The organism is Arcticibacter pallidicorallinus, assembly GCF_003002875.1.
GTDB classification, from domain to species: domain Bacteria; phylum Bacteroidota; class Bacteroidia; order Sphingobacteriales; family Sphingobacteriaceae; genus Arcticibacter; species Arcticibacter pallidicorallinus.
The window spans coordinates 461,371-519,041 of sequence record NZ_PVTH01000003.1; the positions used below are offsets into that span (position 1 = coordinate 461,371).

Genomic DNA, 57,671 nt, shown 5'->3' on the forward strand with positions numbered 1-57,671 from the left:
ATAAACAAAAATACAATCTTATACAGCAGTATCTGGAGGGGAGCCTGGATCCCGGAAGGATGCATGAACTTGAAAAAGAAGCACTGGAAGACCCGTTTCTGGCCGAAGCACTGGAGGGCTATTCAGCCTTCGAAGGGTCAGCACAGCCTCACCTGAGCCTGCTGCAGCGTCAGCTCGAGGCTCGTATTGCCGAGAATGCCGAGAAAAAGAACATCTTCTACTTTACATGGCAACGGATCAGCGTAGCTGCAGCCGCAAGCCTTCTTTTTATATCAGCCAGTATTCTTTTCTGGATGAAGGGAACAAATACCGATTCCCGTCTGGCCGGTAATGCTAAGAATGTTGAAGTAACACTTACCCCGGGCGACGAACTAGGCAAGGAGAATCAAAGGGATGAAAAGTACACCCAGAATAAAGCGGTAACGGAGGAGGTCGAAGCTCTTACCACTCTTCAGCGGCCCGGAAGTGAAACGAAAGTCCAGCCAAAGGTTGTTAATCAGCCAGGTCCTCCCGCAAAGCGCAAGGTAACCGAAAGTTATGCCGCCAGACCCATGCCCGCTCCTATAGTCTCAGATGCGGCACCAAAAGAGGCAGCGGATGTTATAGCCGGGCAAGTCGTTGTCAATGAAATCGCAACCGCAAGTGCGAGAATAGCCTCTGTTGATTTTGACAGAAACGCAACAGCTGCCTCTTCCCATGGACAGGTTGTATCCATGCGTGGTACCAAAGCATCTTATTCCGGTGACAGTGGTACTGTCCTCAATAAAGCTGCGTCACGAGCAATCTCTCCGGTTTCTTCTCAACCTTCAGTTATTGAGCATGCTGCCCAACCTGTTGATGGTTGGGAAAACTACCAAATGTATATCAGCCAGAATAAGCGCTTGCCGGCACCGGGAGGAGATGCCAGTGCCGTGGTAGTCATATTTACAGTAGACAAGTTGGGCAGGCCGGATACCTGCCGTATCGAAAAAGGAATCAACGAAAGGTATAATGCCGAAGCCATCCGTCTTCTAAAGGAAGGACCTTTATGGAAAGCCAATAGGAACGGTCGCCAGGTCGAAGGCTATATTCAGGTAGATTTCAAATAATAACGCCATTTTATGAAGTACTATTTCCTATTGCTTTGTTGCGCACTTATGTCGTGCAGCCAGAATAAACAGTTGTCAGAAGCCCATCAAAAGAGTGCTGATTCCCATTCATTTTCCAGGCCCTCGGAAGCCCTGGTGAAACACCTTGATCTTAATCTACAGGTCGATTTCGATAACAAAGTGCTGACAGGTAAAGCATCGTGGACGATCGATAATTTATCCGATGCAGACAGCATTGTTTTCGATACCAGGGGACTGGAGATCAAGAGAGTGAGCTTGTCAGACACCACAAAAGAAGCGGAATATGCTATAGGGCCTGAAGATAACCTCCTGGGCAAGGCCCTAAAGATAAAAATCAACAAAGACACAGACAGAGTCACGATATGGTATTCCACATCCCCTGATGCTGCGGCGGTACAGTGGCTCAACCCACAGCAGACAGCAGGAAAACAGCATCCTTTTCTTTTCACCCAGTCTCAGGCGATTCTGGCCCGTACCTGGTTGCCTTGTCAGGATTCCCCTGGAATCAGGTTTACATACAATGCCACTGTTTCTGTCCCAAAGGAGTTGCTGCCCATCATGAGTGCAGAAAATCCTGTTGAAAAGAACGAGTTGGGGATTTATCAATTCGCACAACCGAAGGCGATCCCTTCTTACTTGATGGCCCTTGCCGTTGGTGACCTGGAGTTTAAGGCTATTGATAACAGAACCGGCGTCTACGCTGAGCCCGTTTCCCTTAAAGCTGCTGCCTGGGAGTTCGATGATATGGGCAAAATGGTCAATTCAGCCGAAAAATTGTACGGTCCTTATCAATGGGGTCGCTACGATGTGGTCGTGCTGCCGCCAAGCTTTCCATTTGGCGGAATGGAAAACCCCATGCTGACTTTCGTTACGCCAACGGTGATTGCCGGAGACCGCTCTCTGGTGAGTTTAATAGCACACGAACTAGCGCACAGCTGGAGTGGTAATCTGGTAACGAATGCTACATGGAACGACTTCTGGTTAAACGAAGGATTTACAGTATATTTTGAGAGAAGGATCGTGGAGGATGTGTATGGCAAGGAGGAAGCGAAAATGCAGGAGGTACTTGGTCACGAGGCTTTGAAAGAGACAATGACTCATCTGGGGCACTCACACGAAGACACCCGTTTGCATCTTGAGCTGGCAGGCCGCGATCCTGATGAAGGAATGACCGATATCGCCTATGAAAAAGGCTATTTCTTTTTGAGAGCTTTAGAAGAAGCTGTTGGAAGAGAGAAGATGGATGCCTTCCTGAAAGAATATTTCACGAAGCACAGTTTTCAATCCCTTACAACAGAACAATTTGTCGGCTACCTGGATCAGTCTCTACTAAAAGGCGACGAAGCATTGGCTGCAAAAGTCAACGTAGAGGAATGGCTTTACAAGCCTGGTACACCTGTCGGAATGCCTGTTGCAGTTTCGAAGCAGTTCAGCTTTATTGATTCTGTTGTTATCGCCTGGAAGAAGGAAGTAAAGCCGAAGGGACTCAAAAAGTCTCTTACCTCTGCAAACGAACAGCTATATCTTATCAAACGCTTGCCCCAGAACCTGAGCGCAGGAGATATGACGAAGATAGATCAGGAGTTTGGCTTTACGAGTTCGGGCAATGCAGAGTTAAACGCAGCATGGTTCTTACATGCCATCAGAAAACAGTATCATGTCGCAGATCCTGCGATTGAACGATTTCTGACTAAAGTAGGGCGGCGAAAGTTCATCATCCCCCTATATACAGAAATGGCAAAAACGGCGGAAGGAAAGCGCTGGGCAAAAAAGGTCTATAAACAAGCGAGACCGAACTATCATTCGGTCTCGTATAATACTATAGATGATCTCCTCAGTGACTAGAGGAATAAATTAAATATCAGATATATTCCACTCGCAAGAAGTGCAGATACAGGAATGGTGAGTACCCAGGCCCAAACCAGGTTAATGGTGACTCCCCATCGCACGGCAGACATGCGTTTGGTAACACCAACACCTATGATGGATCCGGTTATGGTGTGCGTAGTAGATACAGGGATAGCAAAATGCTCAGTAATACCCAGGGTTATCGCGCCTGCTGTTTCTGCGGCCACGCCTTCCAATGGAGTCACTTTAGTGATCTTGGTACCCATGGTCTTAACGATTCTCCAGCCACCGCTCATCGTTCCAAGAGATATGGCACCGTAACATACTAAGGGAATCCACTCCGGCATCGGGTCGCTGCTGTTTACCACGCCGTTAGCAACCAAAGCGACGAAGATAATACCCATAACCTTTTGAGCATCGTTACCACCGTGAGTGAAACTTAAAGCAGCGGAAGACAGAAGCTGTAATGCCTTGAACCATTTTTCAGCAGTTGATGGCTTAGACCATCGACTCAGGTTGACGATGATAAGTGTGATTACGATGGATATCAGCATACCTATTATGGGTGCCAGCACGATGAACGATACAATCTTTACCACGTAACCGAGGTTCAGCGCATCAGCAGCAGTGGCTCCATTTAGCATCGCATAAGTCACACCTGCGCCTGCAAATCCACCGATCAGCGTGTGCGAAGAACTTGAAGGTATCCCGTAGTACCATGTGAGCAGGTTCCACGAAATAGCGGCGATCAGTCCTGCGAGAATTACGTGTATGGTGATATAGTTTTCAACTACAGTCTTGGCTACCGTATTGGCAACCTTATGGTCGTCAAAATAAAAGTATGCCGCGAAGTTGAAGAGTGCCGCCCAGAGGACAGCATGGAAGGGAGATAATACTTTTGTTGACACCACCGTAGCGATAGAGTTCGCCGCGTCATGAAAACCGTTGATATAATCAAAAGCAATTGCCATGATGATGACAATTACCAATAGTGTAGTAACCATTTTGTATTGTTTAGTAGTTAAGCATTCTTAACCAGGATCGTTTCCAGAACATTGGCAACGTCTTCACACTTATCAGTTGCTGTTTCCATAGCCGCAAACAACTCTTTGTACTTGATAATCGTCTTCGCGTCGTCTTCAAATTCGAACAGATCAGCTACCGCACGGTCAAACACATAATCGGCCTGGTTTTCCATGCTGTTGATGCGTACACATGAGTCGGTGATCAATCTGATGTTCTTCAGGTTCTTTAGCTCTTCAACAGCCTTGTTTACATCTATACAGCCTTGTAAAATTAGCTCAGCAAGCTTTTTGATAGGGGGCGTTATGTCGGTAATCTTGTAAAGATCCATTCTCGCTGCTGATCCGTGAATATAGTCAGCGATATCATCCAGAGCCGAAGCAAGGGAGTGCATATCTTCACGGTCAAAAGGAGTAATGAAATTTTTACCCATCTCTAAAAATATCAGGTGGGTAATGTCATCTCCTACATGTTCAAGGTCTTCAATCTTTTTGGTAAGTTCCTTCCGTCTTTCCAGATCGGTTGTGTTAACGAGCTCATTTAGAGCCTCTCCTAAGGAAATTAGATTCCGACTTGCTTTCTCAAATAGAGGAAAGAACTTTCTGTCTTTAGGAACAAAGTACTGAATAATGCTATTTAATGACATATGCCTGTTTTCAAAATATGTGCAAAATTACTTATCGTATGTTAACCTAATGTTAAGTTTTTGTTAGTGAGCCATATTTTTTACTTCGCCTTCGAGATGGTAAAAGCGAATGTAGAACCAAGTCCTTCTGTACTTCTTACGGTGATTGTTTGCTGATGTGCCTCCAGAATATGCTTCACTATAGCCAGGCCAAGGCCAGATCCTCCAATCTGCCTGGAACGGCTCTTATCTGTTCTGAAAAATCGTTCGAATACCCGGGGGAGATGTTTCTCTTCAATCCCGATTCCGTCATCAGTAACTTCCACAAGTATCTGGTCATGTAGTTCAAATATCTTCAAGCTCGTAGTGCCGCCCGCTTTTCCATACTTAATGGAATTGCTCACGAGGTTGATCAGCACCTGATGTATTTTATCCCGATCAGCATAAACCCAGGTCGGAAAATTATATTTTTCCTTAAATATCAGATGGATGTTGTGTTTGTTGGCCTTAAACTCCATTTGTTCAAGCACCTCCTTGATCAATGCGGATAGGTCAAACTTTTTATAGTTGATCTGGATCTCTCCGCTCTCGAGCTTCGAAATCGCGTCTATGTCTTTAATAAGCAGACTTAGGCGATCGATGTTCTTAGATGCCTTACTCAAAAAGCTTCTGTTCATCTCGTTATCCTCCAAACCTTCGTCCTGCAGGGCCTCAATATAGCCTTGAACGGCAAATAGTGGCGTTTTGAGCTCATGAGAAATGTTTCCCAGAAACTCCTTTCGGAATTGCTCCTGCTTTTTGAGCTCGTCGATTTCTATCTTCTTTACACGAGCCCATTCCTTCACCTCTGTCTCCACGTCATTAATCGGATCATCAGTGACATATTCGCCAAGGGCATCCTTGAGCTCCTGTCCCAGCTTCAGGTTGTGGATCAATTTATAAATGAGCTTGATTTTACTGTAAACAAAACGCTCAATCAGGTAATAAAATACGACATAACAGATAACCAGCGCAATCACGAAGGTTACCGCGGTATGATACCAGCTATTCTGAAAGTAATAATTTACAATGGCCAGTGCCAGAGCCACTACCAGTGCATTGATTAAAACTAAACCCCTGAGCTTCATAATACAATAATACTATTTTTCTCCCTGCCACTCAGCAAAGAATTGATCAAGATATCGCTCCATAAACTCATGACGCTCTGCAGCAATGCGGCGTGCAGCAGGCGTGTTCATCTTATTTTTAAGCAGCAAAAGCTTCTCATAGAAATGGTTGATCGTTGGAGCTGTGCTGTTCTTGTATTCTTCCTTGCTTTGCGAAGGCTTTGGCACTATGGCAGGATCGTAAAGGGTTCTGTTCTTATAGCCACCATAAGTGAAGGCACGAGCAATGCCGATGGCTCCGATAGCATCCAGCCGGTCTGCATCCTGAACAATCTCCATCTCCTTTGATGAATATTCGATCTCCCCTAAACCGGATTTATAAGACATATTGCGTATAATCTGTTCCACGTGGAATATCACACTGGACTCAACACCAATAGATTGGAGGTAGTTTCTCGCGGTTCTTGGCCCAATCTCCTCATCTCCATTGTGGAATTTGGCGTCCGCTATGTCATGCAGTATTGCTGCAAGTTCGACAATCAGATGGTCTGCGTCTTCCGAACGCAACAGTAGCCTGGCGTTTTTCCAAACGCGTTCGGTATGCCACCAGTCGTGCCCGCTTTCTGCATTTTGGAGCGCCTCCTTTACATAGGCAGCGGTTTTACCAATAAGATCGGAATCCATGTTATACCGAGGGGGTTTTTATCCAGTTAAACCTGTATTTTTTGCTGAGCGCCGGATTAACCTCGTCTTTTAACGCTTCGGGAGCACTTATCGTTTTAGGGTCGCCATCACTTACGAAACGTGTATTATGCTTGATCTGGCTTTTCATGAAGTTCTCCGGATTCTCGGTATGCTCTCCTGCTTGCACCCTCTGAATACCCAGTCTGCTGAACTTCTTGGAGTAGGGCGATACGGAAGTTGCTGATCCGACAAGCATCACGGATTCGTGTTTGTAACGCAGGCCTTCAAACTCTCCGGTTTCTTCAAGGGCACGGTTTTTTGCGTGCATACCCAAAGGCAGAGCTAAGCTCTTTACTTCATAGTCTGGAATAAACTCCCTGATCTCCTTGACAAACATGGCCAGGTGCTTCTGCGCTTCAGCATCACTAAGTTTCGAGAGTTGGGCATGATACCAGGTATGGTTCCCTATTTCGTAGCCATTCTTCTGCAACCATTCGAGTTTCTGTTTTTTATATTCAGGCTGCGCAAACAGACGTAGCGTGGGCTTTATCGCGGGCAATACGTAGAAAGTAGCCGTGATGGGGAAGTCTTTATGTTTTTTCTTGAACTCTTCCATTATTCCCAAAGCGCAATTGGGGTCTATACTCAGCTGGCCGTTCTTTTCGATGTAGCGAAACTGACCTGCGCTCGAGTCGTCAAATGTCATTGCGAACGGCGTTTTTCCGGCAGGTACCTCCAGCTCTCCGGATGCAATGGCATGTACGGATACGGGATAGAAATCATTGTCGTAAAGCATCTGGAGATCCTTTCTGAAATTTTCAGGTGTTCGTCTCCATCTGTCTTCGGGATAGCCTATCAGGTGGTATTCCAGAACCATCACTCTTCCCAGCTCATTAGGGCTGTAGTTTTCCTTGCTGAAATCCCTGACCGTAGTAGAGGTGGTATCAGTAGTTTGAATCCCGGTGGAAACCTCCTTCAGGGAGTCTTGTGGGTCGGTTTGACTGCTGCTTGATGTTGCTGAACAAGCGTTCGCCAGAGCGATGACTACTGCTGAACTGAATAAAAAAGAAGAAAATTGTAATTTCATGTAAGGATATCTGATCGATAAAGATAGGCCTATAAACGAAATTATCCTAAGCTCAATTTACAATCAGCTTGTAACCCTTACCATGTACATTCAGGATCTCTACCGAAGGATCGTCTTTCAGATATTTCCGGAGCTTGCTCAGGAATACGTCCATACTCCGGCCATTGAAATAATTGTCGTCATGCCAGATGCTCAGAAGAGCCTCTTCCCGGGTGAGGACCTGATTCTTCTTCAGACAAAGAAGGCGTAATAATTCTGCTTCTTTGGTCGACAGCTTCTGAACGGCCTCCTCGTGCTTTATTGACTGGAGCGTATAGTCGAAATGGTACTTGCCTATTTCAAATTTATCAGGGGTTTCTCCGCCTGCATGATGCTGATTCGCTACGCGTTTCAGCAGTGCGTTGATACGCAGGAGCAGTTCTTCGATCCGAAAAGGCTTGGTGATGTAATCGTCTCCACCCAATGTAAAGGCTTCAGACTTGTCTTCGATCATGGCCTTGGCGGTAGCAAATATTATCGGTATCAGGGGATCCTTTTTTCGGATATCCCTTCCCAGCGAAAATCCGTCTTTCTTGGGCATCATTACGTCCAGAATGCAAAGGTCAAAGTTGTCTTTCTGAAATAAAGCCAGTCCTTCTTCTCCATCACGTGCAAGCTGCACATCGTATTTACCTTTCAGCTGGAGGTAGTCCTGTAGTAACATGCCAAGGTTGGGATCGTCTTCTACCAATAAAATTTTCTTCATGCTCGTATATTCAGGTTCCTGCAGTCAAAGATGACCTTCAGCTCCGGGTTAATTACTGCTTATGTGTTTTGTGCAAGGGTCTGTAGAACAATCTCAAATTCTGAACCCTTATCTTTTTCACTTCTCACCTTTATCTCACCATTATGGCGGTTTACGATGTCATGAACATAGCTCAGCCCGAGTCCAAATCCCTTAACATCATGCAGGTTGCCGGTTGGTATTCTGTAAAATTGCTCAAATATTTTGGAAAGGTGATCCTTGCTCATTCCAATGCCATTATCCGATACTCGTAAAACAAGCTTTTTGCCTATGTTCAAAGTGGAAATAATAATCTCCGGGTCAGCTTTACTATATTTCAAGGCATTGTCTATAAGGTTGAATATTACATTACTCAGGTGATGTTCATCGCCCCTGATGATGTCGGTATTCGCGTTTAGTTCAAGCTTTATTTTTGCCCCCTTCTTCTGGAACTGCAGCTGCATGCTGTCGGCAATCGCAGTGATCAGATCATTGACCTCCACCTGTTTGAAATCCAGCTTCAGATCTCCTTTGTCGAGCTTGGCAATGTTCAGAACCCGCTCAATATGATTGCCCAACCGGATATTCTCGTCATAGATAATCCCGGCAAGACGGTTTACCCGCTGCTTATCTTCAGTAATCTCGGGATCTTTCAGCGCCTCACTCGCGATCATGATCGTAGCCACCGGTGTCTTAAACTCATGGGTCATGTTGTTAATGAAATCAGTCTTCATCTCCGAGACCTTCTTTTGACGAAATATCGTCATGATGGTATACGAAAAACAACCGATCAAAACCAGCAGCAGACTGGCAGATGAAGCCAGCACAGCATGCATATTCTGGAACATGAATTGATTTTTACCCGGAAAGGCAACAGTTAATAATCCGTTATCGGATATGATACCCTTCGGAAATAAGCTTGTCGTGTAGACCTCATCGCTGTTATTCTCAACCTGTATATCCGCTGCACTTGCAAATAGTAGCGAATCCGATTTTGCTGTCGAAATTTTATAGAGATAGCCAAGAGAGATACCCCGGTTCTGCAGTTCGTTTTTAAGCAATGTATCGACAGTACGTGGGTTAACCCGGTGAAGCAGCGGAATATTGAATTGCTCATAGTCGTTTGCCAGATCTTCAAAGATTGCGGCCTTCTGGTTGCGTTGCTTGGCTGCCTTAAAGAAGTGATTTACACTCTTGACTTCATTTTCTTTTTGCCGGTGAAGCTCCAGGTCTCTCAGTTCAGCCTCTCTGCGCTGTTTCGCCAGTAAAAGCTCGCGGTTCAGTTTGGGGTTTTTACGTGGAATGGAAACGACACGCAATCCTGCAAGTGGATCTTCAATCAGGTAAAAAACGGTGTCTTTTGCAGAAGCTCTTGCTTTTTTAATTTTCTGCACATCTCCGTTCTCCACATAAAGCTCATGAACTTCATTCTGAAACACTTGTCCGAAATCATCAACCGACTGGTGCATCTTGATCTTGAAATGTACCTTGCTCAGCTGATCTGGATCCCGGAAATAGGTTTCATAAAAGTCATTATCTATAGTCATGATCCGTGGAAACCTGCTTCTCAGAAGACTGTCTCTCACCCGGAAATCTCTTTCGATATTTGAAGTGAGGGTTTTTACCCGCTCCGCGAAGCGTTCCACCTGGCGCTTTGCCATCTGCTGGTCTCTTCTTTTCTCCTCCCGGCTTTTCTTTAGCTCCTCAGCCCTGGCCTTTTGCTTGACAAAATGCATCGCATCGTGCTTAGCCAGTTTATTGGTCACCTCGCTCAGGGCACTGTTTACGGAAAGGTCAAAGAGCTGCGACTTTTGTAAATAGGACTCGCGTATGAAATAATACTGCATAGCCATAACTCCCAGCAGCGCCGCAGTCATCAATCCTATTATAAGGCTAATACTTCTTTTCTTCATTCCTTACAAAAATACATAAGACCCTGTGCACTAAAGATGTTTTAACAATTTTTAACACGGGGATCTTCCTGTCGCACTCCTTACGGGAGGATTTGGCGGTGTCAGAATGACAAAAGGCCCCTTACTTACGTAAAGAGCCTTTTGATTCTTATTATATAAACTTAAATGCTTAATCCAGATCTTTCTAGAATGGCAGGTCGTCGTCCTGTGCTGATGAGTTGAAGTCAGCCGGCGGAGCATATTCCGGAGTGCTGGCCTCTGGAGCCGCGCCACTAAGTGCGTTAATTCTCCAAACAACCAATGTGTTGAAGTAAGCTGTTTTTCCGTTTCTGTCAGTCCATGGACGCCCGCGAAGATTGAAAAATACCTCCACCTGATCTCCAGGCTTAACATTGTCAAACAAATTTACCTTGTCTTGTAATGCTTCGAATTTGATGTATTCGGGGTATGAAGGATTCTCTGCATATTCTATCACTAGTTCTCTCTTCTTGAATGTTTCTGTAACATTCATTACAGGAGAAATCTCATGTACTTTTCCCTTGATATCCATACTGTCTGTTCTTTTAAAATCTTAATCAAAACTGGCAAATTTAATTGATTAACTTAGCACATATTTTATGCAAGTTTTCAACACTAACAGCAGGATCATCATTACCTGCAACAACAGACTTAGTCCTTATCTCATCGATGAGGTTGAGGCTCTGGGATTTGACATTAAGCGCAAATTCAATACAGGAGTGGAGCTCGAAGGTACGGTTAACGACTGTATCACTTTAAATCTTAATCTGCGCACAGCAAGTCAGGTTCTTTATTCGGTAAAAAGTTTCGACGCCCCCAGCCCGAAAGAATTATACGATGGACTGGTAGATATTCCATGGGAAGAAATGATCGACTTCGCCGGATATTTTTCCATCACTTCCAATGTAGATAATGAACACATCCGCACGCCGCTATTTGCCAATGTGAAGGTAAAGGATGCGATCGTCGACCGTATACGCTCAAAGAAAGATGTGAGACCCAACACTGGTCCGTCCATAGACAAGACCGTGGTGCACCTTTACTGGAAAGAGAATGTCGCCGAGATCTTTCTGGATACTTCCGGGGAAGTCCTTTCTAAGCATGGCTACCGAAAGTTGCCCGGGAAAGCTCCTATGTTGGAAGCACTGGCTGCTTCTACTATACTGGCAAGCAAGTGGGACAGAAAGACTCCTTTTGTGAATCCTATGTGCGGTTCAGGTACTCTTGCTATCGAAGCGGCCCTGATTGCAACAGACAGGAGGCCGGGTTTATTTCGTATGAACTACGGTTTTATGCATATCCTCGGTTACGACGAGCAGGTATTCTTTACAGAACGACGTAAGCTAAAAGACAGCATCCTCAAACAGCAGGACGTTAAAATTATTGCCAGCGATATTTCTGAAGAAGCAATAGAAATTGCACGTCAGAATGCCCGTACCGCGGGTGTAGATCAGCTGATCGACTTCCAGGTTTGCGACTTTGAAGAAACGGAGATGCCGGAAGGCGCGGGAGTAGTGATGTTTAATCCCGAATACGGCGAACGCCTGGGTGTACATACTCAGCTCGAAATAACTTACAAGCGCATCGGCGATTTCCTGAAACAGAAATGCAAGGGGTATTTCGGCTATGTCTTTACCGGAAATCCGGATCTGGCTAAAAAGATCGGACTCCGTGCGGCCAGAAGGATAGAATTTTACAATGGCAGACTTGATTGCCGTTTATTCGAATATGAACTGTACGACGGTTCGAAGCGGGAACCGCTGGAACCTAAGGCTTAAAGGTTGTATAAATTTAGAGAGGGAACTCTTTTCAAGTCCTAACAGGGGTGTATCATAATTATGATCGCCCCTTTTTTTGTCCGGGAAAAATATGTCATGGAATGATACCAATATCGGGGATCATGAAATTACTTCCCGGTCATACTAGCTAAGGCAAGGGTTATATGCAACCGATAAAAAGCCGCCATTAACCCGTGATAAGTCCGACTTGATGAGTTTAAAGTCGGACTTATCACGGGTTAATGGCGGTTTGAATATGCCTTTATTTAAACGCGTCTTAAGCTGAGTATAGGCTATCTTATACGGAAGATACCTTACACTTATGGGACAGTAAAACGGTTTTACATTTACAAGGAAAAAAGCCGCTAATGATATACCTCAAAAAAATCGTTCAGGTTCAGCTTTGCAGTTTTTTTAAATGGAACGAGGCTGATCATTTCTTTGATGACAGCCTCGTATATTGGTTTTCGGATTGGAACTTAGTTCTTGAATTTTTGGATCAAAGCTTCCAGGCTGATTTTTTCCTGGGTTCCGGCCTGCATGTCTTTAAGGGTGAGTTCGCCCGTTTGCATCTCATCACTTCCAATTAGTACAACGTAGGGTATGCTTTTCCCATCTGCATAGGAGAGTTGCTTCTTCAGTTTCGCCGCTGCGGGGTACAGCTCAGCAGCAATATTTTGCTCTCTCAAAGCCTGGATGATCGGCAAAGCATACATCTCAGCCTCCGTATCAAAGTTGGTGATCAGGAGCTTGGTCGTCTCTGAAGTGCTTTCCGGGAAGAGATTTAGCTCTTCCAGCACATCATATATACGGTCAGCGCCGAAAGATATGCCGGCACCTGTAAGGCCTTTTAATCCGAACATTCCGGTAAGATCGTCATATCTTCCTCCTCCTCCAATGCTTCCCATGGCCACTTCATTGGTCTTCACTTCGAAGATTGCGCCTGTATAATAGTTGAGGCCACGGGCGAGTGTAATATCGAGTTCAAGGAATGAAGACATTCCTTCAGCAGATAGCTTGGTTAATCCTTTCAGATATCCGAGGATGGACTCAATTTCGCTGATTCCTTTTAATCCTGTCTCTGATGATGACAGAACCGCTTTCAGCTGTTCCAACTTTTCCAGCGTGCTGCCCTGAAGTAAAATAACGGGTTTAAGCTTCTCGATATCTTCCGGGCTGAAGCCCCGTTCAATCAATTCTTTGGTTACTCCATCAATGCCGATCTTGTCGAGTTTGTCGATGGCTACGGTCATATCAACAATCAACTTCGGCTTTCCGATTATTTCGGCTATTCCTGAAAGGATCTTCCGATTGTTGATCTTGATGGTGAAGTCTTTTAAGCCAAGCAAGGAAAGTGCTTCTTTATAGATCAGCACGAATTCGGCTTCATTAAGCAGGCTTTCAGAGCCTACGACGTCTGCGTCGCACTGGTAGAATTCCCTGTATCTTCCTTTTTGCGGACGGTCAGCACGCCATACGGGTTGAATCTGAAACCGTTTAAATGGAAATGAGATCTCATTTTGGTGCATGACCACATATCTGGCAAAAGGAACGGTAAGGTCATACCGCAACGCTTTTTCGGAAATTATGGGTAAGAGTGATTTGGAACTATAGTCAAAGTCGGGAGTTTTCTGCTTTTTCTTATCTGCATCACTCCAGAAGTCGCCGCTGTTCAGGATCTTGAAGATCAGCTTGTCTCCTTCTTCACCATACTTTCCGGTAAGTGTACTCAGGTTCTCCATGGAAGGAGTTTGTATTTCCTGGTAACCGTATTTACGGAAGACGGTACTGATAGTTTGAAATATGTAGTTACGTTTCACCATCTCTGATGGTGAGAAGTCGCGTGTGCCTTTTGGAACAGACGGTTTAATGTTCGCCATGGCGGCAAAAATACAAATTGCTGGCTTAATTCGCTCATGGTGAGACCATGATCTGATAGGTTATTATCCTTGCAGCCTCGTTTATGACTGCAAGGATATCGGTTATTGCTGTTAGCTTCCGAAGATTTCGTTCAGCAGGCCGGCCAGCCTGACGCCGCCTTTTACTAATTGCTGGTTGGTAGTGTCGATCCAATCGTAGTTATAACGATAGCTGTAATCGGTGCTTTCTTCAGCGGCTTTATAAAGTTCTTCGCTTTTCTGGTAAGATTCGTAAACCCATGTAGTAAGATCATCCGATTGCCATTTGCGTATCTCCTGACTTTTAGCAGAGTTTACTGCGTTTGTGTATTCGGTGTAGCTTAGCTGCTGGTATTCAATGATGTTGGAATCCCAAATGCTGTGAAGATTATCGGGCCGGTTGAACCATTTGACTTTAATGTCATTTCCTCCTTTGTCGGCTGCGCGGCCACAATGCATAGGCTGGTGAATATCTCCCACGAGGTGGATCAGAATGCGGAGGTAGAGCTGTTTTTCCTCCATCGGAAGATCTTTTTTCTTCAGCTCTGCTGTTACGAAGCGTATTTTATTGAAAGCGTTTGCTATCGTATCCTGCTCAAGGGCTGCTTTAGCCTGTTCGTAATTCAGACCTCCGGGTAGGTTCACGAAGTGCCAGTTATTCATATAGCGGTAGTGCGGATTGGATTTAATAAAGTCCATCCAGGTGCTGCTCATGGCTATAGTCTCATGGCCCAGGATCTTTTTGATCTTCTTTTTGGTTTTCGAGCTGATGTGTTGCTCGGCTACCTCGCCAACGACACGATGACCTATAAGTCCCCAGGCATTCGACTGCGCAGGGAGATACAAAATGAACGCAGACAGTAACGCTATCTTAAAAAGTGTTTTCATTATTAAAGTGGTTGTGGATTGCAGGTGATCTTTTCTTTCAACGCCAGCGACATCGGTAAGTGCTGATGGATATTTACCAGTTCAATTTTTTCGGCTTCGGTCTTTCGGATCAAAAACTTCGGATTGTATACTCCTGTGCGGTAGCATCCCGATAATTTCTGTTTGAAATTAGCATGTGTAAAGGCGCCGACCATGTAGAGAGTATCTTCTCTGATCACGTAGTTTCCTTTTGCATATTCTTTCCAGTGGCCACCTTTGAAACAGCTGTCGGCATAATAGTTCACTTTTGAGAAGCTTTCGATATTCACATAGAAAGAGTCGCAGGTGAATTTAAAGGTGTGCTTCACGCTTAACAACAGGCTGTCTTTAAAGGGTAAGGACGCTTCTTCCCAAACGCCTTGAAAGGCGGGGGAGCCACTTTTCTGGATGTTGGGGTTGAACCTGCATGCGGAAAAGAGAAATAAAATAAAAAGTAATGAAGCGGAAGGCAGAGATCTGTATATCATAAAATAAAAATTCCCTCTCTTTTGAGGAGAGGGATTTAATGGAGAACTATTTAAGGCCTCCGATCATGTCTTCAGGGCGTACCCAGTTATCGAATTGTTCATCAGTAAGCAAACCAAGTTCCAGAGCAACCTCACGGAGTGATTTGTTCTCTTTGTGAGCTTTCTTGGCAATCTTGGCCGCATTTTCATATCCGATATGTGGATTCAATGCGGTTACGAGCATCAGGGAATTGTTCACGTGCTTTTTAATGCCATCGTAGTTTGGCTCGATGCCAATAGCGCAATGGTCATTAAAGGAAACGCATGCGTCGCCTAAAAGGCGTGCACTCTGCAGAAAGTTAGCAGCGATAACCGGTTTGAACACATTGAGTTCGTAGTGGCCGTTAGAACCGCCAATTGAAATGGTCACGTCATTACCCATTACTTGTGCAGCGACCATGGTTAGTGCTTCACTTTGTGTAGGGTTAACTTTTCCTGGCATGATGGAAGATCCCGGCTCATTTTCAGGGATGAAGATCTCTCCGATTCCTGAACGCGGACCTGAGGCCATCATGCGGATGTCGTTTGCGATTTTCATCAGTGCTACAGCCAGTTGCTTCAGCGCTCCGTGACTTTCAACCATTGCATCATGAGCAGCCAGTGCTTCAAACTTGTTTTCCGCTGTGATGAAGGGGAGGCCTGTAAATTGAGCGATATATTCCGCGACTTTAACATCATATCCCTTGGGAGTGTTGATACCGGTGCCTACAGCTGTGCCGCCCAGGGCTAGCTCAGAAAGGTGAGATAATGTGTTTTTTATAGCTTTAAGGCAATGATCCAGTTGAGATACATATCCAGAAAACTCCTGGCCCAATGTTAATGGAGTAGCATCCATCAGGTGGGTACGCCCAATCTTAACAACGTCTTTAAAAGCTTCTGACTTTTGTTTAAGGGTGTCTCTTAATTTTTCAACACCGGGGATGGTGGTGTGCAATACCATCTTATATGCCGCAATGTGCATGGCGGTGGGATACGTATCGTTTGAAGATTGACTTTTGTTGACATCGTCATTTGGATGAATAAACGTCTTGCCGCTGCCAAGTGTGTTACCCTGAATAACGTGTGCGCGGTTGGCAACAACTTCGTTAACGTTCATGTTGGATTGAGTGCCTGATCCGGTTTGCCAGATAACTAACGGAAATTCGTTGTAATGGTCGCCGTTCAGTATCTCATCACAGACCTTGGCAATCAGATCGCGCTTCTCTTCAGGGAGTATCCCGCAATCGGTATTCGTATATGCGGCTGCTTTCTTCAGGTATGCGAAGGCATCAATTACCTCCTTAGGCATAGATGCTTCAGGCCCTATTTTAAAGTTATTTCGCGAGCGCTCTGTTTGGGCTCCCCAGTATTTATCTGCAGGGACCTGCACTTCGCCCATGGTGTCATGTTCTATTCTGAAATTCATGATTTTACGTTTGGTCAGCAAATTTAATTTTTTTATCCTTTATAATCAGAGGGAAAAGCGTTTTAAGCAATGTTGTTGCGTTGGTTATTGTAATAATTTTCTGATTTTCGTGGCTGATTAACAGCCATCTTCTTTCCTTTATGACACGTATCTGCCTCTTTATAGTATTTATTTTTTGTACCTCTTTTTCGTTCATGTCCTGCTCTTCGGAAAGTAAAACAACTGAACGAACGCCCGAGGATGATAAATCGGATAGTCTGATGTTGGTTTATGATCCCGCGAAAGGTGATAAGCAGATTGATGAATTTATGCATAACCTCCATAAAAAGAGAGGGTTTAATGGAAATGTGCTGGTGGCAAAGAAAGGTAAAATCATCTATCAGAAAGCGATTGGTTGGGCTGATTATCTCCACCGGGACAGTTTACATATCCATTCCAAATTCGAGTTGGCATCGGTTACCAAGCCTATTACGGCTACCGCGGTGCTCATGCTCGCTGAACAGGGAAAGCTGAAGCTGGATCAGACGGTGAAAGATTTTTTTCCAGACTTCCCATATGATGGAATTACTGTAAGAATGTTGTTAGCTCATCGTTCGGGCATGATGAACTATGTTTATTTCGTAGACGGCGTGTTTAAAAAAGAGAAGCGGAGCGAACGGAACGGGATCAGTAATATGGACGTGATGAAATTAATTGCTGAACGCAAGCCTTCGCCGTATACGAGGCCTGACGTCAAATTCCACTATAATAATTCTAATTATATGGTTTTGGCTGCGATCATTGAAAAGGTGTCTGGAATGCCTTTTTCGCAGTTTATGAGCGAGAATGTTTTCAAGCCGGCGGGAATGCACAATACAGCGGTTTACTCCAGGGCAGAATATGAAAAGATTCCGGTTGATGTAATTGGGCATGATCGCACCTGGCGCTATTCGGTGGTGCAAAATTTCCTTGACGGACCAGTTGGAGACAAGGGGGTTTATAGTACGGTGCAAGACTTGTTTATCTTTGACCAGGCGCTGCGCAAGGGTAAGCTGCTTGGTAAGGCATGGCAAGACTCTGCCTATACCGGACATAATGAGAAGGTCAGAGGTCATTTTAATTACGGTTACGGGTGGAGAATATTTGAAGGTAAAGATGACAAGGTGGTTTACCACACAGGATGGTGGCATGGGTTTAGGCATATCTATCTGCGTGACCTGAAATCAGATGTGACGATCGTGTTATTGAGTAACCTGACAAACGGCAGTCTTTTACAATTGGATGAATTGTATAAGATGGTTGGTATGCCTGTAGTGCGCAGATCTGCTTATTCCGGAAACGGTGATTCTGCGGATGAATGATCAATTTAATTGTAATTTGGTCGTTCCTTTTTGTATGTTTAATAATTCGCCATATTGAAATGAGGCTATATAGAGATGACTGGTGTTTAGTTTATAAAATATGAGAAAGGTTTTTATCATTGATGATGACGTAATTCATCAGAGAATTGCTCAGATAATGATTGAAAAACATCATACATATGATTCCATAGCGAGCTATACGGAAGCCGGAAAGGCCTTGGGTTTTTTGCAAGAGAACTTACAAAATAAAGCTGAACTTCCGGACGTAATTCTTCTGGATTTAAATATGCCGGTAGTCGATGGATGGGATTTTCTGGATGTTTTCAAGACCTTTGAATCGGATTTGGCCAAGGAGATCAATATTTATATCGTTAGTTCCTCAGTCGATGAGAACGACAAGGCGAGAGCCGCAACCTATAGCTCCGTGAAAGGCTTTGTTTCCAAGCCGTTATCACCTGCAACTCTGAAAGAACTTGACTAAACTATTGCTTCTTATTTTTGTATTAATAAAATAAAAAACTGATATGTTCGACAAATTAATGCAAGTACAGCAGCAGGCTGAAGAGATTAAAAAGAGGTTAGACTCAATAACTGTAAAAGGTGAGGCAGAGGGTGGAAAGATCAGCGTAAGCTCTACCGGAAATAAGAACATCACATCTATTCAGATAGATGATGAGTTTTTTAAATCTGCGGATAAGGAGGAACTGGAGGAATTACTAGCTGTTGCCGTCAATAAAGCCCTTGTTCAGGCAGAGAACGTTCATCAAACGGAAATGCAGGCCTTGAGCAGTAATATGTTAGGAGGTTTAGGGAATCTTTTCAACGGATAATCGCTTATGAAAGTAACGTATTACGGACAATCATGCTTCCTCCTGGAAACGCAGGGCTTCAATATATTGTTTGATCCTTTCATCAGTCCGAATGAGCTTGCTCAGCATATAGATATAGATTCCATACCTGCGGACTTTATTCTGGTATCGCACGGGCATCAGGATCATACTGCGGATCTTGTTCATATTGCGAAAAGAACAAATGCTGTTGTTGTTTGCGCCTTTGAAATATCTTCCTGGTTAGAGAACCAAGGTGTTACCAATTGTCATCCTATGAATCTCGGTGGACAATGGAACTTTGATTTTGGAAATGTGAAGATGGTTTTTGCCGCTCATTCCAACTCTCTGCCCGACGGGACATATGGTGGGACCGCCGCAGGATTTGTTATTAAAACATCCGGGAAGACATTATATTATGCAGGGGATACTGCGCTCACTCAGGAAATGAAATTAATCGGTGAGTTGAGCAGCCCTGATATTTCTTTTCTGCCTATTGGTGATAACTTTACGATGGGGATTGATGATGCGATAATTGCTGCCCGCTTCGTTAACTGTAACCGGATCATTGGTATGCACTACGATACATTCGGCTATATTAAAATTGATAAGGCGGACGCTATAGAAAAATTCGGGGCTTCAGGAAACGAATTGACGTTGGTTGATATAGGAGCGACCATTGAAATAGAGTAAAGACAAAAAAAGAGCGGTACATAAGTGCCGCTCTTTTTCTTTTAACATATTTTTTTAAATCACTGTGCCGTTTGGAATAACAGCGGATTTCTTTATTACCACGATTCCCTCTCTAACGGTATATTTCTCATAGTCTCCGTCTTCAAGATGAGGGCCTCCGTTGATACGTACGTCGTTTCCTATCCGGCAGTTCTTGTCCAGAATGGCATTGTTGATGAAGCATCGTTCACCAACGCCCATTATCGGAGTGCCGTTCTTGCGGGCCTCTTCAAGTTGTTCAAGTGTCTGGTAATAGTCGGATCCCATGATGTAAGTACATTCAATTGTAGACCCTTTTCCGATTCGTGTTCTTATCCCGATCACTGAGCGCTCAATGCGGCTGGCATCGATAATGCAGCCATCAGATATCACCGTCTTTTCAAGGGTAGTTCCCATGATCTTGGAAGGAGGGAGCATGCGTGCCCTGGAAAAGATGCTTTTCTTATCAAAGAGATTGAACTGAGGGATATCATCTGTCAGGCCGATATTCGCTTCAAAAAAAGAAGGGATTGTACCGATATCGGTCCAATAGCCATCGTACTGGTAGGCAACTACCTTTTTCTTGTTAATTGCTTCCGGAATGATTTCTTTTCCGAAGTCAGTATGCGGATCGTTTGTGAGGGTATCGTAAATAATATCTTTGTTGAAGATGTAAATACCCATCGACGCCTGGAAAATTCTTCCCTGCGACCGCATGTCTTCGCCAACTTCTGAAGTCCAGTCTTCCAGACCAGTCTTTGGTTTTTCAGTAAACGACGTGATATTAAAGTTTTCGTCTGTCTTCATGATACCGAACGAAGAAGCATCTTTTGCAGTCACGGGGATCGTGGCAACAGAGATGTCAGCTTTAAGGGCAGCATGCTTTTCGATCATGTCATTAAAATCCATTTGATATAGCTGATCACCTGAGAGGATGAGCACATATTCAAATTCAAATGGAGAAATATGATGCAGACATTGTCTTACAGCATCTGCGGTTCCCTGGTACCATCCGGTGTTGTTGGGAGTCTGCTCGGCTGCGAGTATATCCACGAATCCATTGCTGAACACATTAAAGTGGTAAGTGTTTTTAATGTGTTTATTCAATGAAGCGGAGTTGAACTGAGTCAGGACGAAGATTCGGTCGATTCCTGAGTTAAAACAGTTGGAAATGGGAATATCTACCAGTCGGTATTTTCCTGCAATGGGTACCGCCGGTTTTGATCGCGTGGCAGTGAGGGGGTGAAGCCGGGTTCCCTGCCCGCCTCCCAGGATAACTGCAATAACTTTGGACATAATATATTATTTAAGGCTGTTATATAGATCGATATATTGGTTTGCCGAACGATTCCATGAGAAATCAAGCAACATCATTCTCTTACGTAACAATCGAACGTTGCTCGTGTTTGCATATAAATCTACAGCTCGTGTGACAGAGGCAACGATAGAATCAACATCCAGTTCAGGGAAACAAATTCCGTAACCTTCAGGTTCTGCCGCATCGATAACGGAATCTTTAAGTCCTCCTGTGCTGCGCACGATTGGTATGGTTCCGTATTTCATAGCGTAGAGCTGGTTTAGTCCACAAGGCTCCACTCTGGATGGCATTAAGAGGAAGTCAGCACCTGCGTAAATACGGTGCGAGAGTGCCTCATCATATCCTATATAAACATTATAATCCTTCTTGTACGTTTCTTTTAACTGGGCTAACTGGTCTTCGATAGCCGGGTTTCCTGAACCGAGAACCAGGATGCTTGCTTTACTTTTTGCTACCGAAAGTATCTGTTCTATCGCAGCAGGAAGGAGGTCGGCGCCTTTTTCATCGACGAGTCTGCCTATGAAAGCGATGAGCGGTTTGGACAAGGTAAAGCCAAATTCTTTACAGAGTGCCCGTTTATTTTCCTGTTTACCCTTCGTTACGTTATCCAGGCTGTAATTCAACGTTAACAGTGGGTCGGTAACAGGGTTCCATACGTCTGTATCAATTCCATTTAAGATTCCGGAACCTTTCTTTTCCTCCTGAACAAAAAGCGTTTCCAGTCCTTTTGAGCTCTCCTTTAGTTCTTCGAGGTAGCTTGGCGATACGGTAGTATATTTCCAGCATGATTTAACGGCTGCTGCAAGAGGGTTGATTGCACCGCCCCAGTCCAGAACGCCTCTGGTCCATGGATCTGTTTCCGGAAGGTAATGGAACTTATCCCATCCAAACCAGCCCTGGTACTGGCCGTTATGAATGGTCAGGATAGCAGGGATGGTAGATAAAAAGCGGTACTTAAAGCCGTGAGACATCAGGTAGGGCACAAGCGCGGTGTGGTGGTCGTGGCAATGAACGATGTCCGGGTTATCCTTAAACTTCAATAGCCACTCCAGGAAAGCAAGCTGAAATGCAATAAACTGCTCCGTTTCATCGGGATAGGAGTAAATTTCTGACCGGTCCAGCAGTCCGGGTATCCGGATCATGTGTAAGTGGAAGCCCAGTTTATCGGTCGTTTCTTTCAGTACCTGAAAAGGAAGGTTCTTGTCGCCCATTCGAACTTCTGATTCGTAGACGACTTCAAACTCATTATCGCGAGCAAACTTCCTGTCGTAATAAGGAGTCACTACAATAGCAGTTACTCCAAGTTCCTGCTGATATTTTGGTAGAGCGCCTACCACGTCTCCCAGCCCTCCGACTTTGGCTAAGGGATAGCATTCTGCACTTAGATGTATTACAACCATGATTTAATCCGTGTAAGGTTTAATGTTTTAATGAATACCAATAACCTCTTAAATGTCCGAAGGTTTAGTATAAAATGCTTTTATATGTTCGAAAAAGTTAACGACTTAAATGTATCAAAAATTTAATTTCATAAAGTGTACAAAATCAAGCATTGCGTGATTTAATGTGCTTTCAACCAGTTGGAGCCGGTGCCCATCTCAACGAGAATGGGAACGGTAGTAACCAGGGCAGTTCTCATACGTTCCCCGACGATCTCCTTTACCTGATCCAGCTCGGGTGTGAAGACGTCAAAAACAAGTTCATCATGTACCTGCATGGTCATTTTTGATATCAGTTTCCGTTCGCTGAAGTCCCTATGTATGTTGATCATCGCCACTTTAATGAGATCAGCCGCTGAACCCTGGATGGGGGCATTTATGGCGTTTCGTTCGGCAAATCCCCTGACTGTTGCGTTTGCTGAGTTAATATCTCTCAGATAGCGACGGCGTCCCATAAGCGTTTCTACATAGCCATTCTCCCGCGCGAAGTTCATTGTGTCATTCATATAGCGTTTTATGCCAGAATACTGGTTGAAGTATTCTTCGATAATTGCAGCCGCTTCTTTACGGGGGATACCCAGATTCTGGGAAAGGCCAAAGGCTGATTGTCCGTATATGATTCCAAAGTTAACAGCCTTGGCGTTGCGTCGTCGGGTATCGTCGACCTCATCAAGAGCGATCCCATATACCTTTGCAGCGGTTGCCGTGTGGATGTCGAGTCCTTTGTTAAACGCGTCCATCATATTTTCATCGCGGCTGATTTCGGCAATAAGCCGGAGCTCGATTTGGGAATAATCTGCTGAAAGGAGAATGTGGTTTTCATCCCTGGGGATAAAGGCTTTCCTTACTTCTCTTCCCCGCTCTGTACGGATGGGGATGTTCTGAAGGTTTGGGTTGGTTGAACTAAGCCTTCCGGTGGCTGCGACTGCCTGGTTGTAGGAGGTATGCAACCTCTGGGTCTTCTGATTGATCAGCGTTGGCAACGCATCTACATACGTAGATTTCAATTTTTGGAGTTGACGAAAATCGAGGATATCACGGGCAATATCGCTTTTGCTCGCGAGCGCAGTGAGGATGTCTTCGCCGGTCTGGTATTGACCAGTTTTGGTTTTCTTCGCTTTGGGGTCAAGCTGAAGTTTGTCAAACAAGACTTCTCCTAACTGTTTTGGCGATGCAATATTGAATCTTACTCCGGCCTTCTCATAAATGGTTTTTTCTAGCTGTTCTATATCCACTTTCAGCTGGAGTGAATATTCGTCCAGTGCCTCCTTATCAATACGGACGCCTTCGCGCTCCATATCAGCCAGCACGTAGATCAGCGGTGTTTCCACCTCCCGGAATAGCTTGTCTGCATTTGCCTCGACAAGGCGTGGTTCAAACACTTCTTTGAGTTGCAGGGTAATATCTGCATCTTCGGCGGCATACTCCTTGATTTTTTCTATTTCGACATCGCGCATATTACCCTGATTCTTGCCTTTCGATCCTATCAGGGAAGTAATCTCGACGGGTTTATAGCCAAGATAGTTTTCTGCCAGAATATCCATATTGTGCCTTGTGTCGGGATCTAACAGGTAGTGTGCGATCATGGTATCGAAGAGCAAGCCCTGAACTTTTATATCATACCAGTTCAAGACGAGTATGTCGTACTTTAGATTCTGTCCGCTCTTCTCGATTTTTTCATTCTCGAACACTGGCTTGAAATGATTGATCAAGCGGAATGTTTCTTCCTGATCTGCAGGGAAGGGAACGTACCATGCGTCGCCCGTCTTGATCGAAAAAGAGAGTCCGACCAGCTCACAATTGTTAGCGTCAATGCACGTTGTTTCGCTGTCGAAGCAAAAGCTGTTTACAGATTCGAGGATGCTGATGAGTTCAGCCACTTTTTCCGGCGTATCAGCCAGGTGATAGGTATGGGGAGTATTATCGATATTTTTAGTGCCCTGAAGGGGTTCTTCCGGGACAGCGAAGGTGGGAGCAGGGGTGTTGACGGGCTGACCGAAAAGATCGATCTGCTGGCCGAATCCCGTAGGTGCCGAGCCTTCAGCTTTTAGTTCTTCACCAAAAACCCTGCGGCCGATCGTTCGGAACTCCAGTTCAGCAAACAACGGCTCCAGCATTTCCCTGCTTGGTTCAGTAACAAGCAAGGCCTCTTCGTCCAGTTCAACGGGGGCGTTAAGCATGATGGTAGCGAGCTTTTTAGAGATAAGCCCCTGCTCGGCGAATTTCTCGACGTTCTCACGCATCTTGCCCTTCAGTTGATGACTGTTTTCGATAACGGCTTCAACTGATCCGAATTGTTTTATAAGAGTTTTGGCAGTTTTTTCGCCAATGCCCGGGATGCCGGGAATATTATCGACCGCGTCACCCCACATACCAAGTATGTCGATAACCTGATGGACATGTTCTACCTCCCATTTAGCCAACACTTCCGGAACTCCCATAATTTCGAAGTCATTGCCCATCCGCGCCGGCTTGTATATAAATATATTATCAGACACCAGCTGGGCGAAGTCTTTATCGGGTGTCATGCAGAATACGGTATATCCTGCTTGTTCGGCCTTTTTTGCCAAAGTTCCGATAATATCATCAGCCTCATAGCCATCAGACGTGATCACAGGAATTCCAAAGCCCTGAATCAGCTTGAAGACATAGGGAAGGGCTGCAGAGAGATCCTCCGGCATAGCCTGCCGGTGTGCTTTATAATCTGTAAACTCAATATGTCGTTCTGTAGGAGCTTCGGTATCGAAAACTACGGCAAGATGGGTGGGTGTCTCCTTTTTTAATATTTCGAGCAGGGTATTCGTGAAACCCATTACTGCGGAGGTATTCAATCCCGAGGAAGTAAACCTCGGATTTTTGCTAAGAGCGAAGTGAGCCCTGTAGATCAGGGCCATACCGTCTAAAAGAAATAATTTTTTCATTTAAAGGATCGTTTTATCAGAAACCGACAGCTCATCCCAGTATTCGACAGCTCTCCGGTAGTGAGGAATAACAATAGAACCTCCGACCAGGTTCGCGATCATAAATACTTCGTTAAGCTCTTCCGAAGTGACGCCTGCTTCATGGCATTTACCGAGATGGTATTTGATGCAGTCATCGCAGCGAAGTACCATAGAGGCAACCAGACCCAGCATTTCTTTCGTTTTGACACTCAACGCTCCTTCTGCGTAGGAGGTCGTATCGAGTGCGAAAAAACGTTTGATATTGGTGTTGGCGGTTTCCATGACCCGGTCGTTCATGCGGGTTCTGTAATCATTAAACTCGTTTACTAACTTTCCCATCTTATTATTTTAAGGGGTTCCAGAATAGATGCCGGAAATTTACAACTTGATCATTTATCACTTCTACTCCTTCGTTTCTCAGCAGTTCAGCCATCAGTGACTCTCCCTGAAAGGCGCGCTTTCCTGTGAGAAGGCCTGTACGGTTGACTACACGGTGTGCAGGAACCGGAGGGGTTACTGTAGCTGAGCCATTCATTGCGTATCCCACCATCCTGGCTGATCCCTTAGTTCCAAGGGCTTCGGCTATGGCACCATAGGTGGTGACCCTTCCGGGGGGAATTTCTCTGGCAATAGCATAGACCTTTTCGAAGAAATTTTCATCATTCATTACTTAAAGCTACAGCTTAAATAGTTGATGTTCTTGTCGTGTAACAGATATTTTTTCTCATAGTATGTTTTGATGGAAAGAATATCGCTAACCAGATCTGATTTATACAAATCTTCTGTCCGGCTAAGAAGCGTCAAACCCTGCTCTTCTATCTTCTCGAGCGTATAGGCATGAAGTGCATCGTTATCGGTCTTCAGGTGTAAGATGCCTTCGTCGTTAAAAATGATTTTGTATTTTTCGAGAAACCGGGGGGAGGTAAGTCGTTTTTTCTCGCGGCTCACCTGAGGTTGCGGATCTGGGAAGGTAATCCAGATTTCTGATACCTCATTTTCGTCAAAATAATCCAGGATATTCTCGATCTGGATACGAAGAAATGCAACATTCGATATGCCTTCTTCTATGGCTGTTTTGGCGCCTCTCCAAATGCGGTTTCCTTTGTAGTCAATTCCTATGAAGTTCTTTTCGGGAAATAATTTAGCGAGGTTTACGGTGTATTCCCCCTTTCCACACGCCAGTTCAAGAATAAGCGGTTTGTCGTTTTGGAAATGTGCGGCACTCCAGCGCCCCTTCAAAGGTTTGCCTTCATCCAGCTGTAATACATTCGCGAATGTTTCTATTTCAGCGAATCGTCTTAGTTTATCTTTGCCCATTGCATTGTTTTCGCTGCAAACTTAGATAAAAATCGCCTGATAAGGTATAGATAAGGACATACAAAAAAGGCACTGGTTTAGCAGTGCCTTTTTTGTATGATTTAGAAACTTTCGCTATCAGGTGGAATCCCGTAATCGCGAACAGGGGCTCTTTTCTTTTTCGGTCCCATGAAGTTCTTTATCAGACCGTGGACCTTGTCTATTGCGCCTGAAACAGCGTTCGAGGTGACATTTTTTGCGGCCTTCTGAGAAAGGAAGGTAATGAGCATTTTAGCGATAAAGCCAGATCTTTTAAATAGGAATCCGTTCATGATCAGAGGAATTCCTACCCGTGCAAGATTGGTTATCATATCCTGGTTCAACAAATTTTTACCCAAAGGCTGATTTGTATTACCGCTTTTAAACAGACTGCTAACCGCATGAAAGATCGCCGAAGGGCTGCTAAGCTGTTCTTTGATCAGTTCTTTTTGCTGAAATTCTTTAACCTTAAGGAGTTGTATCTCTGCCTGCACTTCTGCCAGACTACTGAAGTTCTTTTCCATTAGTTCTCTCCTTTATTAAATATTTTTTTAACCATAAAGTCCTGCAGGAACTTGTTGATATACTTCTCCTTGCTCATATTGGTAACTATGGCAAGGGCAAGATAAATCAATGCGACTATTCCAAAGCCCGCTGCATAGGAATTCAGTAATTCTCCTAGAAACAGGGCAAGCGTAATAGAGGCAAACAGGAATGTAAGCAGCATTGCAACCACCACGACAGCACCCGTAATCATTGAAGAAACGAGTACCGTAAGCTTATCAATGGCCGTCAGTCTTGTTAGTTCTACTTTGGTAGAAATATATTCTTTTATCAGAGAAACAATATCTGGGACTTGTTTCTGGTCTTGAGATTCGGGCATAGTCTTAAAGGTAAATGAAACAGATCTTTAATTAAGCAGGCTCTGTTGCTGGAGCTTTGACTTCTTCAAGAGTATCTTCGGCCGTACCAAGGGTTGTTTTGAGATTTTCAACGATTTTCTCTTTCAATGATGATAAATTGTCAATTTCCTCTGCTGCACGGTCCTTGATTGTATCTCCCAAGTTTTTTAATGCATCATTTAGCCTGTCGCGGGTTTCAGTTCCTCTTTCTGGTGCGAACAGGATACCAAGGGCTGCTCCCGCAGCTACTCCTGCTAATAGTGCCACTAATACTTTTGAATTGTCATTCATGGTTAAAAAGTTTAAGTTATAAGGTAATATCACTTATAATACAAAAGAAGTGATGGAACTGTTTTGATAATTTGTCTTTATATAGGGTTAGTCTCTGCACTCTTCCTCCAGTGTTTGAAGTGCCTGATCGGCAAAAGAAGCATTCATACGAATAGCATCAAACAGTGAGGTATCCCTCGCATAAGCTTCCGGATCGAGCTCGGTCTCAATTGCCTGATTGATTTTTGAGAGGGAGGTTCTTACCGCCCTTACAGACCTGGAAAATCGATCTCTCAGTACATGAGATGACGATGGTGTTGCGGAATGTTGGAATTGTGGATGGCTTTCTTTAACTTCTTTAATAAACGTGTAGAATAGCTCGGTTTGGCCGTGCTGGGGTATTTCAATGAAAGAGGATACGCAACACGTGCGGACGTCTCCGTTTAATGTAAGGACTTCCAGCAGCGTTTCGTTTATCGCACCGTCTCTTTGGAGCACCCTTACGAAAGATTGCCGTTGAGAGGAATGGCGGTAGAAAAAAGCAGTATTGATATCTTCCATGTCAGCATAATTAACACCGAAAAAACTCAGGGCACTGCGGTTAGCATCAAGTATTTGACCGGAGGGGGTGCTGATAATTATCGCGTCTTTGGAACGTTCGAACAGAACGCGAAAGGTGTGCTCATTCCTTTTGAGTTTTTCCAGCATTTCAAACTGTGTAGTAGCGTAGCGGACTGATCGTTCCAATACTTCAGTATTAACCCGGTCTTTGGTGATATAATCGGCTGCTCCAGCTTTCAGAGCTTTTTCGTTTATACTTTCCTCCCCCTTGCTGGTTAGCATGATAATGGGTTTAGTACAATTAGATTTAACTGCTTCGCTCAGGAGTCGAATACCGGAGTAATTTGCAAATTTATAGTCTACCAGATAAAGTGCATAACGATCCTTGAGCATGGCGTTTATCGCTTCCGAGTAGGTGGCACACCAACTCAAGCTGTACCTTTTTGTGTCAATTCCCGAAGCTAAAAGGTTATGTATCATGAAGTAATTATCTTCATTGTCGTCAACCAAAAGTATTTTCAGGGCTTGCATCTAATTCTAAGTTCTGAGCGGGATGATAAATTGTAATGCCTCTATCCGTTTTAGACAAGTAAAGGAAATCGACATTTCTGTCGACAATATATTGTCAAAAAAAATGCCACTATCCGTTTTTCCAGCCCTGATGGATATTATCCGAGGTTGATAGCCTTCATCTTATTATAGAGTGTTTTTCTATCTATGTTTAGAATCTGTGCTGCTTTGGTTTTATTAAAGTTGACTTCCTTCAAAACGGTCAGAATTGTTTCATATTCAGCTTCAAGCGCCGCATCTTTCAGGCCGCGACGCGGCTCACGGGAATGTATAGCATCGACGGCAATTTCCATGGCTGCAGATTTGGTGTAATTTGAGATCTCCAGAGGAAGTGCCTTCAGCTGAACTTTAGGGGTTTCAGACAAGAGTGTCGCGCGACGGATAACGTTTTTGAGTTCCCTCACGTTGCCAGGCCAGTTGTAGCTCATCAGGCAAGTAATCACCTCGCTGGAAAAGCCTTCGATATTTCTGTTAAGCTCCTTATTTGTGAATTTCAGGAATTTCTCTGCGAAGATCATGATGTCGATATCCCGTTCACGCAAAGGAGGTAAGTGGATGCAGAATTCATTAAACCGGTGGTAAAGATCCTCCCGGAAGCGTCCTTTTTGAATGGCCTCATGCAGGTTTTCATTGGTAGCGATTATTATACGTACATCAAGGTCTATTTCTTTGGTGCTTCCAATTCGCTTCACTTTTCGTTCTTGCACGATCCTTAGCAGTGCTGCCTGAATTTCGTAAGACAGGTTTCCGACCTCATCCAGGAAAAGTGTTCCTCCGTTTGCCATCTCGAAGTGGCCGATTTTGGTATATAGCGCTCCGGTAAAGGAGCCCTTTTCATGTCCAAAAAATTCGCTTCCCGCGAGTTCTTTTGTGAGAGAACCGCAGTCCATAGCAATAAACGGTTTATCTCTACGATTACTTTTGAGGTGGATGGCATGCGCAATGGATTCTTTTCCAGTGCCACTTTCGCCAGTCAGGATTACACTGTAATTAGTTGGAGAGATCAGGTCCAGCTGTTTTATGAGCTCTTTTGAAGCGGCGCTTTCTCCAATGATAAATTCATCAGGATACTCCCCCGCTTTGGCAGCTTTCTCTTTTCGCTGAGGAGTTGGAGAGCCTTCAGATTTAAAAATAGTGTATTGAAGATCAATAGCTTTACTTATGGTATTCAGAATTTCATCTGGATATAAAGGCTTCGTGATGTAATCGTAAGCGCCCATTTTGATAAGCTCTACGGCAAGTTTGATATCTGAATAGCCAGTAATGATGATTACCCCCGTTTGCGGATAGAGTGCTTTTACTTTTTTAAGTATTTCTCTTCCATCGGTATCCTCAAGCCGAAAGTCACACAGTACCAGTTGAAACTTTTCCTTCGAGAGCAGCTCCAGTGCTGCGGCTCCGGTTAAGGCAGTAGCTACTTCATATCCGTTTCTTGTGAGAAACTTTGATAACAATATTCCGATATTTACTTCATCATCAACTATTAGAATTCTTTTCATATATATCGCCGAAAGTAATAAAGGTATATTTTATATTTAATATGGGAAAAATTTTCTACAACTGACGTAAAAATTATCCTATAAAACCCCTTATAGCGGTTCTTGACAATTATTATGTAAATATAGGAAACGGTAAGTAAATTGTTCCTGAATTTACCCACTGTGCGATAAGGAAATGTTTAGTATTTTTGACGTCTTTTTAACCTGAATATGAGCGAAGAACGGTCACTGAATTTTATAGAAGAAATAATTGAAGAAGATATCAAGAATGGAAAACACGGAGGACGGGTGCATACGCGCTTTCCGCCGGAGCCAAACGGTTATCTGCATATTGGCCATGCTAAGTCTATTTGTCTGAATTTCGGTCTTGCCAGGAAGTACAATGGAGAAACAAATTTAAGGTTCGACGACACGAATCCGGAAACTGAGGATACAGAATACGTTGAGAGTATCAAGGAAGACGTAAAGTGGTTGGGTTTCGAGTGGAAAAATGAGCTCTACGCATCAAATTATTTTGATCAACTATACGCATTTGCAGTTAGGCTAATTGAAAAAGGACTTGCCTATGTGGACGCTAGTACGGCAGACGAAATTGCACAGCAGAAGGGAACGCCTACAGCGCCCGGCCTGGCTAATGCATACAGAAGCCGCAGCGTTGAGGAAAATCTTCGGCTTTTTGCTGAGATGAAGGAAGGTAAATATAAAGACGGTGAGATGGTCCTGCGGGCTAAAATCGATCTGGCCTCTCCTAACATGCACATGAGAGATCCGATCATGTACAGGATCAGGCATGTAGCACATCACCGTACGGGAAACGAATGGTGTATTTACCCCATGTACGATTTTGCGCACGGGCAGTCGGATTCCATCGAAGAGATTACCCATTCTATCTGTACCCTTGAATTTATTCCGCACAGGCCACTCTACGAATGGTTTATAGACGAACTTGAGATTTTTCCGAGCAGGCAATACGAGTTTGCCCGTTTAAATATGACATATACGGTGATGAGCAAACGTCGCTTGCTGCAACTGGTTAACGAAGGCTTCGTTAGCGGCTGGGACGACCCCCGTATGCCGACGATCAGCGGACTGAGGAGGCGAGGGTATACGCCAGCGTCGATCCTTGATTTCTGTGATCGTATAGGTGTAGCTAAGCGGGAGAACGTGATAGATGTAAGTTTGCTTGAGTTTTGTATCCGGGAAGATCTGAACAAAAGCGCTTGGAGACGAATGGCAGTACTTGATCCGCTGAAGCTTGTTATTACGAATTATCCTGAAGGCGAAGTGGAAATTTTCGAGGGTGAAAATAATCCGGAGGTAGAAGGAGGCGAGGGTTCGCGAGCCATTCCTTTCAGCAAGGAGCTTTGGATAGAGCGTGACGATTTCATGGAGAACCCTTCCAAAAAATACTTCCGTTTAGGCCCTGGCTTAATGGTTCGTCTGAAAAATGCCTATATCATCAAATGCGATGACTTTAAAAAAGATGACGCGGGGAATATTACCGAAGTACACTGTTCATATATCCCGGAGTCCAGATCGGGGAATGATACTTCGGCAATCAAGGTGAAAGGAACTATTCACTGGGTCAGTGCGGCTCATGCCGCTAAAGCTGAAGTGCGGTTGTATGACCGACTTTTCCATGATGAGGATCCGGTTGCTAATGGTCGTGATTTTGTAGAAATCATTAATCAGGACAGTCTACAAGTGATTCCGGAGGTTTATATCGAACCGGATCTGGTTAACGCTGAGATGGGCAAGGGCTATCAGTTCTTAAGGAAAGGTTATTATACTCTGGATAAGGATTCGACTCCGGAGAACATTATTTTTAACAGAACAGTTACGTTAAAGGACACCTGGGCGAAAGAAGTTAGAAAGGGATAGATGGCGACGATACCTCCATTGGCAGAACGCATGCGCCCGGCTGGCCTGGATGATTATTCAGGCCAAAAGCACCTGGTGGGTCCGGGTGCTATCCTGCGCAAGGCCATTGAGAGCGGAAATTTGCCGTCGATGATTCTCTGGGGGCCTCCGGGAGTGGGAAAGACCACTCTCGCTTATATCATCTCGAGGCATCTGAGCCGGCCTTTTTTTAGTCTGAGCGCTATCAATTCAGGAGTAAAAGATGTCCGTGAAGTCATTGAGAAGGCAGCGCGGCTGAAAGAAACAGAGGACAATCTTCCGGTTTTGTTTATCGATGAAATTCATCGGTTTTCCAAGTCGCAGCAGGACTCACTTCTGGGTGCTGTAGAGCGCGGTCTTGTGACGTTAATCGGTGCTACTACGGAGAATCCGTCGTTTGAAGTGATATCGGCGCTTCTTTCCCGTAGTCAGGTATATATATTGCAACATCTCACGGAAGAAGATCTTCTGGAGTTGATCGCTCGGGCTTTGAAGGAGGATGTTTATCTTTCAAAAAAGGAGATCAAAATCAGGGAGCATGAAGCGCTTTTGCGATTGTCGGGTGGTGATGCACGCCGTTTACTGAATGTTCTGGAGCTGGTTGTTAATGCCGGAGGAACTGAGGAAGTGGAGATAACCAATGACTTTGTATTGAAGCATGTTCAACAGAACATGGCGATATACGACAAGGCGGGTGAGAATCATTATGACATTATATCTGCATTTATTAAGTCCATCCGGGGCAGCGATCCAAATGCAGCGGTGTACTGGCTGGCAAGAATGATAGCAGGAGGAGAAGATCCATCTTTCATTGCCAGGCGTTTGCTCATACTGGCGTCTGAAGACATTGGGAACGCCAACCCTAATGCATTATTGCTGGCAAATACCTGTTTCCAGGCGGTAAATGTAATAGGCCCGCCAGAATCCCGGATTATCCTCTCGCAAACTGTCACTTATCTTGCGTCTTCAGCGAAAAGTAACGCGAGTTACGAGGCGATTGGTAAGGCTCAGGAACTAGTTGCCAGGACGGGCGATCTTCCTGTTCCCCTGCACATACGCAATGCTCCTACCAAGCTGATGAAGAACATCGGTTACGGAAAGGACTATAAATACGCTCACTCATATGAGAATAATTTCAGGGAGCAGGAATACTTTCCGCCGTCTTTAAGCGGAACTAAGCTATATGATCCGGGTGAAAATCCCGCTGAACAAAAATTACGGGAAAAGCTCAAATCTCTCTGGAAAAATAAGTATAATTACTAAAAGTTTCCAACCTTGTAGATATGACCTTATCCTTTTTCCAGCATCAGTGGAAGGCGTTCTGGCGATCAAAAAATACAGGAAAGAGTGTTGCGGTGAGAGTGGTGATGGCTTTTCTCACATTGTATCTTTTTCTTAATATCGTTTTTGTAGCTTTTTTTCTGGATAGAATCCTGGATGAGTTGTTTCCTTCTGAAACGGTCATTTCGGCGTTTAATGGAATTCTGCTTTATTATTTCCTGATGGATATCCTGACCCGCTTTCAGCTTCAGGAGCTGCCAACCCTGAGTGTCAGGCCCTATTTGACATTGCCGGTTACCAGGCGTCAGATTGTTAATTATCTGAGTGTATGTTCGCTATGGACACCCTTTAATATAGCGCCTTTGCTGCTAACACTGCCGTTCCTGTTGAAGCAGGTGCTTCCTTTTCATGGGGCAGCGATCTTTTTCGGATATTTGGTTTCGATTATAGCTCTCACTTTATTCAATCATTTCTTCAGCCTTTGGTTTAAGCGAAAGGTTAACATCAACAGCTGGTTTCTTCTGGGATTTGTGGTGATTGTGGTTCTTTTAGCACTACTGGACTTCCATTGGGAAGTGATATCATTCTCTGATATTTCGAGATCTATTTTCAACGGCATTTACACCATGCCGTTGCTATGCGTTGTTCCTTCCATCCTGGCGACGGTCATTTTTCTGGTTAACTACAACTTCTTAAAAAATAATCTTTATCTGGATGAGCTTCGTTCTGATCACTCGGGTGAGAAGTCGAGTACTGATATAGCTTTTCTCAACAAGTTTGGAATAGCCGGGCAGCTTGCAGCCCTGGAGCTCAAGCTTATCATGAGAAACAAGAGACCCGGGTCTTCGCTTAAAATATGCGGGCTCATGATGTTTTATGGATTGCTTATCTATACGAATCCGGCATACGGTACCGGGTACGGGTGGAAGATTTTTGTAGGTATGTTTATGACAGGAATCTTCATTATCAATTATGGACAGTTTATGTTTAGCTGGCAGTCCAGCCATTTTGATGGTATCATGGCTCAGAAGGTGAAGGCCGAAGATTTCTTGAGGTCTAAATTCATCCTCTTCTACTGCTTCTCTGCTGTGGCGTATATCCTAACTATCCCTTACGTTTACTTTGGCTGGGAAGTACTGCTGATACATTCGGTGATGTTTCTCTGGAATATCGGCATCAATACGCTGATCGTTCTATATTTTGCTACCCGTAATTACAAGCGGATAGATTTGTCAAAAGGTTCGTCTTTTAATTGGGAGGGTGTAGGAGCCTCTCAGTGGATATTAAGTATTCCGTTGATTTTTCTACCTTATGTGATTTTTCTGCCTTTCAGCCTTTTCGGCCTGCAAATGTGGGGGATCCTGCTTATTGCCCTCAGCAGTGTGGCTTTGTTGATCACCCGCAACTATTGGCTTGACCTGCTGGTACAGGAATTTAATGAAAAACGATATACTATAGCTGAAGGTTTTAGAAACGAATAAACCATTATGATCGAAATTAGAGATTTAAAGAAAGTATATAACGGCGTAACTGTGGTAGATGTTCCTTCTCTTAGCATTTCAGCAGGAGAGTCAGTAGGACTTGTAGGTAACAACGGTGCAGGAAAGACGACTTTATTCAGGATCATACTGGACCTGATACGTAAAGATAGCGGTGAAGTAATTTCAAAAGGTTACAATGTGTCGGAAACGGATAATTGGAAGGACTACACGGGATCCTATCTGGATGAGGGATTTCTGATCGACTACCTGACCCCTGAAGAGTATTTTTATTATATAGGATCACTCTATCAAGTTTCAAGAAGTGACGTCGATTTAAAGCTTGATATGTACAGGGAATTTTTCAATGACGAGATTCTCTCGAAAAAAAAGTATATCCGTGACTTGTCTAAAGGAAATCAGTCTAAGGTAGGAGTCATAGCCTGTCTTCTACAACAGCCGGAAATTATACTTTTGGATGAGCCGTTTGCCAATATAGATCCCAGCACTCAGATCAGACTGAAGAATATTCTCAAGCAAATAGAAAGAGGATCGAATTGTACTACAATCGTGTCGAGTCACGATCTCAACCATGTGACTGATGTATGTCAACGTATTTTGCTGATGGAAAAGGGTAAGATCATCAAAGACATCCGAACTGACAGTAACACGCTAACCGAACTGGAATCGTATTTTTCCGTGCAACAGGTTGAGAGTTTTAAAAGTATAGATCGAAGTTAAAATAGTATCAGGACACATAAGTCTTTTTTTTGCCTGGCTTAGCTGATAAGTTGCCACACAGATAATAATGAGGTATTTATAGCTAAAATAATATTATCATTTAATCGCCTTTGCATATACTTTTGGTAAACTAACTAATTATAGATTGCCATGCAAAAAGTTATACAAAGAGCAATTTTGCTATTATTTGTGATTTCAGGCTTCTGTCTAAACACATTTGCTCAACCCCCATCCCGGGTAGTCAGGGGTGTCGTGACAGACGAAGCGGGAGCAACACTACCGGGAGCCTCCGTATCGGTCAAAGACTTTCGGGCTGCAACTACTACCAATAGCAAGGGCCAGTATTCTATTACTGTGCCAGAGGGCGGCCAGATCCTCGTTTTTTCTTTCATAGGGATGAATCCCCAGGAAGCCCGTGTAGGAAATCGTACGACGGTGAATATTAAGCTAGCTGACGCTAATACGAATCTCAATGAGGTTGTTGTTGTGGGTTACGGATCCATCAGAAAATCTGACGTTACTTCTTCAATCGCTTCTGTCGGGGAGAAGGACATCAAAAACCTTCCCGTTGCGGGTCTTGACCAGGCCTTGCAGGGTAAGGTATCGGGCGTTACCATTACCAGCAACGGTGGACAGCCAGGAGGTGGAGTATCCGTTCGGATCCGTGGGATAACATCTGTCAATGGGGTGGAACCACTGTATGTAGTAGACGGTATTCCCATTCTCACATCAACCAGTAGTATTGCTCAGGATCAGCTGGGCGGTAAGGCAGGCCAATCTTCCCAAAGTATTTTGTCGACCCTGAATCCGAACGATATTGAGTCTGTGGACATTCTGAAGGATGCTTCTGCACAGGCCATATATGGTTCTCTAGGCGGTAATGGCGTAATATTGATTACCACCAAGAAAGGAAAGGCGGGTCAAGGCAAGATTAGCTATGATACGTACTACGGTCTGCAGAACGTTCCACAAAAGCTGGACGTAATGAATTTGCGGCAGTATGCGGAGTACTATAATTCGTTGATTCCGGAGATACAGGCAGCTTCTCCCGGCAGCACGTTGAACCCGATCGGCGAGTTTGCGGATCCCTCGCTTCTTGGCGCTGGTACGGATTGGCAGGATGCTCTATTTAAGGAGGGCAGGATAAAGAACCATCAACTATCTTTTTCAGGAGGTAATGATAAGACGACTCATTACTTTTCTCTGAATTACTTTAACCAGGGAGGAACGATCCTGGGATCAGGCTTCGAAAGACTTTCTTCCCGGATCGCGATAGATCATCAGGTAAAGAGCTGGCTTAAAGCGGGTGTCAGTGCCAATATTTCGAGAAGTGATCAAAAGATTACGCTTACTGACGGAACGGAGACGCCGACGACGATTGTACTTTACAACAGTCCTGCTACTCCCATACGCGATGCTAGCGGCCAGTTCATTACAACAAGCTCTTTGGGTAACAATACATTTGGGAATGCAAACGGCAATCCAATTGCAACTGCCATGTTGCGCGATGTTGGTGCTGTTCAGAGTAAAGGCTTTGGAAACGTTTATGGAGAAGTGGGTTTTATGCGGTTTTTGAAGTATAGAAGTGAGATAAACTATGACTTTCAGTTATCGCAAAATCATGCATTTCAACCTAAAATATCAAATAGTACTACAGGGCAGACCATATTGTCGCCCAGTAAACTAAGAGAAGAGCGTAATAACAGTTATTACTGGGCGCTGCGTAACTACTTAACCTTTAATAACAGCTACGGTAAGCACTCTGTAAACGCCGTACTTGGCCACGAAGCACAGGCATCACATTACGATAATCAGTTTGTTTCAGCGACGGATCTGAAACAAAATATCATGTCGATCAACGCCGGTACCATACTTCCTTCAGGAACGAATGGGAATAAAGGAAACTGGAGTATGGAATCTTATTTCGGCAGGGCTAGTTATACATTTGATGGACGGTATTCCATCAGCGGATCGTTGAGGCGAGACGGAGCTTCAAGCTTCGGTCCGAATAAGCGGATCGGATATTTCTCTGCAGGATCTGCTGCATGGACGGTAACAAATGAGGCGTTTGCCAAAGATTGGAAATTTGTAAGTTATTTGAAGATCAGGGCAGGTGTGGGCTCGGTTGGAAACCAGAATTCTCCGGTTCAAAATGCGTACTCTACGAATATACGTTTGTTTAGCATCTCTCCATTCGGTGGGGGCGGCGTACCGGCTAATGTTGGTAATCCTAACCTGAGTTGGGAGTCCATTACCACCCAAAACGCCGGTATTGACGCAAGCTTTCTAAACAAAAATCTCGAAGTTACCGTCGATATATACAAGAAGACGACAACTGACATGATCTTGTCGACGACCTTGCCCGTATTCGCAGGTTTAGACCCTAACCCACCCGCGAACGCTTATAAAGACATTGAGCCGCCAGTTACAAACGCAGGCGAAATGACCAATAAAGGTGTAGATATCGGTATAACCAGTTATAATATTCAGAGTAAGGGCTTTAGTTGGAAGACAAATCTGATTTTTAGCAAGTATAAAAACAAATTGGTCAGCCTGAATTCTCAGAGCGCAATTTTAAGAGGTGCAGAGCAAGACTTTACATCTGCGTCTGTCGTGAATATTACGCAGGCGGGTGGTGCTGTCGGGACCTTCTATGGTTATGTAACCGACGGATTGTTCCGCAGCGAAGCAGAGCTAAACAACGGAACGGACTGGGGGATAGCAGTTGGTCCTACGGGAATATGGTTGGGCGATGTCAGATATAAAGACATCAGCGGGCCGGATGGTGTGCCGGATGGCAGTATTGGAAGTGAGGATGTAACCGTTATCGGAGATCCGAACCCTGACTTTACTTATGGATTGACAAATACCTTTCAATTCAAAGGGTTCGACTTTTCCTTTTTTCTACAGGGCGTTCAGGGCGGTAAAATCTACAACTGGACACGTAAGTATTCAGAGTCATTGTACGATCCATTCGTGAATCAACTTTCCTCAGTGCTGAACAGATACTCGGCGAGTAATGCAGATTCTGATATGCCACGTTTTGTTAACAGGTGGCATAGCAATAATACACGAAACTCAGACCGCTATATCGAAGATGGTTCGTATCTGCGAATTCAAAATATTTCGCTAGGCTACAATTTGCCGTCTAAATGGCTGCAGCCGGTAAAACTATCATCGGCAAGGGTATATTTCTCTGCGCAGAACGTTTACACTTTTACCAAGTATAGCGGGTATGATCCGGAAATAGGCTCTTTCAATAAGAGTGTGCTGACGCCGAATGTAGATAACGGACATTATCCCACACCACGAACCTTTACCATTGGCGCAAATGTGCAGTTCTAACTACAAAAACCTGAGAAATGAAAAGATATAAACTGAGCCTGATACTCCTAACCCTAGTGGTTTTGATATCCTGCAAAAAAGATTTTTTGAATCAACCGTCAGAAAATAATCCCACTCTGGAGACCTATTATAACACTCCGGAGGAAGTCTACGCTGCAACCGGATACCTTTATAATTCGGTTTGGTATGATTATAGTGATAAGGCGTTCCATTCAATCGGTGAAGCACTGAGCGGAAATATGCTAACGGAAACTGGTGTGAACTACGATGGAGGCAGTTTTAACAATTTTACTGTGCTAAGTACGGACGGTCTCGTCGCCAGTACATGGAGGTCTTTGTATAAAGTTGCTGGCACTGCTACAGTATTACTGAAGACATTCGAACAGAAGAAGGCAGCGACACCAAATGCTCCGCATCTGGATCTGGCAATCGCCGAATGTCGTTTTATCAGGGGGGCAGCCTATTTTTATATTACCCGGATTTTTAAAGACGTGCCGATCGTAGAGGACCCGGTTGTGCTGGCGGGATCAGGCGATTATAATATTCCCCGCTATCTACAGGCGGATGTACTTCGGTTTATACTGGAAGACTTCCAGTACGCAAAGGATAATCTGCCAGCTACACCTTACCAGGTCGGGCGCGTATCGAGTAATTCTGCAGCCGGTATGATGGCTAAAGTTTATTTATATCAAAAAGACTATGCAAATGCAAAGAAGTTTGCTGAAGAAGTAATAAATTCTGGCAAATACAGCCTGTATCCAGACTATGAAAAGATGTTTACCAGTTCAACCGCTAACAATAATCAGGAGTCGTTGTTTGCGCTTCAATGGATAGCCGAAGGCGGATATGGGTTTGCTAACGCGGTAAATTCTTATGCTGCACCATCAACGCTTTTAAAACCAGACTTCAATACAGGATACTCATCTGTGTATCCTACGATTGACATACTGAATTCTTACGCGCCTAATGACAAGAGAAGACAGTGGTCAAATATGGAACATGGTTTCACGAGAGCAGACTGGAAAAATGCCAACTTTCCGAATGGCTTCAAATACGATACTACGGGTACCGAGTATGAGACAATCACGACCTTGAGAAATGGAACGAGGGCGAACTCCCTGAAATATGTTGTGGGTACAGGTACGAATGGAGAGAAGCTTAGTGATAACGGTTCATCCGATATGTGTACGTATATTCTGAGATATGCGGATGTCCTTTTAATCTATGCTGAAGCCGTGCTGGGTGATGCCGCTTCAACTACCGACGGATCTGCACTTGCAGCCTTTAATCAGGTACACAACAGAAATGGCAACTTTGATAATGTTCCGGCGACAGTATTGACCAAGGATTTTATCCTTAAGGAAAGAAGGGCGGAGTTCGCCTATGAAGGTGATTATTGGTTTGATATCCAGAGACAAGGGTTTGCAAGAGCCAAGCAGATCATTGAAGACCAGGAAAGAGGTTCTTATACAGGAAGCGGCATAAGTAGCGTCAAAGCGAAATTATCTTCTGAAAGTCAGCTGTTTCTGCCAATTCCACAGTCAGAAACGGTATCTGATCCGCAGCTGCTGCAACCGGCGGTACCTTATTATAAATAATCATTTGAGAAGTCTGATAATAAATAGATTATGAAAAATTTCTTTAAAACATGCTTTTCCGTGACTTCGATATTGCTGGCCTTAACGGCAATGTCGTCATGCGAAAAGGAAGACAATGCCGGCAGCGAGGCATCCTCTAATCCTAGAGTGGATGTGATTGCTCCGGAAAAGGGTGCAAGCAATGAGGTGCTTACTATCACCGGTAGCGGAATAGGCGGAATAACCAGTATTATGTTTGAAGCGGACAGTGTTTCGGCGTCATTCAATCCGAACTTTAATACCGAAAATGCACTTATCTTCCGCATACCGGTAGATGCGGTTCCCGGTGAGCAGAATATCATTTTCCGAAACAGCAAAGGAGTTGAATTTAAGGCGTCGTTTAATGTGTTGGGCTTACCTACTGTACAGTCAGTTTCCAATTATAATTATTCTCCGGGTACAGAGATTATTATTAGCGGTAAAAACCTGGCAGATGTTTCCAAGGTGGTTCTTCAGGGTCAATCTCAGGAAGTTGAGGTTCTTGCCAAGACGACTACTTCTCTTACTTTAAAAATGCCTGCTACGGCTCTTGCGCAGTCTAAGCTTGACATTACGAATGAAGCCGGGACTATCACCACTACTCAGGAGTTTGTGAATGTCGCTAACGCATACCTGATCTTTACGGAAGATTATCAAAATGGCTTTGTAAACGGGTCATGGGGACCTGCGGAAGTGTCGTCTATTGTAGCAAAGTCGGGCACTAAATCCTTTAAAGTTACCTATGTAAAGGGCAATTGGAGCGCAAACGGATTTGCAAATTGGGATCCGGGAATTCCTTTCTCGCCGGATTATAAATTCTTGTCGTTCTGGGTTAAAGGTGGGGCAGAAACCCAGACATTCTATATCACTGGTGACCAACGGGCAGGCGGATACGGAAATTCAGACCGTACGGCTCCGATCGTTGTACCTGCTAATGAATGGACCTATTTCAAGATCAAGCTGTCTGATCTGGAGTTGTGGAAGAAAGGTGGCCCGTTCAAGCAACTTGGATTCTGGATACCGGGGCCAGATAACCAGGATGAAGTTTTATATTTCGACGATGTGATTTTTATTAAATAGTTGCCGTAGCGCCTGGTTAGCTTAGCCAGGCGTTACTTCTTCAAACCAGTACTATGAATTATAAACCAAGGATTTTTTCACTCATTTTTATGATGGCATTTGCTTTTTGTTCCACGGAAGCAAACGATGTGGGATTTGTATCCCGGAAGGGCCATCAATTTATACGTAAAAACAAGCCGTACTATTTTATCGGAGTCAATTACTGGTATGGTGGGCTGCTTGCCGCCGGAAAGGACAGTGCTCAGGGAAAAGAGAGGGTTAAACAAGAACTCGATTTTCTGAAGTCGCATGGTGTAAACAATCTTCGGGTACTCGCTGGTTCGGAGGGGTACGGATTAGTGAACGGAGTAGAGCGGCTTAGGCCCAGCTTGCAGCCGGAGCGGGGGGTGTTTAAGTCGGACATCCTGCAGGGACTTGACTATCTCCTTTATGAGATGGGCAAGAGGGACATGGTGGCTGTATTGTATCTCAGCAATAATTGGGAATGGAGCGGGGGATTTCTCCAATATCTAAACTGGAATAAGAAAATTTCTGATTCTACCATGCAAAGCAAAATGAGCTGGGACGGATTAAGAGACAATACCAGTATGTTTTACAGTTGCGAGCCCTGCAAACAGGATTACCTTAAACAGGTCGACTTTATCATGCGCCGCGTGAACAAGTATACAGGCCGCCCTTATATTCAGGATCCGGCGATAATGGCATGGCAGCTGGCCAACGAGCCACGGCCGATGCGTACGTCGGCAGTTGAGCACTATAGAGAATGGACTTCCTCGGTCGCATCGTATATTAAAACTAAGGACAGAAATCATCTCGTTACAATAGGGACTGAGGGAATTATGGGTACGGATGAATCATCTGAGTTATTTAGGGAGGTTCATACTCCTCCACAGGTAGATTATTTAACTGTTCATATCTGGCCAAAAAACTGGCAATGGTTTCAAGGCACAGATATAAATGCACAGGTAAAGGAAGTTATCAAAAGATCAGATGAATACATATCCAGGCATGTGAGCATAGCGCGCGAGCTCAAGAAGCCGATGGTTATCGAAGAATTTGGATTACCGAGAGACCAACATTTGTTTTCACCTTCTAGCGCAACCACCGCCAGGGATGAGTACTTTGAGAAAGTCTTTTCCTCCTTACGGAACAGTTATCACTATGGAGATGTTATCTCAGGCTGCAATATTTGGTCCTTCGGCGGCATAGCCAGGCCCAGGGAAGGTCAGCTGTTCTGGAAAGAAGGGGACGACTTCATGGGAGATCCACCTCAGGAAGAGCAGGGGCTAAATTCCATATTCGATAGCGATGGCAGTACATGGACGCTTATCAAATCGTTTGCAGATACACTTTCACCAAAAAAATCATGAAGAAGCACATTCTAGCAGTCTGCATGTTTGCGGCTGTTGTTACAGTAAAATCACAAGGCACTATGTCTCCTACAGTAATAGATAAAAACGTAAGTACTTTACTATCGAAAATGACGCTCGAAGAAAAGGTGGGACAGATGACGCAAATCAGCGTTGAAGCGTTTCTTAAAACCGCTAATGGAGTACCTGTTGAACCTCATGTATTTGATGAGGAAAAACTGAGAGATGCATTTCGGAAATATAAGATCGGTTCTCTGTTGAATGTTGGGGGGAATGCACAGACGCTAGCGCTGTGGCGAACGAGAATTGAGACTATCCAGAAACTAGCCTTACAAGAGCGGCTGAAGATACCGGTGTTGTATGGTATCGATGCTATTCGGGGAAATAATTATACTCTTGATGCCGTGCTTTTCCCTCAACAGATCGCTCAGGCAGCATCGTTCAACGTGGTGATGGCGGCGAGGGCTGCAGAAGTTGCAGCCTATGAAACCAGAGCGGCCTTTATTCCATGGAACTTCAGTCCGGTTCTCGATCTAGGCAGGCATCCGGCATGGCCGCGTATATGGGAAACTTATGGAGAAGATCCATATCTGGTAAAAGAAATGGGAAATGCGGTTATAAGGGGCTACGAAGGAAACTCTGCGATTATCGATCGCTACCATGTCGCTTCATGTTTAAAGCATTATATGGGATACAGTATGCCGTTAAGTGGTCATGACCGGACGCCGGCGTGGATACCTGAGCGAGAGTTGCGTGAATATTTCCTTCCACAATTTGCGTCAGCCATAAACCAGGGGGCAAGGACTGTAATGGTAAATAGCGGGGAGATCAATGGTGTGCCTGTCCATGCCAACAAGCACATATTGACGGATATACTGAAAGGCGAGCTCGGTTTCGAAGGCTTTGCAGTGAGCGACTGGCAGGATATTCAGTACCTGTATCAGCGGCACAAGGTTGCGGCCGATAATAAGGAGGCCGTAATGATTGCAATTAATGCGGGGATAGATATGAGTATGGTTCCGACAGATTTCACCTTCTGCGACGATCTGATCGCGCTGGTAAAGGAGGGTAAAGTAAGTATGAGCCGGATAGACGATGCGGTTGGACGAATATTAAAAGTTAAATACGAGACAGGTTTGTTTGATCAGCCGGTGGGAGATGCGAAAGATTATCCCCTATTTAATAGTAGAGAGCATAATAGACTGAATTACGAGCTGGCGGCTGAATGTATTACATTATTGAAAAATGATGATCATCTGCTTCCACTAAAAAAGGGTACAAAGATTCTTGTCGCAGGCCCTTCGGCTACCAGTATGAGCGCCTTAAATGGTGGGTGGGCGCGTAATTGGCAGGGAACGAATTCAAATGAAACCGAAAAAGGAAAAAATAACATTCTAAAGGCGATCAGTTCTGTATTCGGCCCGGAAAATGTAGTTTATTCTGCAGGCGCGACGTTTACCCAAGCAGCTGGCATAAAAGACGCCGTTAGCAAAGCGCCGTCAGCAGATGTGATCGTACTTTGTATAGGTGAGGATAGTTATACGGAAACTCCGGGAAATATCGACGGCCTGACAATATCAGCATCTCAAATTGAATTGGCTAAGGCACTCGCCGCTACAGGAAAGCCTGTTGTTTACGTCCTTACCGAAGGAAGGCCTCGTGTCATTTCTGAAATAGAACCGCTTAGTAAGGCGGTGCTGCAAACATACCTTTTAGGAAACGAGGGTGGGAATGTCGTAGCTGATGTGCTGGCGGGAGTCATTAATCCGAGTGGCAAACTTCCGTATACATACCCCAGATATACCAACAGCCTGACGAACTACTATCATAAGTATACCGAAAGCTTGGAATTTGATCCTGCCGCGGGTTATAACCCTCAATGGGAATTTGGCCATGGACTGAGTTATACATCCTTTGCCTATTCGGATCTTAAAATCAAGTCTTCCGAATTGAGAGTCGGGAGTCCTCTTACAATCAGCGTGACCGTGAAAAACACTGGGAAAGTTGTAGGAAGAGAAACGGCTTTGCTTTATGTGAGTGATCTGGTAGCTTCCATTACTCCGGAAGTGAAGCGGCTGCGTGGATTCCAAAAAGTTGAACTCAAGCCAGGCGAGGCGAGAGAGCTAACTTTTCGTATAACATCCGAAGAGCTTTCATTCATAAATAACGATTTGCGGAGAGTAACTGAACCTGGAGCCTTTAGGCTCTCCATAGGGGGATTACATGCTCCCTTTAATTTTCATTGATGTTTAGGGGGCGCGCTTTATACATTGCCGCTTTACTAGTTGCAGCTTCGGTTTCGGGCTCTTGCAAAAAGAGTAATGAGGACACGGAAGCTGTGACGCCTGTATCGCCGCTTCCAGAGAAGGATATTCCTTTGCTTGCGGAGGTCAGAACCCGGCTTACGGACAAGAATGCAACGGACGAGACTGTTGCCCTCTTCTATAAGCTAGGAGAGGTTGCAAAGACAAATATATTATTTGGACATCAGGATGCAACGAAAAGAGGGGTGGTTGGCGCGGGTACTCAGTGGGCTAACGAGCAGCAGTTTACAGGCGTATCAAATGAACAATCGGATGTTCGGACAGTGACAGGAGCTTACCCTGCTGTTTATGGATTCGATTTTCTGCATATTGCTAATTTCACAGATGGCAATTGGTTCGATTATGAACGTGATATTGCCAGAAAGTTGACGATCGAGGCTTATAACAGAGGTGGTGTGTGTACCTATGCCTGGCATTATGTTAACCCGGTGTCGAAGAAGGGTTTTTACTGGTCTGAGTCTCCTGTTTTGGCTGTTACCAGAATCCTTCCCGGAGGGAGTGATAATGCGACATTTAAGGCGTCACTGAAGACTATCGCAGATTATGCCAAAACATTGATTGGCGCAGATGCCAAGCTCGTACCGATAATTTTCAGGCCTTTCCATGAGATGGACGGAGATTGGTTTTGGTGGGGCAGAAGTCATTGCACACCTGCAGAATATCAGGCGCTTTACCGGTATACGGTCAGCTATCTGAGAGATGAGCTTAAGGTTCGTAATTTTCTTTACGCCTGGTCACCCGACCGTGGCTTCAGCAGCGAAGCGGATTATCTCATTTATTATCCGGGAGACGCTTATGTTGACTTGATTGGGATGGATAATTACGAAGATATGAAGTCGGTGAGCTCTGTATCAATAGCTGCCGGAAAGCTGAAGATCGTATCGGAAGTTGCTGTGAAGAAAAATAAAGTTGCGGCACTCACTGAAACCGGTTTAGCGAACATTACCCAATCCGGATGGTTCACACAAACTTTATTGAAGTCACTGACTTTAGAAAAGATTCGACTCTCGTATGTCCTGGTTTGGGCGAGCACCAAAGATACATATTGGACTCCCTATAGAGGTCACCCTGCAGAAGCTGACTTTCTGAAATTTAAAAATAACGCATACGTCTTATTTTCTGACAAGATGCCTACTATGTATTCACTCAAATAAAGAAGATGAAAAAGTTTTTTATTGCTATTTGTTTAGTTATTATTTCAGGGATGAATGCTGACGCCCAGGGGAATAACTATGTTCAGGATTATACGAAATTCGATGGCCTTGCACTAACTCCTCCTATGGGGTGGAACAGCTGGAACAAGTTCGCCTGTAATATCAACGAAAAGCTGATAATGGAAATAGCAGAAGTTATGGTATCCTCCGGAATGCGTGACGCGGGTTATGAATACATTAATCTGGATGATTGTTGGCACGGAGACAGGGATAGTCTCGGCTTTATTCACCCAGACCCCGAGCGCTTTCCGTCTGGAATGAAGGTACTTGCCGACTTTATACACTCGAAAGGGTTAAGAATGGGTCTTTATTCGGATGCCGGATCGCGGACTTGCGGAGGAAGGCCGGGGAGCCGGGGTTACGAATTTCAGGATGCGCTCACCTATGCTAACTGGGGTGTAGATTACCTGAAATACGATTGGTGCAATACGGAAGGGCTAAAAGCCGAGGGCGCCTACAAGACGATGGCAGCAGCACTTAAGAAAGCTGGTAGACCAATAATTCTTAGTATCTGCGAATGGGGAGACGATGAGCCCTGGAAATGGGGCCCGGCGGTTGGTCATCTCTGGCGCACAACCGGCGATATATTTAACTGCTTTGATTGTGTAGAAGATCATGGGACATGGAAGTCTTTTGGGGTTATGCAAATTCTGGACAGGCAAAAGGGCTTGCGACAGTATGCCGGACCTGGTCGCTGGAACGATCCGGATATGCTTGAAGTGGGCAATGGGATGCAAGAGAACGAAGATAGAGCGCATTTCAGCATGTGGGCGATGATCGCTGCTCCGCTCATTGCTGGTAATGATCTTCGTGCGATGACTAAGGAAACTATAGGTATACTGACCAATAAGGAAGTAATCGCTGTCAATCAAGACTCCCTGGGAATACAGGGATTTCAATACAGTGTCAAAGATAAGCTTGAAACCTGGTTTAAGCCTTTGAAGGATGGAAGCTGGGCGGTCTGCTTCCTGAACAGGAACGATAGTCCGCAGGAAGTAGACTTCGACTGGGCGAAAGAGGCTGTTCAGGATTCGCTGTCGAAGAGAGATCTTGATAACAGGGCAGGAGAGTATACAATTAGAAACCTTTGGACGAAAAAAGCATCTGGTACAACAGAAAAGCGGTTCAAGGCAACTGTTCCGTCGCATGACGTTGTCATGCTACGTTTGATCCGAAATATATAACCGGTTATTATATGAATATTCTATTTCCTGAGAAGCTTTCCCTGAACTCTTTAGGAGTACAGTTCTTTTTCTTTTTGAACAGGCGGTTGAAGTTAGAAATATTGTTGAAACCGCAATTGAATGAGATTTCCGCGATGGAGTGAGTGGTATCGATTAACAGTCTGGATGCGTGCCCTAGGCGTATTTCATTTAGAGTGTCTATATAGGTGCTTCCCGTTCTTTTTTTAATGAATCTGCTAAAGGATACTTCAGTCATGTTTACCAGCTTGGCAATCTCTTTCAGGCTGATCGGCTTGTCGTAATTGTTATTCAGATATTCAAAAGCTTTTTCGACCCTCCTGCTATTACTCGGCTGGTGCAAATTGCTGAACGAACTATCAGATAGTGTACGCATGTTTCTGGAAGAGGAAAGGTCATGTAGTATGCTGATGAGTTCCATTACTGAGTCAAACCCGTTTTTTTGGTTTAATGATAGTATTCGGGGGCTTATATTTTTTATAGTGTCAGCGGAAAAGGCAATGCCTTTCACTGACCGCTCAAGCATTTGTCTGATAAGACGAAGCTGATTTCGTTTTAGAAGCTTATCGTCGAAAAGATCTTTGTGCCATTGGATAGTTACTTCGGTAATTTCTTCACTTTCGCACTGGTGGGTGAACCAGGCATGGTTTAGATTTGATCCAACGAGTACAAGTTCGATGTCATCTATGACATCAATGTGGTCGCCGACGATACGCTTTGCGCCTTTAGCATTCAATATCAGATTTAACTCAAACTCCTCGTGAAAATGAAGAGGGAAGTTAAACTCTTTTTTTACACGGGAAAAGATCGTGAAGCAATCATTCGAGGTAAGGGGCGTAATTTCTTTTATTATCCCGTTCATGCGAGTCATTGTAAAGTTATTTGATAAAATAGTATTGAACTCCAATATACAGAAATTAGCCCGTTAATGAAGTTCGCAATATGCAAAACAGCTTTAGTTCACGTAGAATGCTAAGAATTCATTTTTATAAGCTAAAAAAGTATTGATATAAGCGTAGCTCCCGCCTTACTTTTGACTATTAACCAATTAACGCCAGTGACGCAAATGGACAAGAAAAAAATATCGTTTAAAGAGAAGGTCGGCTACGGTCTTGGAGATGCGGCATCCTCCATGTTCTGGAAGCTGTTCAGTATGTACTTGTTGATTTTTTATACTGACGTTTTCGGGATTTCAGCTGCTGCTGCGGGTACTATGTTTCTAATTACGCGCATATGGGATTCGTTTTGCGACCCCTTAGTGGGCATCATCGCGGACCGGACCAACAGCAGGTGGGGCAAGTTCAGGCCTTATCTTTTGTGGGTAGCCATCCCTTTTGCAGTAATTGCAATTTTTACATTTTATACACCATCATTTAGCGAATCAGGAAAGCTGGTTTATGCTTATGCAACGTATTCTTTGATGATGATGATTTACTCGCTCATAAATGTTCCTTATGCTTCATTAATGGGGGTAATGTCATCTGACCGAATCGAACGTACCGCTCTTTCATCCTACCGTATGGTATTTGCGTTTGCAGGAAGCCTGCTGGCACTGGCGCTTATCGAGCCTTTGATTGATGCGTTAGGGGGCGAGTCGAACCCCCAGAAGGGCTGGCTTTTCTCCATAGCGATTTTTTCAATTATTGCATCCGTTTTCTTTTGGTTGTGTTTCTCCTGGACTAAAGAGCGTGTAAGGCCCGTTAGTGAGGATAGCCAGGATTTAAAGGAGGATATGAGAAACTTGCTTTCAAACCGGCCTTGGTGGATTTTACTCGGTGCAGGTATTTCTGCCTTGATATTTAATTCGATTAGGGATGGCGGAGCAGCGTTCTACTTTAAATATTATATTGGCCGTGAGAGTAACTTTGATCTTGAGCTTGGATCTACACAAATAAACCTGTCTCTCACCACTTTGTATCTTGTACTGGGTCAGGCTGCTAACATTCTTGGTGTGCTATTGGCAACGCCTCTGTCCGCCCGAATCGGAAAGAAAAATACGTTTCTGTTGGTGATGTCGACCGCCACCGCTCTGAGCTTATTATTTTTTGTATTTACAAGTGACCATGTAATGTGGATCATGGTATTTCAGATGCTGATCAGCGTCTGTGCAGGATGTGTTTTTCCTTTGCTTTGGTCCATGTATGCGGATATTGCTGACTACTCAGAATGGAAAAACGGGAGGAGGGCAACGGGACTCATATTTTCTTCATCTTCAATGTCTCAAAAGTTTGGCTGGACGATAGGTGGTGCTGTTACCGGTTGGTTATTGGGTTACTATGGTTTTCAGGCCAATGTGGAACAGACCGAATCGGCTCAGTCGGGGATACGACTGATGTTAAGTGTTTTGCCTGCTATAGGAACGATTCTGTCTGTAGCATTTATGGCCTTTTACCCGCTGACGGAGTACAAATTACAGCACATCGAAAATGAGCTGGAGGAAAAAAGGAGCAACCATATAAAACTTGAGATATGATTCGATTAACACTGGGTAAGCTGATTTTAGCCTTGCTATCGCTTGGTATTTGCCGCGGTGCTTCGGCACAGCGACTCGCCGATAACAAGGCCAGTGCTGAAACGCAAAAGCTCTTCGGAAATTTGTTCCGATTAAAAGATGAGAAGATATTGTTCGGGCATCAGGATGCACTTGCTTACGGATACGGCTGGAAGTATGAGGACAATCGCAGCGATATAAAGGATATCACAGGTGAACATCCCGCGCTATATGGCTGGGATATCGGAGGGATTGAACATGGCTCACAAGTGAACATCGATTCGGTTCCCTTTAGTAAGATGAAAGATTTTATACGCGCTGCGTATGACAGGGGTGGCGTCAATACGATCAGCTGGCATCTTGACAATCCGGTTAACGGAAAGTCATCCTGGGATACAATTCCGGGATCTGTTGAGAAGATTCTTCCGGGTGGAGAGAAACACAGTGTTTATAATATGTGGCTGGATAGGGTCTCCGAGTTTATGAAGGATCTTAAGGGCTCAGACGGGAAGCTTGTTCCGGTTCTCTTTCGTCCTTTTCATGAATTAACCGGAACCTGGTTTTGGTGGGGAAAGAGACAATGTAGCTCTGAAGACTTTAAAAAGCTATGGATCTATACCTTTGATTATTTAAGATCAAAAAAAGGAGTACACAATCTCATCTACGTATATAATACAGCAGATTTCGCTTCTCCTGAGGAATTTCTGGAAAGATACCCTGGAAACAAATATGCAGACGTTTTGAGTTTCGATGCCTATCAGTTTGGATCCAGAGAAAATGGGTCGGCGTTCAGAAAAAATACAGAGGCTAAGATGACTATCATTGCCGGTTTGGCAAAAACTAAAGGCAAGCTGATTGCGCTGGCAGAAACTGGTTACGAGGCAATTCCTGATCCTGTATGGTGGACGGAAGTGTTGTACCCCTCTATCAGTAGTCAATCCGTGTCTTTCATTTTGATGTGGAGAAATGCAGGCTTCAGACCTCATAACAACGACTATCATTACTACGCCCCCTATCCGGGGCATTCCTCCGTTGCTGACTTTCTCAAGTTCATTAAGAACGAACGAATGGTTCTCCAGGGGGAAGTAACCACTCTAGGCCTTTATAAATGATATTGCACTAAGAATCCTTATAATGAATGCTTTTGAAGAAAGATTAGATCAGCTTCATGACGCTTACCTGAAGCTGATAAGCAAGCCGAACGAGAAGCTGGTACACAATAACGGGGTGTACAACCGGTATAAATATCCAGTGCTTACAGCAGCACATACTCCTCTTTTTTGGCGCTATGATATTTGCGAGGAGACAAATCCCTATCTGATGGAAAGATTTGGTATCAATGCGGTATTTAATGCAGGCGCAATCAAGTGGAGGGGGAAATATATACTTATTGCAAGGGTAGAAGGCGTAGACCGAAAGTCCTTTTTTGCCGTCGCTGAAAGTGGCAACGGTATAGACGGATTTGTTTTTTGGCCAGAGCCGGTGAGTCTGCCCCAAACAGATGAAGCAGATGTAAATGTCTATGACATGAGGCTAACCCAGCATGAAGACGGATGGATTTATGGGCTATTTTGTACAGAAAGAAGGGATCCATCCGCTCCCGCAACTGATCAGTCGATGGCTGTTGCTGCATGCGGGATAACGCGTACGAAAGACTTTCTTAACTGGGAGCGCCTTCCTGACCTTAAAACTCCCTCTCCGCAGCAAAGGAACGTAGTGCTTCATCCTGAATTTGTAGACGGTTTATACGCATTCTACACGAGGCCACAGGATGGTTTTATTGAAGCAGGATCAGGGGGTGGCATTGGTCTGGGTTTTACAAAGTCGATAGAAAATCCAATTATAGACGATGAGGTAATTATCCACAATAAAGTGTATCATACTGTTTATGAAGCTAAGAACGGAGCAGGGCCTGCACCTATAAGAACGGGTAAAGGCTGGCTGCATCTCGCGCATGGAGTAAGAAATACTGCTGCAGGTTTGCGATACGTCCTGTATATGTTCATGACCGATTTAAATGATATCGGTAAAATTACTCACTGTCCCGGAGGGTATTTTCTCGCTCCCGAGGGCGATGAACGCATTGGAGATGTCTCCAACGTTTTGTTCTGTAACGGTTGGATTGCTGAAGATAACGGAAAAGTTTTTATTTACTATGCATCTTCAGATACGCGTATGCACGTTGCAACTACCACGATCGGACAGCTTATCGACTACGTGGTAAATACTCCGGAGGATGGTTATCGCTCAGAGAGCTCTGTTCAAAAAATCCTTAGCATTATTCAAAAAAATAAAGCGTTAGTAGATGGAAAGTATAGTGTCAGGGCTTGATTTACGGCTCTACCGGTTAGAGCTGAAAAAAGAGCTGACTAATATTCTTAACTGGTGGATGAATTCAGCAGTGGACGTCAACGGTGGTTTCGTAGGAAAGATTGATCATGGTCAAAAAGTCTATCCAGAAGCACCTAAAGGAGCGGTATTGAACGCTCGTATATTATGGTCGTTCTCGGCCGGGTACAATAGCTGTAAGCAGGAAGAGTATCTGGCACATGCACACAGAGCCTTTAACTATATTTGTAACCACTTCCTTGATAAGGAGTACGGCGGGGTTTACTGGACTGTAAATGCTGCAGGCCAAGCTCTCAACACCAAAAAGCAGGTGTATGCCATCTCGTTTATGATCTATGCTTTGGCAGAATATTCGCGTGCTGCAGAAAGTATCGAAGCTCAAGCTCTGGCTATACAACTTTATCAAGATCTTGTTAAACACAGTTTTGATTCAAAAAGAACAGGATACTTCGAAGCTTTTGACCGGGACTGGTCTGAAATAGAGGACTTCCGTTTAAGTGAAAAAGATGGAAATGAAAGAAAGACGATGAATACGCATCTTCATGTCTTGGAAGGATATACAAGTCTGTACCGAAGTTGGAAGGACGAGGGATTGAAAAGACAAATTTTAAGCTTGATCAGTAACTTTAAAGAGCATATTATCCGACAGGACAACTACCACCTCAATTTATTCATGGATGATGATTGGACTGTAAAGTCCTCAACGATCTCTTTCGGACATGATATTGAGGCATCCTGGTTGCTGTTGGAGGCAGCGGAGGCTATTGAAGATCAACAAGCAATACAAAGTATCAAGAATATCGCTGTTTTGATGGCCCGCGCTTCATTAGAGGGAATCGACAGAGATGGGGGTATGTTTTATGAGCTTGACTCCAATAGCGGACATATGCTCAGGGAGAAGCACTGGTGGGTGCAATCTGAAGCAATAATCGGATTTTTCAATGCCTGGCAGATTTCAAATGAGGAACTGTTTCTACATCAGTCTTATCGCGTTTGGGATTATGTGAAAGCACACCTGCTGGATCTACACCATGGTGAGTGGGTTTGGGGGCGAGATAAAAATGGTCGCGTCATGATAGAAGAGGATAAGGCAGGCATGTGGAAATGCCCATATCACAATAGCAGAGCCTGTCTTGAATTAATCAAGAGGTTGGACGCCTTTGCCAGCTCTAATGATTCGTGATCAGCATCCAAAGATTATGAAAGATCACAGCAGGAAGAAGACTCCCTGATCGTTCCTTTAGAACTGCTGCAATAAGTCCTACCAAGAAGCCGAGAAGGATTCTGATCAAGTTGATCTGCAGGTGAAAGCCTTCCTGAAGGATGAATCCCTGACTAATGCCATAGAGCAGCGAGCTGATCAGAACACCAAAGCTTAGGGAGTAGCCAAATATATCTTCTTTTGCGGTAAATACCTTGTTCAGCAGGGCTAGAAGAATCCCCCGAAAGATCAGTTCATCACAGAAGCCCGCCAGGGATCCCTGAAATACCAGGGTTTCAAAATCGATGTCTGGATTCACTCTTTCAAAACAAAAGTAAATGATCAGGCGTGCAATGAGGACCATTAAAACTGTGTAAATAATCGGCTTCACAGTACCTTTTTTTAGCCTGAGTGTCCAACCTATATCACTTTTCGATATCAGCTTGTTTCGGTAAACAAAAAATACTCCCAACAACAAACCTGCTATTTTCCCCAACCAGTTCCAGGTTTGGTTCTCATTTACGATGATAGGGGCCAGGCCATTTGTTAATACTGACCACAGAAGGAACATCAGCGCGAAAATGCCCAAGAAACGGTATTCGGATCTATCGAATTTCCTTTTACCAAAGAATAGAAAAGGAAGGATGATGATGAATTGTAGCAGCGCACTTAACAGGTATGATGAAGCGATCATTTCGAGATTTATACGAACCGTAAAGGTAAAACAAATTGCATCGACGAATTTGTTAATTTATGTGAAAGAAAGTTTGAAATGCGATTTATTAATTATGTTTGCGTTAAATGCTGACTAGTATTTAAGACAGATAGTAGAGTATTTAAATACATAGACCCGGTTAATTACGCAGGAGGGGTGAATAAATACGGCAGGAAGACAAGCACCTTTATGGCATTATATTTGAACTTAACCTGAAACACATTAATAAAGATTATGAATATTAAATTAGTTACTTACACAGTTATGATTGCTGCGGCGTCATTTGTGATATCTGGATGTAGTCAAATGACTCAAACACAGAAGGGAACAGTTATTGGATCAGCAGCAGGCGGATCTTTAGGTGCAATAATAGGTAAAAAAGCAGGTAACACCGCAGTTGGGGCTATTATTGGTGGTGCAATCGGTGGTACGGCAGGTGCATTCATCGGAAGAAAAATGGATCGGCAGGCGGAAGAAATCCAGCAGAACGTCCCTGGGGCGGAGGTTATCAAAACCGGAGAAGGTTTGATCGTGAAATTCACTGATGGAATTCTATTTGACTTTAATAAGTCTGATCTGAAAAGCGCGGGTGTATCGAATGTAGCAAGCCTTGCGGCGACAATGAAAAATAATCCGGAAACGAACATTATGGTGATAGGACACACAGATAACGTAGGTTCTGATTCTTACAACTATACGTTGTCTGAGAAACGTGCGCAGTCAGTTAAGTCTTTGGCGGTTGCGAATGGAGTAAGTGCATCTCGAATTACCATCTCAGGAAAAGGCAAAGCTGAGCCTATCGCAGATAATGGTACTGAAGATGGCCGTGCTCAAAACAGGCGGGTTGAAATCGTGATTGTAGCGAATGACCAACTAAAGAATGAAGCGCGTCAGAGCGGTCAATAACGTTTAAAAATTAAGCTTAATTATATCGAACGCCCCTATCCCTTCCAGGATAGGGGCGTTTCATTTACCGGTCGTCATGATCATGGGGAAAGGGCCTGAAGTGGGCCTGCCATTTTCAGTTTGTTAGGTAATTATATCGTAAAAAACAGGTGTTTGCCGAATCTCAGAGGAATGTTCCAAACTGTATTTTTGGGTAAAGAAAGTAGTTATCCATGGCACATCATCACGGGCATATTGTCGAAAAAGTCATCAGACGGGACGGTCATTCGATTAGCGATATATCTCGACTAATGAAAGTTAACAGGAGGTCTGTTTATAATTGGTTCAACCAGCCAAAGTTGCGGCCGGAAATTATCTTCCGCATTGGATGTATAATCAAATATGATTTTTCTGCGGAGCTACCTCATGTTTTTAACAGTGAGGATTTCGCTTCGGAAATTGATAAGAACAAGACTTCCCAAGATGTAAAAGAGGAAATGGTAGTGAAAGACGATGATTACTGGAAAGAAAAATATACCGAATTATTGAAAAGCTACAACCGTTTAAAACAAGGCCATATATTCGTGGCGATCTAAGGGCACCTAACCCTAATTTTTGGAGACACTTTCTTTAAAGTGCCTCCAATTTTGATTTTCTCTCATCTTCTTATTTGTTATGCCGTTTCAGCTTATAAATTGGCGTTATCAGTTGGCATTCACTTCTGTAATGCCCAATCAACAAGCTTGATATAACGATCACTTATTTGCGAGATAACATTCAATCTTTTTAAAAGAACCAGTTTAAAATTTTTGATGTTATATTGCATTATACTATGACTTTCCCAAATATGATTTATACGTCTTTACGAACGAAGTGTCTGAGCATCCTGCTGCTGCTTACCTCTGCTGTCGTTCACTCGCAAACGTTAAAACCAGGTGTGCTAGTCGTTGGAGCATCACCCTCGGGAATCGCTGCTGCAATTCAGGCTGCCCATTCAGGCGTTAAGACGATCCTGATTGATGAAGGTTCTATCGCGTCGGTGGAATTAAGTCAGAAAGACCGGGAAGATGCTTACGGAATTCCCAAGGAGCTTCTTGACAAAATTGAAAAGCTACAGAAATATCCGGTAAAAAGTAATCAAACACTGTTGCCAGAATACCTGGGTACAGTTTTAAAAGGCTGGACTGATACCATTAAAAATCTCACAGTAATAAGAAATTCTTCCATTTCATCTGTGAAAAAGGCGGGGAAGGATTGGGAAATACGGATTCCTAATAATACCATCAAAACGGATATCGTTGTCGATGCTACGATTGGCAGGAAGATAGCCGACCTGGTCGGATTAAGAGATCCAGCAAATTCAGGAGATTCATCAACCTACGCTTATCAGCTTTACCGGACAAGTGTTGCAGTTCCTCTTAAGTCGTCGAAGGTTCCGGCGACCATACCTTTAAAGTTTTTTCTTTCATCCTTTAAAAACTTTGTTTATGCGACACCAGATACAAACGCTGATCAATATACGTACGCATCCGGACAAGCTGCCGGAGCTATTGCCGCTTATTGCGCGTTTTTTAAGACAACCACCGATAAGCTGAATGTACGCTTAATTCAAAGTGAACTAATGACTTATAAGTCTCGTTTGATGAAGTTCGCAGACATTGCTGCGCTCGACTCTAATGTGCTTGCTTTTCAAAAACTTGCACTTACAGGAATTGTTAAAGGAGGAGAGTCTGAAAACCGGTTTTATTTCCATCCAGATTCTTCCATCTCCACGGATGACATACGCGAGCCTGTTAAAGAATACTATTCGAGGAGTCAGATATGGTTCCTCGACAACAAAGCTGAAAAAATAACAATGGAACAATTGCTAAGTCTCATCAAGTTTACTGCTCAACGCGGAGCGGAGCTTAATAAAGAGGTAGAGCAAGGCTGGAAAACTTCATTCAAATTACCAGATAGCTTTGATCTCAGGCGGCCCGTCAGCAGAAGAGAATTTACTGTGCTTTTTGACAGGTATTTGAGACCTTTCGATGTTTCGGTCGACCAGAATGGGCGGCTTAAGCGATAGTATAGTGA

At 44.2% G+C, this 57,671-nt stretch carries 51 protein-coding genes (2 of these 51 only partly in view); 26 read left to right on the plus strand and 25 right to left on the minus strand.

Features of this window, described 5'->3' with window-relative positions; translation table 11 throughout:
- A protein-coding gene (locus B0I27_RS06985; protein WP_106292497.1) for an RNA polymerase sigma factor crosses the window boundary here: on the plus strand, positions 1-4 show its end. 578 nt of this gene lie to the left of the window's left edge; 4 of the gene's 582 nt are visible here — the last part of the coding sequence; its start codon lies beyond the left edge, outside the window; its stop codon occupies positions 2-4.
- On the plus strand, positions 1-1,088 hold the 3' portion of the coding sequence (locus B0I27_RS06990) for a hypothetical protein (RefSeq protein ID WP_106292498.1). 13 nt of this gene lie to the left of the window's left edge; the window shows 1,088 of its 1,101 coding nt (coding positions 14-1,101); the start codon falls outside the window, past its left edge; the stop codon is at positions 1,086-1,088. Before B0I27_RS06985 ends, B0I27_RS06990 begins: the two co-directional genes overlap by 17 nt.
- A gap of 12 nt (positions 1,089-1,100) precedes the next feature.
- Complete coding sequence (locus tag B0I27_RS06995) at positions 1,101-2,954, plus strand: M1 family metallopeptidase (RefSeq protein WP_106292499.1); 1,854 nt, start codon at positions 1,101-1,103, stop codon at positions 2,952-2,954.
- Here B0I27_RS06995 and B0I27_RS07000 read toward each other — a convergent pair.
- The 8 genes from B0I27_RS07000 to B0I27_RS07035 all read right to left on the minus strand — a co-directional run bounded on the left by B0I27_RS07000 (position 2,951) and on the right by B0I27_RS07035 (position 10,708).
- Positions 2,951-3,961: an inorganic phosphate transporter gene (locus tag B0I27_RS07000; RefSeq protein WP_106292500.1), complete on the minus strand. Its 1,011-nt coding sequence runs from the start codon at positions 3,959-3,961 to the stop codon at positions 2,951-2,953. The genes B0I27_RS06995 and B0I27_RS07000 overlap by 4 nt on opposite strands.
- Before the next feature lie 17 nt (positions 3,962-3,978).
- A complete protein-coding gene (locus tag B0I27_RS07005; RefSeq protein ID WP_106292501.1) occupies positions 3,979-4,626 on the minus strand; it encodes a DUF47 domain-containing protein in 648 nt (215 codons plus the stop codon).
- Positions 4,627-4,706: 80 nt separating this feature from the next.
- Complete coding sequence (locus tag B0I27_RS07010; protein ID WP_106292502.1) at positions 4,707-5,732, minus strand: sensor histidine kinase; 1,026 nt, start codon at positions 5,730-5,732, stop codon at positions 4,707-4,709.
- A gap of 12 nt (positions 5,733-5,744) precedes the next feature.
- Positions 5,745-6,395 (minus strand): HD domain-containing protein, encoded by a 651-nt coding sequence (locus B0I27_RS07015; protein WP_106292503.1) that lies wholly within the window; start codon positions 6,393-6,395, stop codon positions 5,745-5,747.
- Position 6,396: 1 nt separating this feature from the next.
- Positions 6,397-7,482 carry a polysaccharide deacetylase family protein gene (locus B0I27_RS07020; RefSeq protein ID WP_106292504.1) on the minus strand — a complete coding sequence of 362 codons (1,086 nt, stop codon included), beginning with the start codon at positions 7,480-7,482 and terminating at the stop codon, positions 6,397-6,399.
- Positions 7,483-7,534: 52 nt separating this feature from the next.
- A complete protein-coding gene (locus tag B0I27_RS07025; protein WP_106292505.1) occupies positions 7,535-8,227 on the minus strand; it encodes a response regulator transcription factor in 693 nt (230 codons plus the stop codon).
- Positions 8,228-8,286: 59 nt separating this feature from the next.
- Entirely contained in the window at positions 8,287-10,158 is a 1,872-nt protein-coding gene (locus tag B0I27_RS07030; protein WP_245925451.1) for a sensor histidine kinase, read from the minus strand.
- A gap of 184 nt (positions 10,159-10,342) precedes the next feature.
- Positions 10,343-10,708 carry a DUF3127 domain-containing protein gene (locus B0I27_RS07035; RefSeq protein WP_106292506.1) on the minus strand — a complete coding sequence of 122 codons (366 nt, stop codon included), beginning with the start codon at positions 10,706-10,708 and terminating at the stop codon, positions 10,343-10,345.
- Positions 10,709-10,775: 67 nt separating this feature from the next.
- Between B0I27_RS07035 and B0I27_RS07040 the strand changes: the two genes are divergently transcribed.
- Complete coding sequence (locus B0I27_RS07040; RefSeq protein WP_106292507.1) at positions 10,776-11,954, plus strand: THUMP domain-containing class I SAM-dependent RNA methyltransferase; 1,179 nt, start codon at positions 10,776-10,778, stop codon at positions 11,952-11,954.
- A gap of 479 nt (positions 11,955-12,433) precedes the next feature.
- On the opposite strand, the gene hisS is transcribed toward B0I27_RS07040, so the two are convergent.
- The 4 genes from hisS to fumC form a co-directional block, all read right to left on the minus strand.
- Complete coding sequence (hisS, locus tag B0I27_RS07045) at positions 12,434-13,834, minus strand: histidine--tRNA ligase (RefSeq protein ID WP_106292508.1); 1,401 nt, start codon at positions 13,832-13,834, stop codon at positions 12,434-12,436.
- A gap of 111 nt (positions 13,835-13,945) precedes the next feature.
- Positions 13,946-14,740, minus strand: coding sequence for a S1/P1 nuclease (locus B0I27_RS07050; RefSeq protein ID WP_106292509.1), 795 nt, complete (start codon positions 14,738-14,740; stop codon positions 13,946-13,948).
- A 2-nt stretch (positions 14,741-14,742) separates the two neighbouring features.
- Positions 14,743-15,246, minus strand: coding sequence for a fumarate hydratase (locus B0I27_RS07055; RefSeq protein WP_106292510.1), 504 nt, complete (start codon positions 15,244-15,246; stop codon positions 14,743-14,745).
- A 46-nt stretch (positions 15,247-15,292) separates the two neighbouring features.
- The gene (fumC, locus tag B0I27_RS07060) at positions 15,293-16,690 is read right to left on the minus strand and encodes a class II fumarate hydratase (protein ID WP_106292511.1); all 1,398 of its coding nucleotides are present in this window, start codon (positions 16,688-16,690) and stop codon (positions 15,293-15,295) included.
- 194 nt (positions 16,691-16,884) lie between these two features.
- Here fumC and B0I27_RS07065 point away from each other — a divergent pair, with 194 nt between their 5' ends.
- The 4 genes from B0I27_RS07065 (at position 16,885) to B0I27_RS07080 (ending at position 19,550) form a co-directional block, all read left to right on the plus strand.
- Complete coding sequence (locus tag B0I27_RS07065; RefSeq protein WP_245925452.1) at positions 16,885-18,030, plus strand: serine hydrolase domain-containing protein; 1,146 nt, start codon at positions 16,885-16,887, stop codon at positions 18,028-18,030.
- Between the two features lie 100 nt (positions 18,031-18,130).
- Complete coding sequence (locus B0I27_RS07070; protein ID WP_106292513.1) at positions 18,131-18,511, plus strand: response regulator; 381 nt, start codon at positions 18,131-18,133, stop codon at positions 18,509-18,511.
- 43 nt (positions 18,512-18,554) lie between these two features.
- Entirely contained in the window at positions 18,555-18,860 is a 306-nt protein-coding gene (locus tag B0I27_RS07075; RefSeq protein ID WP_106292514.1) for a YbaB/EbfC family nucleoid-associated protein, read from the plus strand.
- Between the two features lie 6 nt (positions 18,861-18,866).
- Positions 18,867-19,550 (plus strand): metal-dependent hydrolase, encoded by a 684-nt coding sequence (locus B0I27_RS07080; RefSeq protein WP_106292515.1) that lies wholly within the window; start codon positions 18,867-18,869, stop codon positions 19,548-19,550.
- Between the two features lie 54 nt (positions 19,551-19,604).
- On the opposite strand, the gene B0I27_RS07085 is transcribed toward B0I27_RS07080, so the two are convergent.
- The 11 genes from B0I27_RS07085 to B0I27_RS07135 form a co-directional block, all read right to left on the minus strand.
- Entirely contained in the window at positions 19,605-20,867 is a 1,263-nt protein-coding gene (locus B0I27_RS07085) for a glucose-1-phosphate adenylyltransferase (RefSeq protein WP_219904994.1), read from the minus strand.
- Between the two features lie 3 nt (positions 20,868-20,870).
- Positions 20,871-22,286, minus strand: a complete 1,416-nt coding sequence (locus B0I27_RS07090) for a glycogen synthase (RefSeq protein ID WP_106292517.1) — start codon at positions 22,284-22,286, stop codon at positions 20,871-20,873.
- Between the two features lie 161 nt (positions 22,287-22,447).
- Positions 22,448-25,246: a DNA polymerase I gene (polA, locus tag B0I27_RS07095; protein ID WP_106292518.1), complete on the minus strand. Its 2,799-nt coding sequence runs from the start codon at positions 25,244-25,246 to the stop codon at positions 22,448-22,450.
- Positions 25,247-25,606: a carboxymuconolactone decarboxylase family protein gene (locus B0I27_RS07100; protein WP_106292519.1), complete on the minus strand. Its 360-nt coding sequence runs from the start codon at positions 25,604-25,606 to the stop codon at positions 25,247-25,249.
- A gap of 4 nt (positions 25,607-25,610) precedes the next feature.
- The gene (locus B0I27_RS07105) at positions 25,611-25,934 is read right to left on the minus strand and encodes an MGMT family protein (protein WP_106292520.1); all 324 of its coding nucleotides are present in this window, start codon (positions 25,932-25,934) and stop codon (positions 25,611-25,613) included.
- Positions 25,934-26,584 (minus strand): tRNA (guanosine(46)-N7)-methyltransferase TrmB, encoded by a 651-nt coding sequence (gene trmB, locus B0I27_RS07110; protein ID WP_106292521.1) that lies wholly within the window; start codon positions 26,582-26,584, stop codon positions 25,934-25,936. Before trmB ends, B0I27_RS07105 begins: the two co-directional genes overlap by 1 nt.
- 101 nt (positions 26,585-26,685) lie before the next feature.
- Positions 26,686-27,126, minus strand: coding sequence for a hypothetical protein (locus B0I27_RS07115; protein WP_106292522.1), 441 nt, complete (start codon positions 27,124-27,126; stop codon positions 26,686-26,688).
- Positions 27,126-27,485, minus strand: a complete 360-nt coding sequence (locus tag B0I27_RS07120; protein WP_106292523.1) for a phage holin family protein — start codon at positions 27,483-27,485, stop codon at positions 27,126-27,128. Before B0I27_RS07120 ends, B0I27_RS07115 begins: the two co-directional genes overlap by 1 nt.
- Before the next feature lie 31 nt (positions 27,486-27,516).
- Complete coding sequence (locus B0I27_RS07125; RefSeq protein WP_106292524.1) at positions 27,517-27,795, minus strand: YtxH domain-containing protein; 279 nt, start codon at positions 27,793-27,795, stop codon at positions 27,517-27,519.
- An 87-nt stretch (positions 27,796-27,882) separates the two neighbouring features.
- On the minus strand, positions 27,883-28,866 hold the full coding sequence (locus tag B0I27_RS07130) for a response regulator (protein ID WP_106292525.1): 984 nt from the start codon (positions 28,864-28,866) through the stop codon (positions 27,883-27,885).
- A gap of 137 nt (positions 28,867-29,003) precedes the next feature.
- Positions 29,004-30,404, minus strand: a complete 1,401-nt coding sequence (locus B0I27_RS07135) for a sigma-54-dependent transcriptional regulator (RefSeq protein WP_106292526.1) — start codon at positions 30,402-30,404, stop codon at positions 29,004-29,006.
- 210 nt (positions 30,405-30,614) lie between these two features.
- On the opposite strand from B0I27_RS07135, the gene B0I27_RS07140 reads away from it, so the two are divergent.
- The 11 genes from B0I27_RS07140 to B0I27_RS07190 all read left to right on the plus strand — a co-directional run bounded on the left by B0I27_RS07140 (position 30,615) and on the right by B0I27_RS07190 (position 47,936).
- Complete coding sequence (locus tag B0I27_RS07140) at positions 30,615-32,285, plus strand: glutamine--tRNA ligase/YqeY domain fusion protein (RefSeq protein ID WP_106292527.1); 1,671 nt, start codon at positions 30,615-30,617, stop codon at positions 32,283-32,285.
- The gene (locus B0I27_RS07145; protein WP_106292528.1) at positions 32,286-33,566 is read left to right on the plus strand and encodes a replication-associated recombination protein A; all 1,281 of its coding nucleotides are present in this window, start codon (positions 32,286-32,288) and stop codon (positions 33,564-33,566) included. It begins immediately after the preceding gene.
- Between the two features lie 20 nt (positions 33,567-33,586).
- Entirely contained in the window at positions 33,587-35,065 is a 1,479-nt protein-coding gene (locus tag B0I27_RS07150) for a DUF5687 family protein (RefSeq protein ID WP_106292529.1), read from the plus strand.
- Positions 35,066-35,071: 6 nt separating this feature from the next.
- Positions 35,072-35,803 carry an ABC transporter ATP-binding protein gene (locus B0I27_RS07155; protein WP_181276703.1) on the plus strand — a complete coding sequence of 244 codons (732 nt, stop codon included), beginning with the start codon at positions 35,072-35,074 and terminating at the stop codon, positions 35,801-35,803.
- 150 nt (positions 35,804-35,953) lie between these two features.
- Positions 35,954-39,148, plus strand: coding sequence for a SusC/RagA family TonB-linked outer membrane protein (locus tag B0I27_RS07160; protein WP_106292531.1), 3,195 nt, complete (start codon positions 35,954-35,956; stop codon positions 39,146-39,148).
- Positions 39,149-39,165: 17 nt separating this feature from the next.
- Positions 39,166-40,746: a RagB/SusD family nutrient uptake outer membrane protein gene (locus B0I27_RS07165; RefSeq protein WP_106292532.1), complete on the plus strand. Its 1,581-nt coding sequence runs from the start codon at positions 39,166-39,168 to the stop codon at positions 40,744-40,746.
- A 30-nt stretch (positions 40,747-40,776) separates the two neighbouring features.
- On the plus strand, positions 40,777-41,844 hold the full coding sequence (locus B0I27_RS07170; RefSeq protein ID WP_106292533.1) for an IPT/TIG domain-containing protein: 1,068 nt from the start codon (positions 40,777-40,779) through the stop codon (positions 41,842-41,844).
- 53 nt (positions 41,845-41,897) lie between these two features.
- Positions 41,898-43,214: a glycoside hydrolase 5 family protein gene (locus B0I27_RS07175; protein WP_106292534.1), complete on the plus strand. Its 1,317-nt coding sequence runs from the start codon at positions 41,898-41,900 to the stop codon at positions 43,212-43,214.
- 62 nt (positions 43,215-43,276) lie between these two features.
- Complete coding sequence (locus B0I27_RS07180; RefSeq protein ID WP_245925453.1) at positions 43,277-45,460, plus strand: glycoside hydrolase family 3 N-terminal domain-containing protein; 2,184 nt, start codon at positions 43,277-43,279, stop codon at positions 45,458-45,460.
- Entirely contained in the window at positions 45,460-46,692 is a 1,233-nt protein-coding gene (locus tag B0I27_RS07185; RefSeq protein WP_106292536.1) for a glycoside hydrolase family 26 protein, read from the plus strand. Before B0I27_RS07180 ends, B0I27_RS07185 begins: the two co-directional genes overlap by 1 nt.
- 5 nt (positions 46,693-46,697) lie before the next feature.
- On the plus strand, positions 46,698-47,936 hold the full coding sequence (locus B0I27_RS07190; RefSeq protein WP_106292537.1) for a glycoside hydrolase family 27 protein: 1,239 nt from the start codon (positions 46,698-46,700) through the stop codon (positions 47,934-47,936).
- 7 nt (positions 47,937-47,943) lie between these two features.
- Here B0I27_RS07190 and B0I27_RS07195 read toward each other — a convergent pair whose 3' ends face one another.
- Entirely contained in the window at positions 47,944-48,816 is an 873-nt protein-coding gene (locus B0I27_RS07195) for an AraC family transcriptional regulator (protein WP_106292538.1), read from the minus strand.
- 204 nt (positions 48,817-49,020) lie between these two features.
- Between B0I27_RS07195 and B0I27_RS07200 the strand changes: the two genes are divergently transcribed.
- From B0I27_RS07200 to B0I27_RS07215, 4 genes are read left to right on the plus strand one after another with little or no spacing between them, the layout of a single operon-like run.
- Entirely contained in the window at positions 49,021-50,427 is a 1,407-nt protein-coding gene (locus tag B0I27_RS07200) for an MFS transporter (protein ID WP_106292539.1), read from the plus strand.
- On the plus strand, positions 50,424-51,557 hold the full coding sequence (locus tag B0I27_RS07205) for a glycoside hydrolase family 26 protein (protein ID WP_106292540.1): 1,134 nt from the start codon (positions 50,424-50,426) through the stop codon (positions 51,555-51,557). Before B0I27_RS07200 ends, B0I27_RS07205 begins: the two co-directional genes overlap by 4 nt.
- 22 nt (positions 51,558-51,579) lie before the next feature.
- A complete protein-coding gene (locus tag B0I27_RS07210; protein WP_106292541.1) occupies positions 51,580-52,776 on the plus strand; it encodes a glycoside hydrolase family 130 protein in 1,197 nt (398 codons plus the stop codon).
- Positions 52,751-53,977 (plus strand): AGE family epimerase/isomerase, encoded by a 1,227-nt coding sequence (locus B0I27_RS07215; RefSeq protein ID WP_106292542.1) that lies wholly within the window; start codon positions 52,751-52,753, stop codon positions 53,975-53,977. The genes B0I27_RS07210 and B0I27_RS07215 overlap by 26 nt, the downstream gene beginning before the upstream one ends.
- On the opposite strand, the gene B0I27_RS07220 is transcribed toward B0I27_RS07215, so the two are convergent.
- Positions 53,964-54,689, minus strand: a complete 726-nt coding sequence (locus tag B0I27_RS07220) for a CPBP family intramembrane glutamic endopeptidase (protein ID WP_106292543.1) — start codon at positions 54,687-54,689, stop codon at positions 53,964-53,966. The genes B0I27_RS07215 and B0I27_RS07220 overlap by 14 nt on opposite strands.
- Positions 54,690-54,935: 246 nt before the next feature.
- Between B0I27_RS07220 and B0I27_RS07225 the strand changes: the two genes are divergently transcribed.
- From B0I27_RS07225 to B0I27_RS07235, 3 genes are all read left to right on the plus strand, one after another.
- Positions 54,936-55,616 carry a YiaD family glycine zipper/OmpA-like lipoprotein gene (locus B0I27_RS07225; RefSeq protein ID WP_106292544.1) on the plus strand — a complete coding sequence of 227 codons (681 nt, stop codon included), beginning with the start codon at positions 54,936-54,938 and terminating at the stop codon, positions 55,614-55,616.
- 212 nt (positions 55,617-55,828) lie between these two features.
- Complete coding sequence (locus tag B0I27_RS07230; RefSeq protein ID WP_106292545.1) at positions 55,829-56,191, plus strand: helix-turn-helix domain-containing protein; 363 nt, start codon at positions 55,829-55,831, stop codon at positions 56,189-56,191.
- Between the two features lie 251 nt (positions 56,192-56,442).
- Positions 56,443-57,663, plus strand: coding sequence for an FAD-dependent oxidoreductase (locus B0I27_RS07235; protein WP_181276705.1), 1,221 nt, complete (start codon positions 56,443-56,445; stop codon positions 57,661-57,663).
- Positions 57,664-57,671 lie beyond the last annotated feature (8 nt).

What these genes read in the sequence shown, in the direction of transcription:
- B0I27_RS07165 (WP_106292532.1), top strand. Translation starts at nt 39,166, where the DNA reads ATGAAAAGATATAAACTGAGCCTGATACTCCTAACCCTAGTGGTTTTG.
- B0I27_RS07120 (WP_106292523.1), bottom strand. Translation starts at nt 27,485, where the DNA reads ATGCCCGAATCTCAAGACCAGAAACAAGTCCCAGATATTGTTTCTCTG.
- B0I27_RS07075 (WP_106292514.1), top strand. Translation starts at nt 18,555, where the DNA reads ATGTTCGACAAATTAATGCAAGTACAGCAGCAGGCTGAAGAGATTAAA.
- B0I27_RS07005 (WP_106292501.1), bottom strand. Translation starts at nt 4,626, where the DNA reads ATGTCATTAAATAGCATTATTCAGTACTTTGTTCCTAAAGACAGAAAG.
- B0I27_RS07020 (WP_106292504.1), bottom strand. Translation starts at nt 7,482, where the DNA reads ATGAAATTACAATTTTCTTCTTTTTTATTCAGTTCAGCAGTAGTCATC.
- B0I27_RS07125 (WP_106292524.1), bottom strand. Translation starts at nt 27,795, where the DNA reads ATGAATGACAATTCAAAAGTATTAGTGGCACTATTAGCAGGAGTAGCT.
- B0I27_RS07180 (WP_245925453.1), top strand. Translation starts at nt 43,277, where the DNA reads ATGTCTCCTACAGTAATAGATAAAAACGTAAGTACTTTACTATCGAAA.
- B0I27_RS07160 (WP_106292531.1), top strand. Translation starts at nt 35,954, where the DNA reads ATGCAAAAAGTTATACAAAGAGCAATTTTGCTATTATTTGTGATTTCA.
- B0I27_RS07105 (WP_106292520.1), bottom strand. Translation starts at nt 25,934, where the DNA reads ATGAATGATGAAAATTTCTTCGAAAAGGTCTATGCTATTGCCAGAGAA.
- B0I27_RS07115 (WP_106292522.1), bottom strand. Translation starts at nt 27,126, where the DNA reads ATGGAAAAGAACTTCAGTAGTCTGGCAGAAGTGCAGGCAGAGATACAA.
- polA (WP_106292518.1), bottom strand. Translation starts at nt 25,246, where the DNA reads ATGAAAAAATTATTTCTTTTAGACGGTATGGCCCTGATCTACAGGGCT.
- B0I27_RS07035 (WP_106292506.1), bottom strand. Translation starts at nt 10,708, where the DNA reads ATGGATATCAAGGGAAAAGTACATGAGATTTCTCCTGTAATGAATGTT.
- B0I27_RS07055 (WP_106292510.1), bottom strand. Translation starts at nt 15,246, where the DNA reads ATGATATACAGATCTCTGCCTTCCGCTTCATTACTTTTTATTTTATTT.
- B0I27_RS07210 (WP_106292541.1), top strand. Translation starts at nt 51,580, where the DNA reads ATGAATGCTTTTGAAGAAAGATTAGATCAGCTTCATGACGCTTACCTG.
- fumC (WP_106292511.1), bottom strand. Translation starts at nt 16,690, where the DNA reads ATGAATTTCAGAATAGAACATGACACCATGGGCGAAGTGCAGGTCCCT.
- B0I27_RS07155 (WP_181276703.1), top strand. Translation starts at nt 35,072, where the DNA reads ATGATCGAAATTAGAGATTTAAAGAAAGTATATAACGGCGTAACTGTG.
- B0I27_RS07205 (WP_106292540.1), top strand. Translation starts at nt 50,424, where the DNA reads ATGATTCGATTAACACTGGGTAAGCTGATTTTAGCCTTGCTATCGCTT.
- B0I27_RS07010 (WP_106292502.1), bottom strand. Translation starts at nt 5,732, where the DNA reads ATGAAGCTCAGGGGTTTAGTTTTAATCAATGCACTGGTAGTGGCTCTG.
- B0I27_RS07100 (WP_106292519.1), bottom strand. Translation starts at nt 25,606, where the DNA reads ATGGGAAAGTTAGTAAACGAGTTTAATGATTACAGAACCCGCATGAAC.
- B0I27_RS07040 (WP_106292507.1), top strand. Translation starts at nt 10,776, where the DNA reads ATGCAAGTTTTCAACACTAACAGCAGGATCATCATTACCTGCAACAAC.
- B0I27_RS07090 (WP_106292517.1), bottom strand. Translation starts at nt 22,286, where the DNA reads ATGGTTGTAATACATCTAAGTGCAGAATGCTATCCCTTAGCCAAAGTC.
- B0I27_RS07215 (WP_106292542.1), top strand. Translation starts at nt 52,751, where the DNA reads ATGGAAAGTATAGTGTCAGGGCTTGATTTACGGCTCTACCGGTTAGAG.
- B0I27_RS07130 (WP_106292525.1), bottom strand. Translation starts at nt 28,866, where the DNA reads ATGCAAGCCCTGAAAATACTTTTGGTTGACGACAATGAAGATAATTAC.
- B0I27_RS07195 (WP_106292538.1), bottom strand. Translation starts at nt 48,816, where the DNA reads ATGAACGGGATAATAAAAGAAATTACGCCCCTTACCTCGAATGATTGC.
- B0I27_RS07080 (WP_106292515.1), top strand. Translation starts at nt 18,867, where the DNA reads ATGAAAGTAACGTATTACGGACAATCATGCTTCCTCCTGGAAACGCAG.
- B0I27_RS07170 (WP_106292533.1), top strand. Translation starts at nt 40,777, where the DNA reads ATGAAAAATTTCTTTAAAACATGCTTTTCCGTGACTTCGATATTGCTG.
- trmB (WP_106292521.1), bottom strand. Translation starts at nt 26,584, where the DNA reads ATGGGCAAAGATAAACTAAGACGATTCGCTGAAATAGAAACATTCGCG.
- B0I27_RS06995 (WP_106292499.1), top strand. Translation starts at nt 1,101, where the DNA reads ATGAAGTACTATTTCCTATTGCTTTGTTGCGCACTTATGTCGTGCAGC.
- B0I27_RS07065 (WP_245925452.1), top strand. Translation starts at nt 16,885, where the DNA reads ATGTCCTGCTCTTCGGAAAGTAAAACAACTGAACGAACGCCCGAGGAT.
- B0I27_RS07070 (WP_106292513.1), top strand. Translation starts at nt 18,131, where the DNA reads ATGAGAAAGGTTTTTATCATTGATGATGACGTAATTCATCAGAGAATT.
- B0I27_RS07200 (WP_106292539.1), top strand. Translation starts at nt 49,021, where the DNA reads ATGGACAAGAAAAAAATATCGTTTAAAGAGAAGGTCGGCTACGGTCTT.
- B0I27_RS07025 (WP_106292505.1), bottom strand. Translation starts at nt 8,227, where the DNA reads ATGAAGAAAATTTTATTGGTAGAAGACGATCCCAACCTTGGCATGTTA.
- B0I27_RS07190 (WP_106292537.1), top strand. Translation starts at nt 46,698, where the DNA reads ATGAAAAAGTTTTTTATTGCTATTTGTTTAGTTATTATTTCAGGGATG.
- hisS (WP_106292508.1), bottom strand. Translation starts at nt 13,834, where the DNA reads ATGGCGAACATTAAACCGTCTGTTCCAAAAGGCACACGCGACTTCTCA.
- B0I27_RS07135 (WP_106292526.1), bottom strand. Translation starts at nt 30,404, where the DNA reads ATGAAAAGAATTCTAATAGTTGATGATGAAGTAAATATCGGAATATTG.
- B0I27_RS07235 (WP_181276705.1), top strand. Translation starts at nt 56,443, where the DNA reads ATGATTTATACGTCTTTACGAACGAAGTGTCTGAGCATCCTGCTGCTG.
- B0I27_RS07000 (WP_106292500.1), bottom strand. Translation starts at nt 3,961, where the DNA reads ATGGTTACTACACTATTGGTAATTGTCATCATCATGGCAATTGCTTTT.
- B0I27_RS07175 (WP_106292534.1), top strand. Translation starts at nt 41,898, where the DNA reads ATGAATTATAAACCAAGGATTTTTTCACTCATTTTTATGATGGCATTT.
- B0I27_RS07030 (WP_245925451.1), bottom strand. Translation starts at nt 10,158, where the DNA reads ATGAAGAAAAGAAGTATTAGCCTTATAATAGGATTGATGACTGCGGCG.
- B0I27_RS07230 (WP_106292545.1), top strand. Translation starts at nt 55,829, where the DNA reads ATGGCACATCATCACGGGCATATTGTCGAAAAAGTCATCAGACGGGAC.
- B0I27_RS07185 (WP_106292536.1), top strand. Translation starts at nt 45,460, where the DNA reads ATGTTTAGGGGGCGCGCTTTATACATTGCCGCTTTACTAGTTGCAGCT.
- B0I27_RS07050 (WP_106292509.1), bottom strand. Translation starts at nt 14,740, where the DNA reads ATGAAAACACTTTTTAAGATAGCGTTACTGTCTGCGTTCATTTTGTAT.
- B0I27_RS07220 (WP_106292543.1), bottom strand. Translation starts at nt 54,689, where the DNA reads ATGATCGCTTCATCATACCTGTTAAGTGCGCTGCTACAATTCATCATC.
- B0I27_RS07140 (WP_106292527.1), top strand. Translation starts at nt 30,615, where the DNA reads ATGAGCGAAGAACGGTCACTGAATTTTATAGAAGAAATAATTGAAGAA.
- B0I27_RS07015 (WP_106292503.1), bottom strand. Translation starts at nt 6,395, where the DNA reads ATGGATTCCGATCTTATTGGTAAAACCGCTGCCTATGTAAAGGAGGCG.
- B0I27_RS07150 (WP_106292529.1), top strand. Translation starts at nt 33,587, where the DNA reads ATGACCTTATCCTTTTTCCAGCATCAGTGGAAGGCGTTCTGGCGATCA.
- B0I27_RS07145 (WP_106292528.1), top strand. Translation starts at nt 32,286, where the DNA reads ATGGCGACGATACCTCCATTGGCAGAACGCATGCGCCCGGCTGGCCTG.